The 56,420-nt window shown below is 56.9% G+C and carries 56 protein-coding genes, 1 tRNA gene and 1 other RNA gene (1 of these 58 running past the window's edge); 28 read left to right on the top strand and 30 right to left on the bottom strand.

Annotation, left to right across the window (positions count from 1 at the left end; all coding sequences use genetic code 11):
* Window positions 1-231 precede the first annotated feature (231 nt).
* The gene (locus WFO70_RS14570; RefSeq protein ID WP_032614074.1) at window positions 232-573 is read left to right on the top strand and encodes a DUF1971 domain-containing protein; all 342 of its coding nucleotides are present in this window, start codon (window positions 232-234) and stop codon (window positions 571-573) included.
* Window positions 574-819: 246 nt separating this feature from the next.
* On the opposite strand, the gene WFO70_RS14575 is transcribed toward WFO70_RS14570, so the two are convergent.
* Together WFO70_RS14575 and WFO70_RS14580 are read right to left on the bottom strand one after the other, a co-directional pair.
* Window positions 820-895, bottom strand: a tRNA-Phe gene (locus WFO70_RS14575).
* Window positions 896-990: 95 nt separating this feature from the next.
* Window positions 991-1,701 (bottom strand): DUF554 domain-containing protein, encoded by a 711-nt coding sequence (locus tag WFO70_RS14580; protein WP_337017000.1) that lies wholly within the window; start codon window positions 1,699-1,701, stop codon window positions 991-993.
* Window positions 1,702-2,098: 397 nt separating this feature from the next.
* Here WFO70_RS14580 and WFO70_RS14585 point away from each other — a divergent pair, with 397 nt between their 5' ends.
* Window positions 2,099-4,234: an ornithine decarboxylase gene (locus WFO70_RS14585; RefSeq protein WP_337017002.1), complete on the top strand. Its 2,136-nt coding sequence runs from the start codon at window positions 2,099-2,101 to the stop codon at window positions 4,232-4,234.
* 38 nt (window positions 4,235-4,272) lie between these two features.
* Here WFO70_RS14585 and WFO70_RS14590 read toward each other — a convergent pair whose 3' ends face one another.
* From WFO70_RS14590 to mutY, 4 genes are all read right to left on the bottom strand, one after another.
* Window positions 4,273-5,529, bottom strand: a complete 1,257-nt coding sequence (locus WFO70_RS14590) for a nucleoside permease (RefSeq protein WP_142487060.1) — start codon at window positions 5,527-5,529, stop codon at window positions 4,273-4,275.
* 238 nt (window positions 5,530-5,767) lie between these two features.
* Complete coding sequence (gene mltC / locus WFO70_RS14595; RefSeq protein ID WP_337017005.1) at window positions 5,768-6,847, bottom strand: membrane-bound lytic murein transglycosylase MltC; 1,080 nt, start codon at window positions 6,845-6,847, stop codon at window positions 5,768-5,770.
* A 62-nt stretch (window positions 6,848-6,909) separates the two neighbouring features.
* Window positions 6,910-7,182: an oxidative damage protection protein gene (locus tag WFO70_RS14600; protein ID WP_039029789.1), complete on the bottom strand. Its 273-nt coding sequence runs from the start codon at window positions 7,180-7,182 to the stop codon at window positions 6,910-6,912.
* A 25-nt stretch (window positions 7,183-7,207) separates the two neighbouring features.
* The gene (mutY, locus tag WFO70_RS14605) at window positions 7,208-8,260 is read right to left on the bottom strand and encodes an A/G-specific adenine glycosylase (RefSeq protein WP_337017008.1); all 1,053 of its coding nucleotides are present in this window, start codon (window positions 8,258-8,260) and stop codon (window positions 7,208-7,210) included.
* Window positions 8,261-8,404: 144 nt separating this feature from the next.
* Between mutY and trmB the strand changes: the two genes are divergently transcribed.
* Genes trmB through WFO70_RS14620 form a run of 3 tightly spaced genes read left to right on the top strand, consistent with a single transcriptional unit; the run spans window position 8,405 to window position 10,222 of the window.
* A complete protein-coding gene (trmB, locus tag WFO70_RS14610; protein ID WP_337017010.1) occupies window positions 8,405-9,124 on the top strand; it encodes a tRNA (guanosine(46)-N7)-methyltransferase TrmB in 720 nt (239 codons plus the stop codon).
* Entirely contained in the window at window positions 9,124-9,450 is a 327-nt protein-coding gene (locus WFO70_RS14615) for a YggL family protein (RefSeq protein ID WP_142487055.1), read from the top strand. Before trmB ends, WFO70_RS14615 begins: the two co-directional genes overlap by 1 nt.
* 52 nt (window positions 9,451-9,502) lie before the next feature.
* Window positions 9,503-10,222 (top strand): DUF2884 domain-containing protein, encoded by a 720-nt coding sequence (locus WFO70_RS14620; RefSeq protein ID WP_337017013.1) that lies wholly within the window; start codon window positions 9,503-9,505, stop codon window positions 10,220-10,222.
* A 147-nt stretch (window positions 10,223-10,369) separates the two neighbouring features.
* Here WFO70_RS14620 and hemW read toward each other — a convergent pair whose 3' ends face one another.
* The 5 genes from hemW to WFO70_RS14645 are packed head-to-tail and all read right to left on the bottom strand — an operon-like array spanning window position 10,370 to window position 13,684.
* Window positions 10,370-11,512: a radical SAM family heme chaperone HemW gene (gene hemW, locus WFO70_RS14625; protein WP_337017015.1), complete on the bottom strand. Its 1,143-nt coding sequence runs from the start codon at window positions 11,510-11,512 to the stop codon at window positions 10,370-10,372.
* The gene (locus WFO70_RS14630; protein WP_337017017.1) at window positions 11,505-12,098 is read right to left on the bottom strand and encodes an XTP/dITP diphosphatase; all 594 of its coding nucleotides are present in this window, start codon (window positions 12,096-12,098) and stop codon (window positions 11,505-11,507) included. The genes hemW and WFO70_RS14630 overlap by 8 nt, the downstream gene beginning before the upstream one ends.
* 3 nt (window positions 12,099-12,101) lie before the next feature.
* Window positions 12,102-12,398, bottom strand: coding sequence for a DUF167 family protein YggU (gene yggU / locus WFO70_RS14635; protein ID WP_337017019.1), 297 nt, complete (start codon window positions 12,396-12,398; stop codon window positions 12,102-12,104).
* Window positions 12,395-12,961 carry a YggT family protein gene (locus WFO70_RS14640; RefSeq protein ID WP_032613937.1) on the bottom strand — a complete coding sequence of 189 codons (567 nt, stop codon included), beginning with the start codon at window positions 12,959-12,961 and terminating at the stop codon, window positions 12,395-12,397. Before WFO70_RS14640 ends, yggU begins: the two co-directional genes overlap by 4 nt.
* Before the next feature lie 21 nt (window positions 12,962-12,982).
* Entirely contained in the window at window positions 12,983-13,684 is a 702-nt protein-coding gene (locus tag WFO70_RS14645) for a YggS family pyridoxal phosphate-dependent enzyme (RefSeq protein ID WP_337017021.1), read from the bottom strand.
* Window positions 13,685-13,701: 17 nt separating this feature from the next.
* Here WFO70_RS14645 and WFO70_RS14650 point away from each other — a divergent pair, with 17 nt between their 5' ends.
* Both WFO70_RS14650 and WFO70_RS14655 read left to right on the top strand, forming a co-directional pair.
* Window positions 13,702-14,679 carry a type IV pilus twitching motility protein PilT gene (locus WFO70_RS14650; protein ID WP_337017023.1) on the top strand — a complete coding sequence of 326 codons (978 nt, stop codon included), beginning with the start codon at window positions 13,702-13,704 and terminating at the stop codon, window positions 14,677-14,679.
* 99 nt (window positions 14,680-14,778) lie between these two features.
* Window positions 14,779-15,468, top strand: a complete 690-nt coding sequence (locus WFO70_RS14655) for an IclR family transcriptional regulator (protein WP_337017025.1) — start codon at window positions 14,779-14,781, stop codon at window positions 15,466-15,468.
* 38 nt (window positions 15,469-15,506) lie between these two features.
* On the opposite strand, the gene ruvX is transcribed toward WFO70_RS14655, so the two are convergent.
* The 8 genes from ruvX to metK all read right to left on the bottom strand — a co-directional run bounded on the left by ruvX (window position 15,507) and on the right by metK (window position 22,515).
* Complete coding sequence (gene ruvX, locus WFO70_RS14660; RefSeq protein WP_180209603.1) at window positions 15,507-15,923, bottom strand: Holliday junction resolvase RuvX; 417 nt, start codon at window positions 15,921-15,923, stop codon at window positions 15,507-15,509.
* Window positions 15,923-16,483: a YqgE/AlgH family protein gene (locus WFO70_RS14665; RefSeq protein WP_337017027.1), complete on the bottom strand. Its 561-nt coding sequence runs from the start codon at window positions 16,481-16,483 to the stop codon at window positions 15,923-15,925. Before WFO70_RS14665 ends, ruvX begins: the two co-directional genes overlap by 1 nt.
* Window positions 16,484-16,574: 91 nt before the next feature.
* On the bottom strand, window positions 16,575-17,522 hold the full coding sequence (gene gshB / locus WFO70_RS14670) for a glutathione synthase (protein ID WP_333853932.1): 948 nt from the start codon (window positions 17,520-17,522) through the stop codon (window positions 16,575-16,577).
* Window positions 17,523-17,541: 19 nt separating this feature from the next.
* Window positions 17,542-18,273, bottom strand: coding sequence for a 16S rRNA (uracil(1498)-N(3))-methyltransferase (gene rsmE / locus WFO70_RS14675; RefSeq protein ID WP_337017030.1), 732 nt, complete (start codon window positions 18,271-18,273; stop codon window positions 17,542-17,544).
* A 108-nt stretch (window positions 18,274-18,381) separates the two neighbouring features.
* Complete coding sequence (gene endA / locus WFO70_RS14680) at window positions 18,382-19,089, bottom strand: deoxyribonuclease I (protein ID WP_337017032.1); 708 nt, start codon at window positions 19,087-19,089, stop codon at window positions 18,382-18,384.
* Between the two features lie 94 nt (window positions 19,090-19,183).
* On the bottom strand, window positions 19,184-19,681 hold the full coding sequence (locus WFO70_RS14685) for a SprT family zinc-dependent metalloprotease (protein ID WP_337017034.1): 498 nt from the start codon (window positions 19,679-19,681) through the stop codon (window positions 19,184-19,186).
* 72 nt (window positions 19,682-19,753) lie between these two features.
* Window positions 19,754-21,151: a sugar porter family MFS transporter gene (locus tag WFO70_RS14690; protein WP_337017036.1), complete on the bottom strand. Its 1,398-nt coding sequence runs from the start codon at window positions 21,149-21,151 to the stop codon at window positions 19,754-19,756.
* A gap of 209 nt (window positions 21,152-21,360) precedes the next feature.
* Complete coding sequence (gene metK, locus WFO70_RS14695; protein WP_337017038.1) at window positions 21,361-22,515, bottom strand: methionine adenosyltransferase; 1,155 nt, start codon at window positions 22,513-22,515, stop codon at window positions 21,361-21,363.
* A gap of 420 nt (window positions 22,516-22,935) precedes the next feature.
* Between metK and WFO70_RS22525 the strand changes: the two genes are divergently transcribed.
* The 4 genes from WFO70_RS22525 to speB all read left to right on the top strand — a co-directional run bounded on the left by WFO70_RS22525 (window position 22,936) and on the right by speB (window position 26,405).
* Entirely contained in the window at window positions 22,936-23,088 is a 153-nt protein-coding gene (locus tag WFO70_RS22525; RefSeq protein WP_442913386.1) for a hypothetical protein, read from the top strand.
* Window positions 23,089-23,175: 87 nt separating this feature from the next.
* Complete coding sequence (gene yqgB, locus WFO70_RS14700) at window positions 23,176-23,307, top strand: acid stress response protein YqgB (protein WP_337017040.1); 132 nt, start codon at window positions 23,176-23,178, stop codon at window positions 23,305-23,307.
* An 8-nt stretch (window positions 23,308-23,315) separates the two neighbouring features.
* The gene (gene speA, locus WFO70_RS14705) at window positions 23,316-25,292 is read left to right on the top strand and encodes a biosynthetic arginine decarboxylase (protein ID WP_142487037.1); all 1,977 of its coding nucleotides are present in this window, start codon (window positions 23,316-23,318) and stop codon (window positions 25,290-25,292) included.
* Window positions 25,293-25,484: 192 nt separating this feature from the next.
* Window positions 25,485-26,405: an agmatinase gene (gene speB, locus WFO70_RS14710; RefSeq protein ID WP_008499737.1), complete on the top strand. Its 921-nt coding sequence runs from the start codon at window positions 25,485-25,487 to the stop codon at window positions 26,403-26,405.
* 44 nt (window positions 26,406-26,449) lie between these two features.
* On the opposite strand, the gene WFO70_RS14715 is transcribed toward speB, so the two are convergent.
* Complete coding sequence (locus tag WFO70_RS14715; RefSeq protein ID WP_337017042.1) at window positions 26,450-27,208, bottom strand: M48 family metallopeptidase; 759 nt, start codon at window positions 27,206-27,208, stop codon at window positions 26,450-26,452.
* A 280-nt stretch (window positions 27,209-27,488) separates the two neighbouring features.
* Between WFO70_RS14715 and tkt the strand changes: the two genes are divergently transcribed.
* The 7 genes from tkt (at window position 27,489) to WFO70_RS14750 (ending at window position 35,943) form a co-directional block, all read left to right on the top strand.
* Window positions 27,489-29,480 carry a transketolase gene (gene tkt, locus WFO70_RS14720; RefSeq protein ID WP_337017043.1) on the top strand — a complete coding sequence of 664 codons (1,992 nt, stop codon included), beginning with the start codon at window positions 27,489-27,491 and terminating at the stop codon, window positions 29,478-29,480.
* Between the two features lie 356 nt (window positions 29,481-29,836).
* Window positions 29,837-30,856: an erythrose-4-phosphate dehydrogenase gene (gene epd, locus WFO70_RS14725; protein WP_106994362.1), complete on the top strand. Its 1,020-nt coding sequence runs from the start codon at window positions 29,837-29,839 to the stop codon at window positions 30,854-30,856.
* Window positions 30,857-30,905: 49 nt separating this feature from the next.
* Entirely contained in the window at window positions 30,906-32,069 is a 1,164-nt protein-coding gene (gene pgk, locus WFO70_RS14730; protein WP_337017045.1) for a phosphoglycerate kinase, read from the top strand.
* Window positions 32,070-32,158: 89 nt separating this feature from the next.
* Window positions 32,159-33,238, top strand: coding sequence for a class II fructose-bisphosphate aldolase (gene fbaA / locus WFO70_RS14735; RefSeq protein ID WP_337017046.1), 1,080 nt, complete (start codon window positions 32,159-32,161; stop codon window positions 33,236-33,238).
* A gap of 187 nt (window positions 33,239-33,425) precedes the next feature.
* The gene (locus tag WFO70_RS14740) at window positions 33,426-34,283 is read left to right on the top strand and encodes a small-conductance mechanosensitive channel MscS (RefSeq protein ID WP_337017047.1); all 858 of its coding nucleotides are present in this window, start codon (window positions 33,426-33,428) and stop codon (window positions 34,281-34,283) included.
* 140 nt (window positions 34,284-34,423) lie between these two features.
* Window positions 34,424-35,059 carry an arginine exporter ArgO gene (gene argO, locus WFO70_RS14745; RefSeq protein ID WP_337017049.1) on the top strand — a complete coding sequence of 212 codons (636 nt, stop codon included), beginning with the start codon at window positions 34,424-34,426 and terminating at the stop codon, window positions 35,057-35,059.
* Window positions 35,060-35,151: 92 nt separating this feature from the next.
* Entirely contained in the window at window positions 35,152-35,943 is a 792-nt protein-coding gene (locus WFO70_RS14750) for an oxidative stress defense protein (protein ID WP_337017051.1), read from the top strand.
* A gap of 60 nt (window positions 35,944-36,003) precedes the next feature.
* Here WFO70_RS14750 and argP read toward each other — a convergent pair whose 3' ends face one another.
* A complete protein-coding gene (gene argP, locus WFO70_RS14755) occupies window positions 36,004-36,897 on the bottom strand; it encodes a DNA-binding transcriptional regulator ArgP (protein ID WP_106994367.1) in 894 nt (297 codons plus the stop codon).
* A 150-nt stretch (window positions 36,898-37,047) separates the two neighbouring features.
* Between argP and rpiA the strand changes: the two genes are divergently transcribed.
* Together rpiA and serA are read left to right on the top strand one after the other, a co-directional pair.
* The gene (rpiA, locus tag WFO70_RS14760; RefSeq protein WP_032613951.1) at window positions 37,048-37,707 is read left to right on the top strand and encodes a ribose-5-phosphate isomerase RpiA; all 660 of its coding nucleotides are present in this window, start codon (window positions 37,048-37,050) and stop codon (window positions 37,705-37,707) included.
* A gap of 267 nt (window positions 37,708-37,974) precedes the next feature.
* Window positions 37,975-39,207, top strand: coding sequence for a phosphoglycerate dehydrogenase (gene serA / locus WFO70_RS14765; protein WP_337017053.1), 1,233 nt, complete (start codon window positions 37,975-37,977; stop codon window positions 39,205-39,207).
* 101 nt (window positions 39,208-39,308) lie between these two features.
* Here serA and WFO70_RS14770 read toward each other — a convergent pair whose 3' ends face one another.
* The 3 genes from WFO70_RS14770 to zapA all read right to left on the bottom strand — a co-directional run bounded on the left by WFO70_RS14770 (window position 39,309) and on the right by zapA (window position 40,485).
* The gene (locus WFO70_RS14770) at window positions 39,309-39,905 is read right to left on the bottom strand and encodes a 5-formyltetrahydrofolate cyclo-ligase (RefSeq protein ID WP_337017055.1); all 597 of its coding nucleotides are present in this window, start codon (window positions 39,903-39,905) and stop codon (window positions 39,309-39,311) included.
* Window positions 39,906-39,930: 25 nt separating this feature from the next.
* A non-coding RNA gene (gene ssrS, locus WFO70_RS14775) (6S RNA) lies at window positions 39,931-40,114 on the bottom strand.
* A 41-nt stretch (window positions 40,115-40,155) separates the two neighbouring features.
* Complete coding sequence (gene zapA, locus WFO70_RS14780; RefSeq protein ID WP_032613890.1) at window positions 40,156-40,485, bottom strand: cell division protein ZapA; 330 nt, start codon at window positions 40,483-40,485, stop codon at window positions 40,156-40,158.
* Between the two features lie 167 nt (window positions 40,486-40,652).
* Here zapA and WFO70_RS14785 point away from each other — a divergent pair, with 167 nt between their 5' ends.
* The 8 genes from WFO70_RS14785 (at window position 40,653) to WFO70_RS14820 (ending at window position 50,677) form a co-directional block, all read left to right on the top strand.
* Complete coding sequence (locus tag WFO70_RS14785) at window positions 40,653-41,231, top strand: YecA/YgfB family protein (protein ID WP_333853889.1); 579 nt, start codon at window positions 40,653-40,655, stop codon at window positions 41,229-41,231.
* 21 nt (window positions 41,232-41,252) lie between these two features.
* On the top strand, window positions 41,253-42,566 hold the full coding sequence (pepP, locus tag WFO70_RS14790; protein WP_337017058.1) for a Xaa-Pro aminopeptidase: 1,314 nt from the start codon (window positions 41,253-41,255) through the stop codon (window positions 42,564-42,566).
* Complete coding sequence (ubiH, locus tag WFO70_RS14795) at window positions 42,563-43,741, top strand: 2-octaprenyl-6-methoxyphenyl hydroxylase (protein WP_337017060.1); 1,179 nt, start codon at window positions 42,563-42,565, stop codon at window positions 43,739-43,741. Before pepP ends, ubiH begins: the two co-directional genes overlap by 4 nt.
* A gap of 12 nt (window positions 43,742-43,753) precedes the next feature.
* Complete coding sequence (gene ubiI / locus WFO70_RS14800) at window positions 43,754-44,956, top strand: FAD-dependent 2-octaprenylphenol hydroxylase (protein ID WP_337017062.1); 1,203 nt, start codon at window positions 43,754-43,756, stop codon at window positions 44,954-44,956.
* Between the two features lie 397 nt (window positions 44,957-45,353).
* The gene (gene gcvT / locus WFO70_RS14805; protein ID WP_337017064.1) at window positions 45,354-46,448 is read left to right on the top strand and encodes a glycine cleavage system aminomethyltransferase GcvT; all 1,095 of its coding nucleotides are present in this window, start codon (window positions 45,354-45,356) and stop codon (window positions 46,446-46,448) included.
* 23 nt (window positions 46,449-46,471) lie between these two features.
* On the top strand, window positions 46,472-46,861 hold the full coding sequence (gcvH, locus tag WFO70_RS14810) for a glycine cleavage system protein GcvH (protein ID WP_337017066.1): 390 nt from the start codon (window positions 46,472-46,474) through the stop codon (window positions 46,859-46,861).
* A 127-nt stretch (window positions 46,862-46,988) separates the two neighbouring features.
* On the top strand, window positions 46,989-49,862 hold the full coding sequence (gcvP, locus tag WFO70_RS14815) for an aminomethyl-transferring glycine dehydrogenase (protein ID WP_337017068.1): 2,874 nt from the start codon (window positions 46,989-46,991) through the stop codon (window positions 49,860-49,862).
* Between the two features lie 71 nt (window positions 49,863-49,933).
* Entirely contained in the window at window positions 49,934-50,677 is a 744-nt protein-coding gene (locus WFO70_RS14820; protein ID WP_337017070.1) for an SDR family oxidoreductase, read from the top strand.
* A gap of 2 nt (window positions 50,678-50,679) precedes the next feature.
* On the opposite strand, the gene WFO70_RS14825 is transcribed toward WFO70_RS14820, so the two are convergent.
* From WFO70_RS14825 to WFO70_RS14850, 6 genes are all read right to left on the bottom strand, one after another.
* Entirely contained in the window at window positions 50,680-51,180 is a 501-nt protein-coding gene (locus tag WFO70_RS14825; RefSeq protein WP_337017072.1) for a protein disulfide oxidoreductase, read from the bottom strand.
* The gene (locus WFO70_RS14830) at window positions 51,170-51,772 is read right to left on the bottom strand and encodes a DsbA family protein (RefSeq protein WP_337017074.1); all 603 of its coding nucleotides are present in this window, start codon (window positions 51,770-51,772) and stop codon (window positions 51,170-51,172) included. Before WFO70_RS14830 ends, WFO70_RS14825 begins: the two co-directional genes overlap by 11 nt.
* 1 nt (window position 51,773) lies before the next feature.
* On the bottom strand, window positions 51,774-53,783 hold the full coding sequence (locus WFO70_RS14835) for a protein-disulfide reductase DsbD family protein (protein WP_337017076.1): 2,010 nt from the start codon (window positions 53,781-53,783) through the stop codon (window positions 51,774-51,776).
* A gap of 48 nt (window positions 53,784-53,831) precedes the next feature.
* Window positions 53,832-54,191 (bottom strand): copper resistance protein, encoded by a 360-nt coding sequence (locus WFO70_RS14840; RefSeq protein WP_337017078.1) that lies wholly within the window; start codon window positions 54,189-54,191, stop codon window positions 53,832-53,834.
* A gap of 124 nt (window positions 54,192-54,315) precedes the next feature.
* On the bottom strand, window positions 54,316-55,749 hold the full coding sequence (locus WFO70_RS14845; protein WP_337017080.1) for a 6-phospho-beta-glucosidase: 1,434 nt from the start codon (window positions 55,747-55,749) through the stop codon (window positions 54,316-54,318).
* Between the two features lie 115 nt (window positions 55,750-55,864).
* Window positions 55,865-56,420: the 3' portion of a MurR/RpiR family transcriptional regulator gene (locus tag WFO70_RS14850; RefSeq protein WP_142490021.1), read on the bottom strand. The gene runs 176 nt beyond the window's last position; only the last 556 of its 732 coding nucleotides appear in the window; its start codon lies beyond the right edge, outside the window — the gene reads right to left on this strand; the stop codon is at window positions 55,865-55,867.

The raw sequence follows: 56,420 nt of genomic DNA on the forward strand, positions 1-56,420 counted from the left end.
GCCAATACGTTTAATATTCATGTGGACACCTCCCCCTGGGAACTGAAGTTAACACCTCAGTCTGGCACTCTGATGCCGTAAGGTGGGAGGTGTCCATCACATCGGCCTACAGGCCTGGATCCTTTCTGCAGTAGAATCAATTCCCTTGCAAATGATATTTATTATCAAGAATACTTTACAGGCAAACTATAAAGATGTATTTTAAATGCATCTTTAAAGCCGGAGGTATTTATGAGCCATCACAGAATTCCCAAAAACTGGACCATTAAACGTTCCACTCCCTTTTTTACTAAAGACAACGTCCCGGCAGCGCTTCTGAGCCATCACAACACCGCTGCCGGTATCTTTGGCCAGCTCTGTGTCATGGAAGGAACGGTGACATACTACGGTTTCGCCAATGAAGAGGCGACCGAGCCAGAAGTAAAAGTCGTGATTAACGCAGGTACTTTTGCGACCAGCCCACCGCAGTACTGGCACCGTATTGAGATGACTGATGATGCGCAGTTTAATATCAACTTCTGGGCCGAACCGGCATTTTCTGGGGACGAAGTTTATAGCGCTAAAAAAGCGTAATCTGACGAAAGCAGGAGCCCCTTTCAAGCGGCCGTAACGCGCGTGAGCGGTTAGAAGAGGCCTAGAGTGTAATGACGACGTGAAAGCCTGCCACAATGGCTGTATGCCGCGAATTATCCATCATTAGATCGGGTGTTCGGATACGAAGGTGGGTCAACGAGAGAAAGGGCAGGGTCAAATCCAGTTACAGGGATAGCCGTTGCTAGAAAAGCAAAAACCCAGCCATAGGCTGGGTTTTCTGAATAGTGGTGCCCGGACTCGGAATCGAACCAAGGACACGGGGATTTTCAATCCCCTGCTCTACCGACTGAGCTATCCGGGCAACGGGGCGAATTAAACCCGATCCGCCTCGTGCCGTCAACGGAATTTGTTGATTTCGCTACTGACCGCACACTCTGTCGCCAGTTTGATGCGATCTCAGGCAAAAAACGCGGTCCACAGGGCGGAAAGCGGCATGGCGATCACCAGCGCAGGCAGCATATTTACCAACGCAAACATCTTAATTCCGCAGATCCGCAGCCCGGTCGCCAGCAGCAGCAGGCCGCCGACGGCGGTGAAGTCTGCCATCATCGCTGGCGTGGTCAGCGGTAAGATTAATGTGGCGCAGGTGGCGAGGGCGAGCTGGATAAGCAGCATCGGCACGCAAATGGCGGCAACCGCAATACCCAGCGTGGTCGCAAAAATCGTCGCGGTGAAGAAATCGAGGAAGGCTTTAGCGATAAGGATACTGGGGTCACCGGTCATCCCCTCCTGCATCGAGCCGAAAATCCCCGTGCCGCTGGCGCAAAACAGAATGATGATGGCGACATAGTTCTGGATAAACGCGTCGTGACCACCGCCTTTCTGCTTACCGCGGGAGAGCAGATTTTTCGCTTTGCTGACGGCGCCATTTATCCCTTTCTCCAGATAACAAAACTCTCCGATCAGCGCCCCGACCAGCGTTGCCAGCACCATCACTGGCAGGTTGGCGCACTTGATGACCAGCAAAATACCGATTCCCAGCGAGGCCAGACCAAATATCGAGGGCATGGAAGAGCGAATACGCTCCGGTAATCGCTGGCTGAGCACGGCGCCAAGTACGCCACCCAGCAGCACGGCCCCTGCGTTAATGAACGGTCCAATTACCACTGTTAACTCCTGTTATTTACTCATTGATATTGCATTATTATTACTCTTTTCAGTGAGTAATCGCCAAATGTAATCCCGCTTTTTGCATAATGATTCCTTGTTGCGCCCCCTGGCGAAAGGTGACATTATTGCGCGAATTTTCTCCTCTCTGATACGAGGCCGCCCATGAACCGACTCTCTCTCGCTGCGCACATGGCTGGCCGTATCGACACATCTTATTCTACGCTCACCATGCGGTGAGGGTAACGCAGGCTCACTGCAGGACAACAGTAAAACCAGACGCGTTCTGCTTTTACTGATGTCTGGCGGTCGGAGCTGAACTCCGGTCAGACACATTCGTTGGGCAGGGGACTCCCTGTCCGGGGCTTTTTCTCGCCTTGCACGGGTATTTGCGCTTATGAAATCAATGAAAATTGCCGCCAGCCGCGAGCTGGCGTCCGCCTTGTCCACGCACCGGGAAGTGGTGACGCTGGATAACACAGATTTTACGGATGTGGCGGCAGTCGTCATTACCGTCGCTGACAGTCACAGCGGCATCCTCGCGTTACTGAAACGCACCGGCTTTAACCTGCCTGTATTGATGTTCTCGCCGCAGCCTGTGGAAACCCCTGCGGGTGTCGATGCGGTGATCGACGGCAAAGCCCAGGAGTGGTTAGAGCTGGAAGCCGCGGCCTGTCGCTATGAAGAGAACCTGCTGCCGCCTTTTTTCGACACGCTCAGCCAGTACGTGGCGATGGACAACAGCACCTTTGCCTGCCCGGGGCATCAGCACGGGGCATTCTTTAAGAAACACCCCGCAGGCCGCCAGTTCTTCGATTTCTTCGGCGAGAATGTCTTTCGCGCCGACATGTGCAACGCCGACGTGAAGCTGGGCGATCTGCTGATCCATGAAGGGTCCGCCAAACACGCGCAAAAGTTCGCCGCGAAGGTGTTTAACGCCGACAAGACCTATTTCGTCCTTAACGGTACCTCGGCTGCCAACAAGGTGGTGACCAATGCGCTGCTGACCCGCGGCGATCTGGTGCTGTTTGACCGCAACAATCACAAATCCAACCACCATGGCGCGCTGATCCAGGCCGGTGCCACGCCGGTGTACCTCGAAGCGGCGCGTAACCCCTTTGGCTTTATTGGTGGCATTGATGAGCGCTGCTTTGATGAGGCGTACCTGCGGGAGCTGATCCGCGAAGTGGCCCCGGAGAAAGCCGGTGAAGCGCGTCCGTTCCGCCTGGCGGTGATCCAGCTTGGTACCTATGACGGCACCATTTATAACGCCCGCCAGGTGATCGACAAGATCGGCCAGCTGTGCGACTACATCCTGTTTGACTCCGCCTGGGTGGGTTACGAGCAGTTTATCCCGATGATGGCGGACAGCTCGCCGCTGTTGCTGGAACTCAATGAGACGGATCCGGGGATCTTTGTCACCCAGTCGGTGCACAAACAGCAGGCCGGGTTCTCCCAGACCTCGCAGATCCACAAAAAGGATAACCATATCCGCGGTCAGGCGCGTTTCTGCCCGCATAAGCGTCTCAACAACGCCTTCATGCTGCACGCCTCCACCAGCCCGTTCTATCCGCTGTTTGCGGCTCTCGACGTTAACGCCAAGATCCACGAAGGGGAGAGCGGGCGTCGGCTGTGGGCCGAGTGCGTTGAGCTGGGTATCGAGGCGCGCAAGGCGATTATCGCCAACTGCAAGATGATTAAGCCCTTTATCCCGCCGGTGGTGGCCGGGCGTCCGTGGCAGGACCATCCTACCCACGCGATTGCCAGCGAGCTGCGCTTCTTCAGCTTTGAGCCGGGGGCGAAATGGCACGGCTTTGAGGGCTACGCCGAGGAGCAATACTTTGTCGACCCGTGCAAGCTGCTGCTAACCACGCCGGGTATCGATGCTGAGAGCGGGGAGTACACCGACTTTGGTATCCCGGCGACCATTCTGGCGCACTACCTGCGTGAGAAAGGCATCGTGCCGGAGAAGTGCGACCTCAACTCCATTCTCTTTCTGCTGACTCCGGCGGAGAGCGCCGAGAAGATGGCGCAACTGGTGGCGATGCTGGGCCAGTTTGAACAACATATCGAAGACGACACCCCGCTGGCGGATGTCCTGCCGACTATCTGGCAGAAATACCCGTTGCGCTATCGTGACTACACCCTGCGTCAGCTCTGTCAGGAGATGCACGATCTGTACGTCAGCTTTGACGTGAAGGATCTGCAGAAAGCGATGTTCCGCAAAGAGAGCCTGCCTACCGTGGCGATGAACCCGCAGGATGCTAACCAGGCCTTTATTCGCGGTAACGTCGAGCTGGTGCGCATTAGCGAAGCCGAAGGGCGTATCGCGGCGGAAGGGGCGCTGCCATACCCGCCAGGGGTGCTGTGCGTGGTGCCGGGCGAACTCTGGGGTGGGGCGGTGCAACGTTACTTCCTGGCGCTGGAAGAGGGCGTCAATTTACTGCCCGGTTTTTCACCGGAACTGCAGGGCGTTTACAGCGAGAAGGATGCGGACGGGATCAAGCGCTTGTACGGTTATGTACTGAAGTAAAAAAGTTCCCCCCTCGCAGGAGGGGGGAACTTAAGAGATTAATGCGCGACGGTCTGCGCACCTGTTGGCGTACGAACATGTTTGTACTTGAACAGTGCCATGAAGGCGAAGGCAAGTACCAGAGAGTAGCCTGCGAAGATCAGCCACACCGGCTGCCAGTCAGTAATACCGTTGGTGGTATACATCTCCACAACCTTACCGCTCACCACGCCGCCGAGAATACAGCCGAAGCCGTTGGTCATCATCAGGAACATGCCCTGGGCGCTGGCGCGGATTTCCGGACGAACCTCTTTTTCCACAAACACGGAGCCGGAGATGTTGAAGAAGTCGAAGGCGCAGCCGTAGACGATCATCGACAGTACCAGCAGCACGGTACCGAAGGCTGACGGGTCACCATAGGCAAACAGACCGAAGCGCAGCATCCACGCGAAGATACTGATCATCATTACGTTCTTAATGCCATAGCGGCTCAGGAAGAACGGGATGGTCAGGATGAACAGCGTTTCGGAGATCTGCGAAATCGACATCATCACCGACGCGTGCTCAACGATAAAGCTGCCGGAGAACAGCGGGTCGTTATCGAAGCTGTGCAGGAAGGTGTTGCCGAACATGTTGGTGATCTGCAGTTCCGCACCCAGCAGCATGGAGAAGATAAAGAAGATCGCCATGCGTTTGTTTTTAAACAGCGCGAAGGCATCCAGGCCGAGCATGGTGCTCCAGCTCTGGTTTTTCTGCTGGTTAGAGACCGGAATGTGCGGCAGGGTCAAGGTGAAGAGCGCCAGCACCACGGAGAGGACCGCACCGATATAGAGCTGCATGTGGCTCAGTTCGAAGCCTGCGAAGCTTACGCCCCACATCGCCATGATAAAGCCGATGGTGCCCCAGATACGGATCGGTGGGAAATCGGTCACGATGTCCATACCGGCGTCTTTCAGACGGTAGTAGGAGATGGTGTTAATCAGGCCCAGCGTTGGCATATAGGCCAGCGAGTTAAGCAGGATCACCATGAACATCGCCCCTGGCGTGGTGACCTCGGCCGCCATAAACAGCGTACCCGCCCCAACCAGATGGCAAAGCGCGTATACCCACTTGGCGCTTATCCACTTATCCGCCACGATCCCGAGCAGGGTCGGCATAAAGACGGCAGCGATACCCAAAGAGCTATAGACCGCGCCGATAGAGGCACCGTCGAATTTGAGCGTGACAAACATGTAGGAGCCGAGCGTGGTTAGCCAGCTCCCCCACAGACAGAACTGCAGAAACGACAATATTTTAAGCTGCAGCTTAAGGTTCATGTTACTTTCCTCACAAGAGAGCGGGCTGTATGTTGGTGTAGAAACATTTGGGTTTTGTATTTGATGCAATTCTATCAGCGAGTGGCGTGATGTTTTGTTACCTCCCGCAAAAAAATGCAATGAACATTAATTTGCAGTTTGGATTGTGATGCAAATAACACTTTCCTATGGATGAGGTATAGACAGCGGGAGTAAGTCTTTTACCCTCCCCCGGAAGGAGAGGGTAAAAGAGAGAAGGTTACTTTCTACGATAGTTCTTTTGCGCCGTATTGACCTTGTACAGGTAGCGGCGGGACTCTGCGGAAGGGTGACGGCTGGTCAGGGTCTGGTAAACATCCCCTGGAGACATGCTGTTGATGATATTTGCCGCCTGGACTTTGTCGCTGGAGAAGACTCGCAGCACGCTGCCCGCACCGCCGTTATAGGCGGTAATGACCGCATAGCGGCGTGAGGTCGGGTTATCAATGCCGCTCAGGTAGACGTTATTCAACATCGCCAGATAGGCGGTGCCGGTATCGATATTACTTGCAGGATCAAAAAGATAGCTGCGGTCCGGCATGCCCGATCTCCCCTGCGCGCGGAACACATCTTTCCCGGCGCTGTGCTGAACAACCTGCATCAGGCCCAGCGCGTCGGAACGGCTCACCGCGTACGGGTTGAACGAGGATTCAGTCTGCATAATCGCCAGGATCAGCGACTCATCGACACCGTACTTACGTGAGGCCTGGCGTACCATCCCCACATATTTGTGTGCACGTTTATCGAGGTGGTTTGGCACCAGGTTGATGGTCACGCTGTAGATAACGCGCAGGCCATTACTGCGGCTTTTCAGGCGCGTTTGCAGCAGGTAGTTGGCAAAGTTGTTGGCGCGACCTTCCCAGCGAATGGACTGGCCGGTCTGATCCACCACCTGGCCATACAGGAACGGCTCTTTCGAGATGGTGATGTCGTCGGCGTCGGAATAGAGGTCAATAGAGCCCGGATCGTCCCCCATCAGCAAGGTTTTCACGATCGCCTCACGTAACCGTGCCGCAGGATCGGTCCCGGCGATGGTCTCGACGGTGATGGTACCCTCGTCAAAGTTGATGTGGCTGCGGGTCTGGTAAGCGTCGGTGTACTTAACGTAGTCTTTCGGTCCGGCGATCAGAACTTCGCTAAATCCCCATATGTTTTCGATGTTATGGGCAAACTGCCCCATCAGAATGTCAAAACCGTTGGTGTCCTTCACCCAGGCTTCGTTATAGCTATCGCCTTTATTTTTGGAGGAACACGAAACAAGTAACGGTGCAACAAGAGCAAGCGCTAAAAATTTTTTCATCATTCCGGGAGTGCGTGTTGTGTTGGTTCCGGGGCGGATGTCAGGCACCCGCCCGCTGGGTATTATTTTTCTGGCGGCGTATAACCTTCGATGTGCACCTCTTTCCCTTCAAACAGGAAATTCACCATCTCCTCTTCGAGCTGTTTACGGTGTTCAACGTTCATCATGTTGAGCTTGCGCTCGTTAATCAGCATGGTTTGCTTATGCTGCCACTGCGCCCACGCCTCTTTTGAGATCTCGTTATAGATGCGCTTACCCAGATCGCCCGGATAGAGTTGGAAATCCTGGCCTTCTGCTTCGCGTTGCAGGAAGGTGCAAAAAATTGTTCTGGCCATACTGAATCCTCTTTGTCGCCCGGAGCTAAACCGTTGCCCCGACACGTAATTGCTGTAACAGGCGCTCCACGGGAGCTGCCAGCCCCACTGACGGCGGTTGCGCTAAGTTATACCAGAGAGCGTTGCCTTCATCCATGCACGCGGTGAATGAGGACACAGGAAGCCACATTGGAACAATATCCAGATGGAAGTGGCTGAAGGTGTGGCGAAACGCGTTGAGCTGCACAAGAGTATCGGCAGGGATGCCGCGTTGCGCCAGCCAGTCGCGAAGACTGTCCTCATCCTCAAACTGCGGGAAGCAGAATAAGCCGCCCCACAAACCGCTTGGCGGGCGCTGGGCGAGATAGACAGTCTCCTGATGCTGCATCAGCAGAAAATAGCCGGTGCGCTCGGGCAGCGTCTGCTTCGGCTTTTTACCGGGATACTGCGCCCAGCTGTGGTTGGCATAGGCCACACACAGATTATTCAGCGGGCAGAGCTCGCATTTTGGCTTCGAGCGGGTGCAGACCATCGCCCCCAGATCCATCATCGCCTGGTTAAAGCGTTCAACGCCGTGGGCGGGCGTCACTGCTTCGCTGATCTCCCACAGGCGTTTCTCCACCTCTTTCTTGCCCGGCCAGCCGCCAACGGCGTAGCAGCGGGCCAGCACGCGCTTCACGTTGCCGTCGAGAATAGGGAAATGTTTACCCAATGAGAGGGAGAGGATCGCGCCAGCGGTGGAGCGCCCGACGCCCGGCAGGGCGGCCACTTCATCGAAGGTTTCCGGGAATTGCCCCCCGTGCAGTGACACCACCTGCTGAGCGGCTTTGTGCAGATTGCGGGCGCGAGCGTAATAGCCGAGCCCGGTCCACAGATGCAGCACCTCATCGAGCGGGGCGTTTGCCAGGTCGGTCACCGTGGGAAAACGCGCCATAAAGCGCTCAAAGTAGGGGATAACAGTAGCGACCTGCGTTTGTTGCAACATCACCTCAGAGAGCCATACTTTGTAGGGTGTTTTTTCAGTTTGCCAGGGCAGGGTTTTACGCCCGTATTTGTCGTACCAGTCCAGCACCTGGGCTGAAAATTGAGAGGCTTGCATGGTCTTCGCTTCGCGATATCAGGGACGCAGATTGCAGCACAGAGGCATGCGGCTGTAAACCGGATCTTTCCCATGCTTGCATCCCATCATTAACTTTGGATAATGCCCGTTTCCCGAACATTCTCACAAGCAGACTACTCTTTTATGAAAAACGACGTCATATCACCGGAATTTGATGAAAACGGCCGCCCGCTGCGCCGTATTCGCAGCTTTGTCCGCCGTCAGGGGCGCCTGACGAAGGGACAGCAACATGCGCTGGATAACTACTGGCCGGTGATGGGCGTGGAGTTCACCGAACAGCCGCTCGACTTCGTGGCGCTGTTTGGCCGTGATGCGCCGATTACGCTGGAGATCGGTTTTGGCATGGGCGCTTCGCTGGTGGCCATGGCGAAAGCGCGTCCGGAGCAGAACTTCCTCGGCATTGAGGTTCACTCACCGGGCGTGGGTGCTTGCCTGGCGACGGCCCATGAAGAGGGCGTTGAGAACCTGCGGGTGATGTGTCATGACGCGGTGGAAGTGCTGCACAAGATGATCCCTGACAATTCTCTGCACATGGTTCAGCTCTTTTTCCCTGACCCATGGCACAAAGCGCGTCATAATAAACGCCGTATCGTTCAGGCACCTTTTGCTGAGCTGGTAAAAAGTAAACTGAAGCTGGGTGGCGTTTTCCACATGGCCACCGACTGGGAACAGTATGCGGAGCATATGCTGGAAGTGATGTCAGGTCTCGACGGGTATAAAAACCAGTCGGCGAGCAATGATTACGTGCCGCGTCCTGACTCACGTCCGGTAACGAAATTTGAACAGCGTGGCCATCGTCTTGGTCACGGCGTATGGGACTTAATGTTCGAGAGGGTAAAATAATGGCAAAGAACCGTAGCCGTCGTCTGCGTAAGAAAATGCACATCGAAGAATTCCAGGAGATCGGTTTTTCGGTGGCATGGCGTTTCCCGGAAGGCACCAGTGTAGAAAAAATTGATGAAGACGTGGATGCGTTCATCAATGAAGTCATCGAGCCGAACAAGCTGGCGTTTGACGGTAGCGGCTACCTGGCGTGGGAAGGTTTGATCTGCAAACAGGAGATCGGCCAGTGCACCGAAGAGCATCAGGCTATCGTGCGTAAGTGGCTGGAAGACCACAAATTCGAAGATGTGCGCATCAGCGAACTTTTCGATATTTGGTGGGACTAATAGAGCATCAGGGGCCAGCAATTGCTGGCCCGTTTTGTATGAGGGAGAATATATGATGCGCAAAACGCTGCTCGCTGCGGCTTTAATGGCTACGGCTCTGACCGCTCACGCAGAATACAAATGCGAAGTCACGCCGCGTGACGACGTGATCCTGAGCCCGCAAACCGTGCAGGTAAAAGGTGAGAACGGCAATCTGGTGATCACCCCGGATGGCAACGTCATGTTTAACGGCAAGCAGTACTCGCTCAGCGCTGCCCAACGTGAACAGGCTAAGGACTATCAGGCCGATCTGCGCAGCGCGCTGCCGTGGATCGATGAAGGCGCTCAGACCCGGGTGGAGAAAGGCCGTGTTGCGCTGGATAAGATCATCGCCAAAGAGGTGGGGGAGAGCAGCAATATGCGCTCGCGCCTGACCAAACTGGATGCGCAGCTAAAAGAGCAGATGAACCGCATTATCGAACATCGCACCGATGGCCTGACGTTCCACTATCAGGCGATCGATCAGGTGCGCGCCGATGGCCAGCAGCTGGTGAATCAGGCGATGGGCGGCATTTTGCAGGACAGCATCAACGAAATGGGCGCCAAAGCGGTGCTGAAAGGCGGCGGCAACCCGCTGCAGGGCGTGCTGGGTAGCCTGGGTGGCCTGCAAACCTCGATTCAGAACGAGTGGAAGAACCAGGAAGCGGATTTCCAGAAATTCGGTAAAGACGTGTGCAAGCGCGTGGTATCGCTGGAAGAGAGCCGCAAAGCGCTGGTGGGATCGCTGAAGTAGGTTAGTGCGGTCTGTGCCCCTCACCCCGGCCCTCTCCCCAGGGGAGAGGGAGTTAATGTTCCCTCTCCCTTTCAGGATTTCCATCCCTCGACTCTGCCAGCTTTTCCTTCAGCCAGCAGAACGGGATGCAAAATCCTGAATCCAGCTTCAGGACTCTTCGGCGAGGAACAGCTCAAGAAGGGAGTTTAAGAACAGTTTGCCATGCTCGGTGATCTGCCAGAACGTCTCGCATTCGGTCAGATAGCCCTGCGCCAGCGCCTCGTCAATCTGCGGGCGAATCACTGACTCCGGTAACCCGGTATACAGCGCAAACTCCGCGCGCGGTGCGGCTTCCAGCAGGCGGAAGCGGTTCATAAAGAACTCAAACGGCTTATCTTCGGCTTCGACGTCATGGCTGCGCTCCAGATAGCGTCCTTCCATATAGCCGCGCGGATGGCGCGTTTTAGCGGTACGCAGAATGCGCCCGTCCGGGAAGGTCACTTTGCCATGGGCACCGCAGCCAATCCCCAGATAGTCACCAAAACGCCAGTAGTTCAGGTTGTGCTGGCACTGGTAGCCCGGCTTCGCGTAGGCCGAGGTTTCATACTGCTGATACCCGGCGGCAGTCAGCAGCTGATGGCCCTGCTCGAAAATATCCCACAGCGCGTCGTCGTCAGGCAGCACCGGCGGGCGCGAACCAAACAGCGTGTTCGGCTCAATGGTCAGCTGATACCAGGAGAGATGCGGCGGGTTCAGTTCAATGGCCTGGCGCAGATCGTCCAGCGCTTCGTCCAGGGACTGATCCGGCAACCCGTGCATCAGGTCGAGGTTAAAGCTGCGCAGACCCAGCCCTGTCGCCAGGTGTGCAGCGCGCTTTGCTTCACCCGGGCCATGAATTCGCCCCAGACGCTTTAACTTCGGCTCGCTGAAGCTCTGTACCCCAATGGAGATGCGGTTCACTCCGGCACGCTGATACTCGACAAAACGGTCGGCCTCAACCGTACCGGGATTGGCCTCCATGGTAATTTCTGCATCCGCTGCCAGATTGAGGCGCGCACGCACGCCATCCAGCAGCGTCTGCATCGCCGGGCCTGAGAGCAGGCTCGGCGTACCGCCACCGATAAAAATGGTCTTAACTTCACGTCCCTGCGCGTAATCGACGTCGGCGTCCAGATCGGTAAGCAGATGCTGAACGTAATCGTCATGAGGCACTTCGCCTTTCAGCGCATGCGAGTTGAAATCGCAGTACGGGCATTTCTGCACGCACCACGGGATGTGAATATAAAGGCTCAGAGGTGGCAAATTAGCCATTACGTAACGCTTCCAGTAACAGTTTCAGTGCGCGCCCACGGTGGGAAATCGCGCTTTTCTCTTCGCGGGTCAGCTCCGCGGCGGTTTTGCCCTCGGTCGGGACAAAGAAAATCGGATCGTAGCCAAAGCCGCCGCTACCGGCTGATTCGCGGGCGATGACGCCCGGCCAGCTGCCGTGGCAGACAATCGGCGTGGGATCTTCGGCATGGCGCATATAGACCAGCACGCAGTGGAACTGCGCCTGGCGCTGCTCATCCGGTACATCCTTGAGCGCGTCCAGCAGCTTTTCGAGGTTCTGCTGGTCGCTGGCATCAACGCCGGAATAGCGGGCGGAGTAGATCCCCGGCGCGCCGCCCAGCACGTCCACCGTCAGACCGGAGTCGTCGGCAATCGCCGGCAGACCGGTGATCTGCGCGGCATGACGCGCCTTCAGAATGGCATTTTCGATAAAGGTCAGGCCGGTCTCTTCGGCAGAGTCCACGCCCAGCTCGGTCTGTGCGACCACCTCCAGACCGAAATCATTTAACAGCGAGGCCAGCTCGCGCACTTTACCGGCATTACCGGTAGCGAGAACAACTTTTTGCATGTGCTAATCCTGTTGTATCAGTGCCGCGACGTCCGTCGGGATTTGTTGCGGATTAAGAATTTTGACCTGCTTGTGACGGCCCAGTTCACCCTTCTCGATCAGCACCTGGCTCTTCGCGACGCGAAACTGTTTTGCCAGAAACTTCACCAGATGGGCATTGGCCTGGCCATCTACAGGAGGGGCGGTGATGGCGACTTTTACTTCGTCGCCATGCAGCCCAATAATGGTGTCGCGGCTGGCTTTCGGCTGAATATACAGCCGTAAAACCAGCCCGTCGGCGCAGGTGCTGACAGCACTCATAACGCCATCCACAGCCCCGGCAGCAGGATGTTGCCCGTGGACTGCAGCAGTTCAGCAATACCCATGTTGATCACGTACAGCAGCAGCACGAGGATCATCGGGGAGAAGTCGATCCCGCCCATGGCTGGCAGCAGATTACGAATCGGACGCAGCAGCGGGTCGGCAAGCTGAATCAGGGAATATTCCACCGGGCTACGACCCTGGCTCACCCAGCTCATGATCGCCATCAGCAGCAGCACCCAGAAGATCAGCAGGCCGATCGTTTTAATCAGGATCAACACCGCCGCGATCCAGATGATCGGCTGGAAGGTGATGACCATAAACAGCACGATCGCTTTCACCACGCACAGGATCAGCGCCACCAGCAGCGAGGCGCTGTCAATCGGGCCCATCGGCGGGATCACCCGGCGCAGCGGCCCGATGATAGGCTGGGTCACTTTGACGACAAACTGTGAGAAGGGGTTATAAAAATCACAACGGGCCCACTGCATCCAGACGCGTAACAAAAGCACCATCGTATACAGTTCAATGACCGTTGAGAGCAGGAAGGTCAACGTCTTCATGGCGTTCCTCAGGTTTCCTTATTATTGGGTGTAATCGCGCGCACCGAAAATTGCTGTGCCGATGCGCACCATGGTGCTGCCAGCCGCAATCGCGGCAGCCATATCGTCCGTCATGCCCAGTGAAAGCGTGTCGACCGTTGGGAAGCGTGTTTTAAGCGCCTCAAATGCTACAGCCATTTGCCGTGCGACGGCAAACTGCCTGTCGTAATCTGCCTCCGGGGCCGGGATCGCCATTAACCCGCGAAGCCTGAGGCCAGGCAGTACCGCCACCTGATCTGCCAGGTGATCCAGTTCCTCCAGAGCAATACCTGACTTGCTGTTTTCGTCGCTGATATTGATTTGAATCAGCACGTTAAGCGGCGGCATCTCTGCCGGGCGTTGCTCGCTCAGACGCGTCGCGATGCGCAGCCGGTCGACGGTATGACACCAGTCGAAATGCTCCGCCACCAGCCGGCTTTTGTTCGACTGTAATGGCCCGATAAAGTGCCACTGCAGATCCGCGGTGCCTTTTTCCCGGAAATGGCGGATTTTTTCCACCCCTTCCTGCACGTAGTTTTCACCGAACATGCGCTGGCCTGCGGCAATCGCTTCTGCGATGGCGCTCGCAGGCTTGGTTTTACTGACTGCAAGCAACGAAACTTCTTCTGAAGCACGGCCGCAACCTGTTGCCGCGGCTGAGATTTTGTCCCTGACCTGTGCCAGGTTATGCGCAATGTCGTTCATTTTCCGAGGATCATTAAATGGATATGGAAGAAATTGTGGCCCTTAGTGTAAAGCATAACGTGTCGGATCTACACCTGTGCAGTAACGCACCACCGCGCTGGCGACGGCGAGGGAAAATGGAATTCGCCCCTTTCCCCGGGCCGGATGTGGTGATGCTGCTTAAAAGCTGGCTCAGCGACGAGCAGCAGGGGGCATGGTGCGCCCAGGGGCAGGTCGATTTTGCTGTCGCCCTTGAGCACCACCGACTGCGGGCCAGCGCCTTCGCCCATACCCAGGGGTGCTCGCTGGCGCTGCGGCTGCTGCCGGAACGGTGCCCGCAGCTGCGCACGCTGGGCACGCCGCGGGCAATCCCCGAGCTGCTGACCAGCGATAACGGCCTGATTCTGGTGACCGGGGCCACCGGCAGCGGCAAGTCCACCACGCTTGCGGCGATGGTCGACTTTCTCAATCACCACAGCGACGGGCATATCCTGACTCTGGAGGATCCGGTGGAGTTCATCCATCAGAGTAAGCGTTGTCTGGTGCAGCAGCGGGAGATCGGCCTGCACTGTCCCTCTTTTGCCGATGCGCTGCGGGCGGCGTTGCGTGAAGATCCGGATGTGATCCTGTTAGGCGAACTGCGCGACAGCGAAACGATCCGCCTTGCACTCACCGCCGCAGAGACCGGACATCTGGTGCTGGCGACCCTGCATACCCGGGGGGCCGCTCAGGCGATAGAGCGGCTGGTGGATGCTTTCCCCGCCGAGGAGAAAGAGCCGGTACGCAAGCAGCTGGCCGGTAGCCTGCGCGCGGTGCTGGCGCAAAAGCTCGAAAGGGATAACCAGCAGGGGCGCGTCGCACTGTTTGAGCTGCTGGTGAATACCCCTGCGGCGGCCAATTTGATCCGTGAAGGCAAAACTTATCAACTGCCCGGGGTGATCCAGACCGGGCTGCAGGCAGGAATGCTAAACTTCGATCAGAGCCGGGCCGAGCGCAGGGCACAGGGACGGCTTTGAAGCGCGGGCAGTTTCCGGCAGAGAATGGTTTTCACGGCCTTGTATCCTTTTACACGGGCGGTAAAATCGAGCCTCTGATTGCACACCTTGAAAGTGGCTATGTCATCACAACCGAACCAAAGTCTTATCGACGGCATTCGCTGTCTGCAATATCTGGTTTCCAGCGGCCGCGCTATCGGCTGCCGGGAACTTGCGCGGCTGATGGGGATTAACACCACCCGTGTTAACCGTTTGCTGATGACCATGGCCTCCATTGGCCTGACCATGCAGGACGATCACCGGCGCTACCTGCCGGGCCCCGGTATTCACGCGCTGGCGGCCCAGTCAATCCGTGGCTCCGAGCTGTTCTCCCGGGCCTTGCCGCGTCTGGAGCGCGATGCGCCACGCGATATCGTGGTGGCGCTGGGCGTGCTGTGGGAGGATCAGGTGATCTATATCTGGCACGCCGTACCCGGAAGCCAGGCCAGCCAGGCGCTGGCCGGTTTCCATATGCTGCCTGCCTGGCAATCGGTGATTGGCATGTCGCTGCTGGCGAGTGAGACGGACGAGGCGCTAATGCCACGCTTTACGCCCGAGCAGTGGCAAAACCTCGCCCCGCACGTGGCGCAGCAGCGTCAGCAGGGGCATGTGGTCTGGCATCATGATGACGGCGAAGTGTCGATGGCGATCCCCGTGGGCGTGCATCATGCCGCGCTGGCCTTTGCCGGGATGTGGAATGTTGACGATGAGCACGTCCGCACGCGTCTGGCTGAACTGACGGCGCTTAACGCCACGCTGCTGGAAGAGTAAGGGGGTTTTGCCCGGGCAGCCGGGCAATGGGAAGGGGATCAGTAACCCTGCTCGAAGAAACTTTCGAGGATAATCACCGCCGAGGCGGAATCAACGCTGCCTTTGTTGAGCGCGCGAAAACCGCCGTGCTCAAACAGACCGGCCCGGGCTTCTACCGTGCTCAGTCGTTCATCGTGCAGCTTGATCGCCACGCCAAAACGGCCATGAATTTTATTAGCAAAATTGCGCGCGCGGGCCGTGAGTGGCTGTTCGGTGCCATCCATATTCAGCGGCAGGCCGACAATGACTTCATCCGGCTGCCACTCTTTCAGCAACCGTTCAATCAGGTTCCAGTCCGGAGTGCCGTTTTGCGCTTTCAGCGCCGTCAGCGGGCGGGCGGTGCCGGTGATGCGCTGGCCGATCGCCACGCCGATACTTTTGGTGCCGAAATCAAATGCGAGAAGCGTGCCGCTCATCAGGCATGCCCCGCTACGCCAGGCATAGTGTGGATATCAATGCCAATCAGCTTTGCCGCATCACGCCAGCGATCGGCGATAGGGGTTTTAAACAGGATGTTTAAATCTGCCGGGGCCGTCAGCCAGGCGTTATCCAGAATCTCCTGCTCAAGCTGACCTTTTTCCCACGAGGAATAGCCCAGCGCCACCAGCACATCGGCAGGCTGATTTTCTGTGCCCAGCGTTTCCAGCACGTCGCGGGAAGTGGTGATCACGGTGTTGTCAGAGATACGGATACTGGAGGAAAAACCTGGCGGCGTATGGAGAATAAACCCGCGATCTTCCGCCAGCGGGCCACCCAGCATCACCGGTCTGTCGAGACGAATTTCAGGAACACGTTCGTCCTGGGAAATTTTTAATTTTTCCAGAATGCCTTCAACGGACAGATTTTCCAGCGGTTTATTGATGATGATACCCATCGCGCCATCCTCGCTGTACTCGCAGATGTAAACGACCGCACGACGGAAAATTGGATCCTGGAGAGCAGGCATGGCAATCAGAAAGTGATGCTGTAAATTCATTGTCAGAGGTTCTGTTTCCTGGTTTAAAAAGCGACAGCACCCAGTATGCGTACAAACCTGAATGCTGTCACTAACAGTATTGGCTGGGATATTACTGCTTCAGACGTTTTTCGATCGCATCCATCAGCATGCCGGTAATGGAGACCGGGAACGCGGCTTCGATTTCACGAATGCAGGTCGGGCTGGTGACGTTCACTTCCGTCAGGCGATCGCCGATGATGTCGAGGCCAACGAAGATCAGCCCTTTGGCTTTTAACATCGGGCCGACGCGGCGGGCAATTTCCCAGTCGCTTTCGGTGAGCGGACGCGGTTCGCCACGACCACCGGCCGCCAGGTTACCACGGGTTTCGCCGCCCTGCGGAATACGCGCCAGACAGTACGGCACCGGCTCACCATCCACCACCAGCACGCGCTTGTCGCCGTCGACAATGGCCGGGATATAGTTCTGCGCCATGCAGTAGCGGGAGCCATGCTCGGTCAGGGTTTCGGCGATCACGCCGAGGTTAGGATCGCCCTCTTTCACGCGGAAGATAGACGCGCCGCCCATGCCGTCCAGCGGCTTCAGGATGATATCGCCGTGTTTCTGCCAGAAGGCTTTCAGCTGCGCTTTGCTGCGGGTCACCAGCGTCTCTGGCGTCAGGTCGGAGAACCAGGCGGTGTAGAGCTTCTCGTTGCAGTCGCGCAGGCTCTGCGGTTTGTTGACGATCAGCGTCCCTTTCTCTTCTGCGCGCTCAAGGATATAGGTGCAGTAGATGTATTCGGTGTCGAACGGCGGGTCTTTACGCATCAGGATGACGTCGAGTTCGGCCAGGGGCAGATCCTGCTCGGAACCGAATTCGTACCATTTATCGTAATTCTGCTCGACGTTGACGATGCGGGTGCGCGCACGGGCCTCGCCGTTAATCAGATACAGGTCGCTCATCTCCATATAGTGGAGCTGATAGCCGCGACGTTGCGCTTCCAGCAGCATAGCGAAGCTGGAATCTTTCTTGATATTGATGCTTGTGATGGGATCCATCACGATGCCGAGCTTAATCATTGTCTTCTCCGTTAATGCTTCAACCTAAATCGCCAAAACGCACCTGCAGGGCAGTGATGGCGGTTAGCGCGGTGGTCTCAGTACGCAGAACGCGGGGTCCCAACAGAATATCAGTAAACTGGTAGCGTGCGGTCATGGCAATCTCATCCGCCGACAGACCCCCTTCCGGGCCAATCAGCAGCCGCACGCGTTCAACCGGCAGCGGCAGGGTGTTGATGCTGGCGCTGGCCCGCGGATGCAGGTTGAGCTTCAGACCCTGCTCCTCTTCCGCACACCAGGCTTCCAGATCCATAGCCGGGCGGATCTCCGGGACGCGATTGCGACCACACTGTTCACAGGCGGCAATGGCGATTTTTTGCCACTGCTGGAGCTTCTTATTCAGACGTTCGGCATCCAGTTTAACGCCGCAGCGCTCAGAAAAAAGTGGCGTAATGAGGCTTACACCCAGTTCGATCGATTTCTGGATAGTGAATTCCATTTTTTCGCCGCGCGACATCACCTGGCCTAAATGGATATGCAGCGGCGATTCACGATCGTCGATTTCGCCACGCACAATACTCACCTGCACGCTTTTTTTATCGGCGCGGGTGATTTGTGCGTCAAACACCTGGTTTGAGCCATCAAACAGCTGAATCGCCTGACCTGCGCCCATGCGCAGCACGCGGCCAACGTGGTTGGCGGCCTCTTCAGAGAGGGCAAACTCGCTGCCTGTGGCGATCGGTTCAGGGTGGTAAATACGGGGAACGCGCATAATGTGAAAAATCCATGACTGGTGCGGTCTGTGCCCCTCACCCTAACCCTCTCCCGAAGGGGAGAGGGAACAGACCAGCAGGAAATAAACAATTGCCGCTAGTGTAGGTTAGCTCTTTTGCGCCTGGCAAGCGCGCTGGACGTACGGGTTGTGATTCCCCTGTACTTTGGCGATGCGCTCGTCGCGCTGGCACTCCCAGGCGGTGACTGGATAAAGTTTATCCCAGGCGTTAAACAGCTGGGTTTGCTGGCGGGAGAGGTTGAGGTCATAGCGGTCGCGCATATAGAAGTAGGTGCGGGCGATGCTGCCCCGGGCGCGGGCGGGCGGCTCGGCAAGCTTCTCTTTGAAGTCGACCTTCATGGCGCACTGACCGTACTGGCCTTCGCCGCCGTTCCACTGGCTGTACATAAAGTTGCCGCGATCGCCATTCACCTCGCCCACGGCGGGCTGCAGGTTATGCATATCGCTCTCCATCTGGCGATAGACCGGGTCTTTAGCGCAATTTTTACGCCCACCCTCCTGCCAGCACTGGCGCTGGTGGCCGAACTGCCAGGCGGGCACCACATGTTCCCATTCGATGCGGCTGGCGCGGTTCTCATTTTTACGCACTTTGTAGCCGCAGGAGGCCAGATCGACGACCCCTTTTTTGCCCTGCCAGTTAATTTTGCAGCCACAGTAAAAATCACCCGCGACGTCAGCATTGACCTTCACGCCTGCGGCTTTTGCCTGAGAGAAACTGTTGATACCTTCGGCCAGCGCATGGCCTGAGAACGCCGTCGTCAGAAAAGCGACCGCGAGAGAGAAATTACGGGACATCGTGAACTCCGTGTCAAAACGAGCCCGCAACGTAACGAAAGTTGTTCCTGTATGCAATCAGGCAGATCATGAATGTTCCTGATGATTCTGCCGCTTACTCCGCAATAAGGGGTTCGCCGCACTTCACGCAGCGGTAGGTGGCTTCGCCGCGCACCACCCGGTTATGGCGACGTACGGTGAGCTGGTGCTGCTGACACTGGCAGCGGTAGGGGAATGTATTGCGTCGTACTGAATCAAGCTCGAACTGGTGCGTTCGACGCGCCGGCACGCCCAGCACCGCTTCCATCATCCATTTCCACTCTTTGCCGTGGGGCGCTACGCGGCCAAAATGCTTCCACACCAGCAGGTGCGCCAGCTCATGCGGGATCACTTCGTCGATAAAAGCCTGCTGGTTTTCCAGCATCAATACCGGGTTAAGGCGGATCTCATACGCATCCAGCCAGGCGGTGCCTGCTGCGGTGCCGCGCTGCTGCCAGACCAGTTTGGGTTCAGGGTAGTTCCGGGCGAGCTTCAGATTGGCCTGCGCCAGGTTGTCACGCAGGCTGCGCATGGCGGCTTGCTGAAGCGCAATAGGGAGACGGGGTGTTTTCATAACGGCAGAGCATAGAGCCTGTCGCGGGGCGGTGCAAGCGGCTTCCTCCCGGTCGGGAGGAAGCCGAAAGGATCAGTCGTGAGCGCCGATTTCGCGCAGCGGGCGACCTTTCATCAGGTTACGTTCAATATGCTCCAGCGACACGTGTTTGGTTTCAGGAACCAGCCACAGCGTCAGCACGATAAACAGCAGGTTCAGACCGCCGTACACCCAGAAGGTGTTGGCGTTGCCAAACGTATCGAGCATGGTCAGGAAGGTTGCGCCGACAATCATGTTGGCGATCCAGTTGGTGGCGGTGGAGCAGGTGATGCCGAAATCACGCCCTTTCAGCGGCTGGATCTCGGAACACAGCACCCAGATCAGCGGACCGGCGCTCATCGCAAAACCCACGATAAACATCAGCAGCATCCCGACGGCCACGTACTGCATAGTCGGGGATTCGATACCCACATGCAGCATCGTACCCAGCACGCCCATGCCTACAGCCATTACCAGGAAGCCCAGCGTCAGCGTCGGTTTACGGCCCCAGCGATCCACCAGGCCGATGGCGATAAAGGTCGCCAGCACGTTGGTCAGACCAACAATTACCGTGCCCCACATCTGCTCGGTGGTGTTGCTGTACCCCGCCAGTTCAAAGATTTTTGGCGCGTAATACATGATGACGTTCATCCCGGTGAACTGCTGCATCACCTGCAGCAGCACGCCAAGGAACACCGCCCGGCGGAAGTTGCTGTTGTCTTTAAACAGCGCCCAGCCGCTCTGTTTGACCTTCAGGCTTTCGCGGATCTCGTCCAGCTCGCGTTTCGCTTCTTCACTGGTATCGCGCAGGCGCAGCAGCACCCGCTCCGCATCGTTAAAGCGCCGTTTGGCCGCAAACCAGCGCGGGCTGTCAGGCAGGAAGAAGACGCCGATCAGCAGCAGGATCGCCGGGATAATAATAACCCCAAGCATCCAGCGCCATGCGCCGCTGTAGCTGAAGGCGGTATCGGAGAGGTAAGCACCGAGAATCCCGATGGTGATCATCAGCTGATACATGGAGATCATGCTGCCGCGAATTTTCTCCGGGGCAATTTCAGACAGGTAAAGCGGTGCGGTATAGGAAGCAACACCTACTGCCAGGCCCAGCAGCACTCGGGAGACAATCAGCACTTCCACGTTAGGGGCTGCGGCGGAGAAGAGGGAACCGGCGACAAACAGAATGGCGCCAATCATCAGGCTCTTTTTACGCCCGAGCTTGAAGGAGAGCCAGCCGCTGCCGACCGCGCCGACCGCTGCACCGAACATCATCGAGCTGACCACCCACTCCTGGGTGTGGGAACTGATCTGGAATTCATCCGTGATGAAGGGCAGGGCCCCGGCAATGACGCCGATATCCAGACCAAAAAGTAATCCTGCCAGTGCTGCGAGGAAGCAGACGAAGAAAGTCATCGTCTTATTGGACGTCCGCCCCTGTTTTTTATTGTCAGGCATTTTGCCCTCCATTTGGCTTAGCTGTTTCATCAATGTAAAGATTTGATTAGGAAACAGTAAAAGTATGTCAGAGGGGCAGGCGTGACAAAGAGAGTAATCCGAAAGGGGGCTTATTTTATCGGGATGTAAGCGATTTCATGAAGGGGGTTATGCAGCAGAAAACAAAAAGGCCAGCACGAGGCTGGCCTTCCAGAAACACTGTCAGTCGATTATTTCAGACCGGCAGCTTCACGCAGCTGGGCGGCTTTGTCGGTTTTTTCCCATGGGAAATGTTCGCGACCAAAGTGACCGTAAGCAGCGGTTTCTTTGTAGATTGGGTGCAGCAGATCCAGCATCTGAATCAGGCCGTATGGACGCAGGTCGAAGAACTCACGCACCAGCAGGGTCAGCTGCTCAGAGGACACTTTTTCGGTACCAAAGGTTTCAACCATGATGGAGGTTGGCTCAGCCACGCCGATGGCGTAGGAGACCTGAATCTCACAGCGGTCAGCCAGGCCAGCCGCAACGATGTTTTTGGCAACGTAACGTGCTGCATAGGCTGCGGAACGGTCAACTTTAGACGGATCTTTACCGGAGAAAGCACCGCCGCCGTGACGCGCCATGCCGCCGTAGGTATCAACGATGATCTTACGACCGGTCAGACCGCAGTCGCCCATTGGTCCACCGATAACAAAGCGGCCCGTTGGGTTGATGAAGTATTTGGTCGACGCATTCAGCCACTCGGTCGGCAGAACCGGCTTGATGATCTCTTCCATCACCGCTTCCTGCAGGGATTTCTGGTCGATGTCTTCAGCATGCTGAGTAGACAGAACCACCGCGTCGATACCGACAATTTTGCCGTCGTCGTACTGGAAGGTGACCTGGCTTTTCGCATCCGGACGCAGCCACGGCAGGGTGCCATTTTTACGCACTTCAGCCTGACGCTGCACCAGACGGTGAGCATAGGTGATTGGCGCTGGCATCAGCACGTCGGTTTCGTTGGTTGCGTAGCCAAACATCAGGCCCTGGTCGCCTGCGCCCTGTTCCAGCGGATCGGCACGGTCAACGCCCTGGTTGATGTCAGGAGACTGTTTGCCAATGGCGCTCAGTACTGCGCATGAGTTGGCATCAAAGCCCATATCAGAATGTACATAGCCGATCTCACGCACGGTGTTACGGGTGATCTCTTCGATATCAACCCATGCACTGGTGGTGATTTCACCGCCAACCATTACCATGCCGGTTTTGACATAGGTCTCGCAGGCAACGCGCGCTTTCGGATCCTGCTCGAGGATCGCATCCAGCACCGCATCGGAGATTTGGTCAGCAATTTTATCAGGATGTCCTTCTGATACAGACTCGGACGTAAACAGGTGTTTTGCCATGTTTTAATTTACCTAAGGAGAATTTGTTTAGCTCAAACTGTCGTGTGGGATAGCCGTGGCAGGTTTTTCCACCAGGACTTGCAGATGATGACACTGGCAGTCTGAGTGTTAATCAGTATGGATGGATTAACATCTGGACGGCTATTTTAGGTCACTTCTTCGCCCGATTTCCAGCTTTTTTTGTCTATGTGCCTGGAGCCCTGGAAACCCGACTGGAAATATTTGCTGACGGTCCCGGCAATGCGCGCATTTATGTTTTGCATTTTCCCTGTCTTGTCGGTATAAAACGCGGCGCGCGGCTCATACAAAAAAGCACACGACGTTTCTTCGTGTCGCCACTTCCAGCCGGGTAAAGCAGTGAACTTTTAGCTTTAACTTGTCGCGAGTTTTATCAGGCTTGCGTGGAGGTGATACGAGATAATGAACCGTCGTTTTCCGCTTAGTCAGTTCTGCCTTTCAGGCCAGAACATGCTCCCCGCCATTCGCATTTCTAATCTGCAAACCTGCCGATGTTATACCCATCTCGGCGCTTCTCAGGATTCCAGGGCCGGCATTACGCTTTGTGAAGTCTGAACAAGGGCGCTCTTGTAATTACAAGAGTTTTCTCGTGGTTTCGCCGGACCTTGTCATACAGAGTTCGGATACGTGTTTTACAATGATATGAATAAGAAACCGGTCGCACGCCCCGGCTTTCAGCATTCCATGCTGGAAATCCGGTCGGATAATGGGTTGTTATCGCAGATTGACGCTGCGATAGTAGTCAACTGTTTTACACTGAATAGTAAGAGTTGAGGTTCGCTATGTCTGACGACATGTCTTCGTTTTCGCCTTCGTCAGCAGGCGAACAGGGTGTACTACGTTCTATGCAGGAGGTTGCGATGAGCTCCCAGGAAGCCAGCAAGATGCTGCGCACTTACAATATTGCCTGGTGGGGCAATAACTACTACGACGTCAACGAACTGGGCCACATCAGCGTTTGCCCGGATCCTGACGTACCGGAAGCGCGCGTCGATCTCGCTAAGCTGGTGAAAGCGCGTGAAGCGCAGGGGCAGCGTCTGCCTGCACTGTTCTGCTTCCCGCAGATCCTGCAGCACCGTCTGCGTTCCATTAACGCCGCCTTCAAACGTGCGCGTGAATCCTACGGTTACAACGGCGACTATTTCCTGGTCTATCCGATCAAGGTGAACCAGCATCGTCGCGTTATCGAATCCTTAATTCACTCCGGCGAACCGCTGGGGCTGGAAGCCGGTTCCAAAGCAGAGCTGATGGCGGTACTGGCGCATGCCGGCATGACCCGCTCGGTGATCGTCTGTAACGGCTATAAAGACCGTGAATACATTCGTCTGGCGCTGATCGGCGAGAAGATGGGCCACAAGGTCTATCTGGTCATCGAGAAGATGTCCGAGATTAATATCGTGCTGGAAGAGGCCGAGCGTCTGAACGTGGTGCCGCGCCTTGGCGTGCGTGCGCGTCTGGCCTCGCAGGGCTCCGGTAAGTGGCAGTCCTCCGGCGGTGAAAAATCCAAATTCGGCCTCGCGGCGAACCAGGTTCTGCAGCTGGTGGAGATCATGCGCGAGCGTGGACGTCTGGACAGCATTCAGCTCCTGCACTTCCACCTCGGTTCGCAGATGGCCAACATCCGCGATATCGCCACTGGTGTGCGTGAGTCGGCCCGTTTCTACGTCGAGCTGCACAAGCTGGGCGTGAACATTCAGTGCTTCGACGTGGGCGGCGGTCTCGGCGTGGACTATGAAGGGACCCGCTCGAAGTCCGACTGCTCGGTCAACTACGGGCTGAACGAGTACGCCAACAACATTATCTGGGCGATTGGCGATGCCTGTGAAGAGAACGGTCTACCGCACCCGACGGTGATCACCGAGTCCGGACGTGCTGTTACCGCGCACCACACGGTGCTGGTGTCCAACATCATCGGCGTTGAGCGCAACGAATACACCGAAGCCACACCGCCGGAAGACGATGCACCGCGCGCGCTGCAAAGCATGTGGGAAACCTGGATTGAGATGCACGAGCCGGGTACGCGTCGTTCACTGCGTGAGTGGCTGCACGACAGCCAGATGGACCTGCACGATATTCATACCGGCTATTCCTCCGGGACATACAGCCTGCAGGAGCGTGCCTGGGCCGAGCAGCTGTATCTGAACATGTGCCATGAAGTGCAGAAACAGCTCGACCCGAGCAACCGCGCGCACCGTCCGATTATCGACGAGCTGCAGGAGCGTATGGCGGACAAGATGTACGTCAACTTCTCCCTGTTCCAGTCGATGCCGGATGCATGGGGTATCGATCAGCTCTTCCCGGTCCTGCCGCTGGAAGGCTTGAACCAGGTGCCTGAGCGCCGTGCGGTGCTGCTGGATATCACCTGTGATTCCGACGGCGCTATCGATCACTACATCGACGGTGACGGGATTGCCACTACCATGCCGATGCCGGAGTACGATCCGGAGAACCCGCCAATGCTGGGCTTCTTTATGGTCGGGGCCTATCAGGAGATCCTCGGCAACATGCACAACCTGTTCGGGGATACCGAAGCGGTTGACGTGTTTGTTTTCCCTGACGGCAACGTGGAAGTGGAGCTCTCTGATGAGGGTGACACCGTGGCGGATATGCTGCAGTACGTGCAGCTCGATCCGAACAAGCTGCTGACTCAGTTCCGCGATCAGGTGAAAAAGACCGATCTGGACGATACCCTGCAGAAGCAGTTCCTGGAAGAGTTCGAAGCCGGTCTGTACGGCTACACCTATCTGGAAGACGAGTAAATGCCAATGCCCGGTGGCGCTACGCTTACCGGGCCTGCGAGCTATACTCACTTGAACCCGTATGTAATAGCGGCGATAATCCGCCGCAACAGGCACTATTCGAATCAATCCCTTCCTCGTCGGGTTTAACGACGCGGAGGGGATTTTTTTTCATCTATTTTTAATGCACCGACGTTATAAAGAGGTCAGGACATGAGCACTTTAGGGCATCAGTACGATAACTCTCTGGTATCTAACGCTTTTGGTTTTTTACGCCTTCCGATGAACTTCCAGCCGTACGACAGCGATGCGGACTGGGTGATCACCGGTGTGCCGTTCGACATGGCAACATCCGGTCGCGCGGGCGGTCGTCACGGCCCGGCAGCGATCCGTCAGGTTTCCACTAACCTGGCCTGGGAGCATAACCGCTTCCCTTGGAACTTCGACATGCGCGAGCGCCTGAACGTCGTTGACTGCGGCGACCTGGTGTACGCCTTCGGTGACGCGCGTGAGATGAGCGAAAAGCTGCAGGCCCACGCCGAGAAGCTGCTGGCTGCCGGTAAGCGCATGCTCTCCTTCGGTGGTGACCACTTCGTGACCCTGCCGCTGCTGCGCGCCCACGCGAAGCACTTCGGTAAGATGGCGCTGGTGCATTTCGATGCCCATACTGACACCTACGCGAACGGCTGCGAATTCGACCACGGCACCATGTTCTTCACCGCGCCGAACGAAGGTCTGATCGATCCGAACCACTCCGTGCAGATCGGGATTCGTACCGAGTTCGATAAAGACAACGGCTTTACCGTGCTGGACGCGGGTCAGGTTAACGATCGCGGCGTGGATGATATCCTTGCTCAGGTGAAGCAGATTGTTGGCGATATGCCGGTTTACCTGACCTTCGACATCGACTGCCTGGATCCGGCCTTTGCGCCTGGCACCGGCACACCGGTGATCGGCGGCCTGACCTCCGATCGCGCCATTAAGCTGGTACGTGGTCTGAAAGATCTGAACATCGTCGGCATGGACGTGGTGGAAGTGGCACCGGCTTACGATCAGTCTGAGATCACTGCCCTGGCAGCGGCGACGCTGGCACTGGAGATGCTCTATATCCAGGCGGCGAAAAAAGGCGAGTAATAAAGAGAGAGGCCGGGACTGCTTGCCCGGCCTTTTTATTGACGTTACTTGATGCCGTCTGCGGACATGCGATCGCGAATATGCTGCGCACGCTCTGCAGAGGCAGGGTGGTCGTCAAACATTGAGCTTTGACGGCCTGCTTCCTGTTGAGCCAGTTTTTCGAAGCTGGTGGCTAAACCTGACGGATTGATGCCGCGTTTGCGCAACAGATCGTAAGAGTAGTCATCCGCCTCAGATTCCTGACGCTGGGAGAACTGGGAGTTGACCAGTTTTTCACCGAGATCGCCAAGCTGCGACTGGGACAGGCTGCCGACAATGCCGCCAGCCGATGCCGCCGCCACGCGTACGGCGTTAGTGCCGAGCGCAACCTGCATACCTTTCTTCACGTGGCCGAGCGCAACGTGACCCATTTCATGTCCGATAACCGCTTCAACTTCGTTGTCGGTCATCATATCCATCAGCCCGCTGTAGACGCGGATACAGCCGTTGGCCATGGCGAAGGCGTTGACGTCTTTGGCCATGTAAACCTTGTAGTTCACCGGCTGGCCATTGATGTTGTCGCCAAGGGCAGAAGCAATCTTATCCAGACGCTGAGCGTAGGTGCTGCCTGCCGGGGCGATGGTGGCTTTACCGTCCATCTCCTTACAGGCCTCATCGCTTAATGTTTTAACCTGAGCATCGCTCAGGGAGTAGGCCTGAAACGCCTCTGCCCCGGAGCTCATCAGCCCGCCAGAGTCCATATTCTGACACCCGCTCAGCAGGAGCGTTGTTCCCAGAGCCAGCACTATCGCACGCATTTTCATTTGGTTGCTTCCGCACTCGTTAAACACGATAAATTCTGAAAGTACATCACGGCAGCGAAGCCGGAGTATGGCTAAGTATAAAGAATATAAACGGAGGCGGGCGAGAAGATTGCGCAACGTGCGAGCCTGTTCCAGAGATTTCTTAACAGGCAAAAGAATGGTCCATGTACATGCTTTGTCGCTTGGGTTACATTGTTGGCACTTTTTTCTGGCGTAGCCCAAAACGCGCTGTCGTCAAGCCGAAACGGGTATGGCCTTCAACATCCGATCTGGAGTCAAAATGTCCTCACGTAAAGAGCTTGCCAATGCTATTCGTGCGCTGAGCATGGATGCTGTACAAAAAGCGAAATCCGGTCACCCGGGTGCACCTATGGGTATGGCTGACATTGCCGAAGTGCTGTGGCGTGATTTCCTGAATCACAACCCGCAGAACCCGGCGTGGGCTGACCGCGACCGCTTCGTGCTGTCCAACGGCCACGGCTCCATGCTGATCTACAGCCTGTTGCACCTCACTGGCTATGACCTGCCAATCGACGAGCTGAAAAACTTCCGTCAGTTGCACTCTAAAACCCCGGGTCACCCGGAAGTGGGTTACACCGCTGGCGTTGAAACCACTACCGGTCCGCTGGGTCAGGGTATTGCTAACGCCGTGGGCATGGCGATTGCTGAGAAGACGCTGGCGGCGCAGTTCAACCGTCCGGGTCACGACATTGTTGACCACTTCACCTATGCGTTCCTCGGCGACGGCTGCATGATGGAAGGTATCTCTCACGAGGTATGCTCCCTGGCCGGTACCCTGAAGCTGGGCAAACTGGTTGCGTTCTATGACGACAACGGCATCTCCATCGACGGCCACGTTGAGGGCTGGTTCACCGACGATACCGCAGCACGTTTCGAAGCTTACGGCTGGCACGTGGTGCGTGGCGTTGACGGTCACGATGCTGAAGCGATTAAACGTGCGGTAGAAGAAGCACGCGCTGTCACCGACAAACCGTCCCTGCTGATGTGCAAAACCATCATCGGCTTCGGTTCTCCGAACAAAGCCGGTACCCATGACTCCCACGGTGCACCACTGGGTGACGCAGAGATCGCGCTGACCCGCGAACAGCTGGGCTGGAAACACGCCGCGTTTGAGATCCCATCTGAGATCTACGCGCAGTGGGATGCCAAAGAAGCCGGTCAGGCGAAAGAAGCGGCCTGGAACGAGAAGTTCGCTGCCTACGCTAAAGCCTTCCCACAGGAAGCGGCTGAATACACCCGTCGTATGAAAGGTGACATGCCGTCTGACTTCGACGCGAAAGCAAACGAGTTCATCGCTAAACTGCAGGCGAACCCGTCCAAAATCGCCAGCCGTAAAGCGTCCCAGAATGCCATTGAAGCCTTCGGTCCACTGCTGCCAGAATTCCTGGGCGGCTCCGCTGACCTGGCGCCTTCTAACCTGACTATCTGGTCTGGTTCTAAAGCGATCAACGAAGATGCTGCCGGTAACTACATCCATTACGGTGTCCGTGAATTCGGTATGACCGCGATCGCCAACGGTATCGCCCTGCACGGTGGTTTCCTGCCGTACACCTCCACCTTCCTGATGTTTGTGGAATATGCCCGTAACGCGGTGCGTATGGCTGCGCTGATGAAACAGCGTCAGGTGATGGTTTATACCCACGACTCCATCGGTCTGGGCGAAGATGGCCCGACTCACCAGCCGGTTGAGCAGGTCGCTTCCCTGCGTGTCACCCCGAACATGTCCACATGGCGTCCATGTGACCAGGTTGAATCCGCGGTAGCGTGGAAGTACGGCGTTGAGCGTCAGGACGGCCCGACCGCACTGATCCTCTCCCGTCAGAACCTGGCCCAGCAGGATCGTACCGAAGAACAGCTGGCGAACATCGCTCGCGGTGGCTACGTGCTGAAAGATTGCGACGGTCAGCCGCAGGTGATCTTCATCGCGACCGGTTCTGAAGTTGAACTGGCCGTTGCGGCCTGGGATCAGCTGGCAGGCGAAGGCGTGAAAGCCCGCGTGGTTTCCATGCCGTCTACCGATGCCTTCGACAAGCAGGACGCGGCTTACCGTGAATCCGTGCTGCCGAAAGCCGTTTCTTCCCGTGTGGCAATCGAAGCGGGTATCGCTGACTACTGGTTCAAATACGTGGGCCTGAACGGCGCTATCGTCGGCATGACCACCTTCGGTGAGTCTGCTCCGGCTGAGCAGCTGTTCGAAGAGTTCGGCTTCACCGTTGAGAACGTGGTCGCAAAAGCGAAAGAACTGCTGTAATTGCTGTTTTGCCCGGTGGCGCTACGCTTACCGGGCCTACAAATGGCACGAAAGTAGGCCGGGTAAGCGCTAGCGCGCCACCCGGCTTTTTTGTATCTACTATTCCTTCTTCATGTAACTTCCCTGTAAATTATTCCAGCAGAAATGTGACGCAAGTCATATAGCTGGCTTATTGGTCTGGACAGACATTCCCTTTATTCCACGTTTCGCTTATTCTGGCTGAAGCGTTTCAGTCGATTAAACGTTCGACAAATGACCAATCAGTTGGAGTTTGTGACAGGCAAGGATTCCCCTCAGAGCGTTGCTGGATTACTCTGTCAGCCACCTCGAATCAGGGAAAGCTTTGCAGGAGACTTATGACCGTACGCGTAGCGATTAATGGTTTCGGTCGCATCGGACGTAACGTGGTTCGTGCTTTATATGAATCCGGGCGTCGGGCGGAAATGACCGTGGTGGCCATCAATGAACTGGCGGATGCCGCAGGCATGGCGCATTTATTGAAGTATGACACCAGCCATGGGCGCTTTGCCTGGGACGTTCGTCAGGAGAGAGAGCAGCTGTTCGTCGGTGATGACGTGATTCGTGTCCTGCACGAGCAGACGATCGACGCCTTACCCTGGCGTGAGCTGGGGGTGGATGTGGTGCTTGACTGCACCGGTGTCTACGGCAATCGCGAACACGGTGAAGCCCATCTGGCGGCTGGCGCGAAGAAAGTGCTCTTCTCACATCCCGGCAGTAACGATCTCGATGCCACGGTGGTTTATGGCGTTAACCATCATGAGCTGCAAGCGGAACACCGCATCGTCTCCAATGCCTCCTGCACCACCAACTGTATTATTCCGGTCATCAAACTGCTGGACGATGCCTACGGCATTGAATCGGGCACAGTGACCACGATTCACTCCGCCATGCACGATCAGCAGGTCATTGACGCATATCACCCGGATCTGCGACGCACTCGCGCAGCGAGTCAGTCCATAATCCCGGTGGATACCAAACTGGCGGCTGGAATTACCCGAATTTTCCCCCAGTTTGAAGATCGTTTTGAAGCCATCGCCGTGCGTGTTCCTACGATTAACGTGACGGCGATCGACCTCAGCGTAACCGTGAAAAAACCGGTAAAAGCCTGTGAGGTCAACCTGTTGCTGCAAAAAGCGGCACAGCAAGCATTTCATGGTATAGTTGACTATACGGAATTACCGTTGGTCTCAGTAGATTTTAACCACGATCCGCATAGCGCCATTGTTGATGGCACCCAAACGCGCGTGAGTGGAGCACATCTGATCAAAACGCTGGTCTGGTGTGATAACGAATGGGGCTTTGCTAACAGGATGCTCGACACCACGTTAGCCATGGCCGCACAAGGTTTCAGGTAAGGCGCGTATTGCGTCTGCAAAACTTTAAGAATCAACGAGAGGATTCACCATGTCTGTAATTAAGATGACCGATCTGGATCTGGCAGGTAAACGCGTTTTCATCCGTGCGGATCTGAACGTACCGGTTAAAGATGGGAAAGTGACCAGCGACGCGCGTATCCGTGCATCACTGCCAACCATCGAACTGGCACTGAAGCAGGGTGCGAAAGTGATGGTAACCTCCCACCTGGGTCGTCCGACCGAAGGCGAGTACAACGAAGAGTTCTCTCTGCTGCCGGTTGTTAATTACCTGAAAGACAAACTGTCCAGCCCGGTACGTCTGGTTAAAGACTACCTGGACGGCGTTGAAGTGGCTGCAGGTGAACTGGTTGTTCTGGAAAACGTTCGCTTCAACAAAGGCGAGAAGAAAGACGACGAAGCGCTGTCCAAAAAATACGCTGCCCTGTGCGACGTGTTCGTTATGGATGCTTTCGGTACTGCTCACCGTGCGCAGGCGTCTACCCACGGTATCGGTAAATTTGCTGACGTCGCTTGTGCCGGTCCACTGCTGGCAGACGAACTGGAAGCGCTGGGCAAAGCCCTGAAAGAACCAGCTCGTCCGATGGTTGCTATCGTTGGCGGTTCTAAAGTTTCTACCAAACTGACCGTTCTGGACTCTCTGTCCAAAATCGCTGACCAGCTGATTGTGGGTGGCGGTATCGCTAACACCTTCGTTGCCGCTCAGGGCCACAACGTGGGTAAATCCCTGTACGAAGCTGACCTGGTTGACGAAGCAAAACGCCTGCTGACTACCTGTGATATCCCTGTTCCAACTGACGTTCGCGTGGCGACTGAGTTCTCTGAAACCGCAACCGCTGAGCTGAAATCTGTTTCTGACATCAAAAATGAAGAGCAGATTCTGGACCTGGGCGATGCCTCTGCCGAGAAACTGGCTGAAATCCTGAAGAATGCGAAAACCATTCTGTGGAACGGCCCGGTTGGCGTGTTCGAATTCCCGAACTTCCGTAAAGGTACTGAAATCGTGGCTAACGCGATTGCAGACAGCGAAGCATTCTCCATTGCTGGCGGCGGTGACACCCTGGCAGCAATCGATCTGTTCGGTATTTCCGACAAGATCTCCTACATCTCCACTGGCGGCGGCGCATTCCTCGAATTCGTGGAAGGCAAAGTTCTGCCAGCAGTAGCCATGCTCGAAGAGCGCGCTAAGAAGTAAGCCATTTTAGGGCAGGGAAACCTGCCCAATTTTCAGCGTGCTTTTAAGAGCTCGCCCCTTTCCAAGGCCGAAGATACAGGACTCGCAACATGTCTAAAATTTTTGATTTCGTAAAACCTGGCGTGATCACTGGTGATGACGTTCAGAAGGTGTTCCAGGTAGCAAAAGAAAACAACTTTGCTCTGCCAGCTGTTAACTGCGTCGGTACCGACTCAATCAACGCCGTACTGGAAGCCGCAGCAAAAGTTAAAGCTCCGGTAATCGTTCAGTTCTCTAACGGTGGCGCTGCGTTTATCGCAGGTAAAGGCGTGAAAACTGACGTTCCTCAGGGCGCGGCAATCCTGGGCGCAATCTCTGGCGCACACCACGTACACCAGATGGCTGAGCACTACGGTGTTCCTGTAATCCTGCACACTGACCACTGCGCGAAGAAACTGCTGCCGTGGATCGACGGTCTGCTGGACGCGGGCGAAAAACACTTCGCAGCAACCGGTAAACCACTGTTCTCTTCTCACATGATCGACCTGTCTGAAGAGTCTCTGGAAGAGAACATCGAGATCTGCTCCAAATACCTGGCGCGTATGGCCAAAATGGACATGACTCTGGAAATCGAACTGGGTTGCACCGGTGGCGAAGAAGACGGTGTGGACAACAGCCACATGGACGCTTCTGCCCTGTACACTCAGCCAGAAGACGTTGATTACGCTTACACCGAGCTGAGCAAAATCAGCCCGCGTTTCACCATCGCTGCTTCCTTCGGTAACGTACACGGCGTGTACAAGCCAGGCAACGTAGTTCTGACCCCAACCATTCTGCGTGATTCTCAGGAATACGTTTCCAAGAAACACAACCTGCCGCACAACAGCCTGAACTTCGTCTTCCACGGCGGTTCCGGTTCTTCTGCTCAGGAAATCAAAGACTCCGTAAGCTACGGTGTTATCAAAATGAACATCGATACCGACACCCAATGGGCAACCTGGGACGGTATCCTGCAGTACTACAAAACCAACGAAGCTTACCTGCAGGGCCAGCTGGGCAACCCGAAAGGCGAAGACCAGCCGAACAAGAAATACTACGATCCACGCGTATGGCTGCGTGCAGCCCAGGCCTCTATGGTGACGCGTCTGGAGCAGGCATTCAAAGAGCTGAACGCGGTTGACGTTCTGTAATTTTTGCTGCGAATAGCCTCACAAAGCCCGCGTTAATCGCGGGCTTTTTTTATGCTTTTTCAACTGGCTACAGCCACTATTTATGTGATCTGTTTGGCAAAACCCCCCGCTTTTGTTTACCCTTTACTGACTTGCCTGCCTCGATGGGGGATGCATTTCTATGGTTTGCTTAGATAAGGAAAATTGAATGGAAGATCTCGGTGTTGTAGATAGCATCAATAACGCGGGCTCCTGGCTGGTGCGTAATCAGGCATTGCTGTTGAGTTACGCCGTAAATATTGTGGCCGCCATTGCCATTATCATCGTTGGGATGATCGTGGCGCGCATTATCTCTAATGCGGTTAACCGTGTGATGCGGGCGCGTCATATTGATGCCACGGTGGCGGATTTCCTCTCCGCGCTGGTGCGCTACGGTGTTATCGCGTTCACGCTGATTGCGGCCCTTGGCCGTGTCGGGGTGCAAACGGCGTCGGTGATCGCCGTGCTCGGTGCCGCCGGTCTGGCAATTGGTCTGGCGTTGCAGGGCTCGCTGTCGAACCTGGCTGCCGGGGTACTGCTGGTGACCTTCCGTCCGTTCCGCTCCGGTGAGTATGTCGATCTGGGCGGCGTGGCCGGTACCGTGTTGCAGGTGCAGATCTTCTCTACCACGCTGCGCAGCGCGGATGGCCGTATGGTGGTGATCCCGAACGGTAAGATCATCGCCAACAACATTATTAACTTCTCCCGCGAGCCCGTCCGTCGCAATGAGTTCATCATTGGCGTGGCGTATGACTCGGATATCGACAAGGTGAAGGCGCTCCTGACCAACATCATCGAGTCGGATGAGCGCATTCTGAAAGATCGTGAGATGACCGTTCGCCTGAACGAACTCGGTGCCTCGTCGATTAACTTTGTGGTACGCGTCTGGAGCAACAGCGGCGATCTGCAGAGCGTGTACTGGGATGTACTGGAACGCGTGAAGCGCGACTTTGACGCCAACGGCATCAGCTTCCCGTATCCCCAGATGGACGTGAACTTCAAGCGTGTAAAAGAAACGGCGGAATAACGCCTTCCCGCAGACCGGCACGCGCAACGCGTGCCGGTTTTAATTAGTTTCACTTATCGTCAATTAATATTATCCATTTCCTCTAATTATTCTCCCGCAGTATAGTCTGCCCTCAAGACAGTTTTCCGAGAATAATTTCAATGTTATCTTTTTACATTCAAGGGCTTATGATTGGTGCGGCGATGATCCTGCCTCTCGGCCCACAAAATGCGTTCGTGATGAATCAGGGCATTCGTCGTCAGTATCACCTGATGATTGCGCTGCTCTGCGCGGTGAGCGACATGCTCCTGATCTGCGCCGGGATTTTCGGCGGCAGCGCGCTGCTGATGCAGTCGCCCTGGCTGCTGGCGCTGGTCACCTGGGGCGGGGTGGCGTTTCTGCTGTGGTACGGCTTTGGTGCCCTCAAAACGGCGATGGGCAGCAATATTGAGCTGGCCAGCGCCGAAGTGATGAAGCAGGGGCGCTGGAAAATTATCGTCACCATGCTGGCGGTGACCTGGCTCAATCCCCATGTTTATCTCGATACCTTTGTGGTGCTGGGCAGCCTCGGGGGGCAACTGGATGCCGAGCCGAGACGCTGGTTTGCGCTGGGTACCGTCAGCGCCTCCTTCCTGTGGTTCTTTGGCCTGGCGCTGCTCGCCGCCTGGCTGGCTCCCCGTCTGCGTACCGCCAAAGCCCAGCGCATTATTAATGGCCTGGTCGGCGTAGTAATGTGGTTTATCGCTTTCCAGCTGGCAAAAGAGGGGATTCATCACATTCGGGAACTATTCTACTAAGCGTTGTCTTATGGACATTCGACCAGCAGGCGCTAAGCTTGCTGGCATGCGCCCTGTTACATGGGCACTCTTCGCAACATGGAGGAATAAAAGTGAAGTTGAATGTAATCGCCCTGGCGGCACTGATGGGTTTTGGCGCAGCATCCGTTCAGGCCAGTGAACTGCCTGATAGCCCGCATATTGTTACCTCCGGCACCGCAAGCGTGGATGCGGCACCGGACATCGCGACCTTAGCCATTGAAGTGAACGTGGCGGCCAAAGATGCGGCCACCGCCAAGAAACAGGCAGACGATCGCGTTGCGCAATATCTCTCTTTCCTGGAGCAGAACGGCGTTGGTAAAAAAGATATCAACTCTGCCAACCTGCGTACTCAGCCGGATTACGACTATAAGGATGGCAAAAGCATCCTGAAAGGTTACCGCGCGGTGCGTACCGTAGAAGTTACGGTGCGCCAGCTCGATAAGCTGAACTCCCTGCTGGATGGGGCGCTGAAAGCGGGTCTGAACGAGATCCGTTCGGTCTCCCTGGGTGTTGCGCAACCAGAGAAGTATAAAGATGAAGCACGTAAAGCGGCGATCGATGATGCGGTGCGTCAGGCGCAGCAACTGGCTTCCGGCTTTAACAGCAAGCTGGGCCCGGTTTACAGCGTGCGTTACCACGTCTCTAACTATCAGCCGAGCCCAATGGTACGGATGATGAAAGCGGAAGCGGCACCGGTCTCCGCGCAGGATACCTACGAACAGCCAACGATCCAGTTTGACGATCAGGTTGATGTGGTATTCCAGCTGGAACCTGCGCAGGGTCAGCAGCAGAATGAGCAGGCTCAGCAGAACCAGCCGGTTCAGCAGAATCAGCAGCAGGATACGGCGACCAAAGCACCGTAAGTTTTGTTTTTCAGCACCGATAACAGGCCGGGTCAGCGTTAATGCGACCCGGCTTTTTTATTAATCCTGGCGCAGGACTTTATGCCCATGGGCCAGCAGGGCATCGGTGACGTTGCGCATCATCCGGCTTTCCGGCGCAAAGCGGTGCCAGTAGAGCATGCGGCGCTGGTGCAGACCTGGCGTCAGGTCGATCAGTTCGCCGCTGTTCAGCTCTTTCTCGATCTGCAGATGTGGGATCATGCAGCAGGTGGTGCCCTGACGTGCCAGCTGCACGAAGGCTTCGGAGGAATTCACGATATGGCAGGGAACGCTGCCGGGCGGCAGGTCGAAGTTCTGCTGTAAAAATGCCTGATGCATATCGTCCAGATGGTCAAAGGCCACGGCAGGCGCTTTCAGCAGCGCCGCGCGGGTGACGCCGTTCGGGAAGTAACGCTCGGCAAAGGCTTTCGAGCCGACGAAAAGATAATCCAGCGCCCCCAGCTGATCCACCAGGCAGCTTGGCAGCGCCTGAGGCTGGATACTGACTGCACCCACTACTTCACCGCGGCGCAGACGCTCCTGAGTGCGGGTTTCATCTTCGACCTGTAAATTCAGACGGATAGGCGAATCGGCCAGCACCGGGGCGAGGGCAGGGAGGAGCCAGGTTGCCAGACTGTCGGCGTTGACCGCCAGAGAGAGCAGCAGCGGCGTGGAGCCGGTCTGTTCATCGCCCAGCCACTCATCTTCCAGCAGCTCAACCTGACGCAGCAGCGCCAGCAGCTTTTGCCCCTGTTCGGTTGGCCGCGGCGGCACGGTACGAACCAGCAGCGGCTGCCCGAACATGTTCTCAAGCTGTTTGATTCGTTGTGAAACCGCGGACTGGGTAATGCACAGCTTTTGTGCTGCGCGTTCGAATCCGCGTTCACGAATAACGGCATCAAGCGCCTGTAATGTTCTGTAGTCCGGACGTTTCATTGCTCTGGCTGATCCCCAAAAATTTCAATACTTCGCACTATGACATAAATTTATGTTTGATACAGACGAAATTGGTGACCTCGCAGATCACATGGCGCAGGTGAATGCTCTATAATGCGCGTCACGCAAAATCACCACGGGCAAGAGATCATGACGCAGGATGAACTGAAAAAAGCAGTAGGATGGGCCGCTCTCCAGTATGTACAGCCGGGTACCATTGTCGGCGTGGGCACAGGGTCAACGGCAGCACACTTTATTGATGCGCTGGGCACGATGAAAGGCCAGATCGAGGGCGCAGTTTCCAGCTCCGATGCATCCACGGAAAAGCTGAAAAGCCTCGGGATCACCGTTTTCGATCTCAACGAAGTTGACCGTCTGGGGATTTACGTCGACGGCGCGGATGAGATCAACGGTCACATGCAGATGATCAAGGGCGGTGGTGCGGCGCTGACGCGCGAGAAAATTATCGCCTCCGTCGCGGACAAGTTTATCTGTATCGCCGATGCCTCCAAGCAGGTCGACATCCTGGGCAACTTCCCGCTGCCGGTTGAAGTGATCCCGATGGCGCGCAGCGCGGTCGCCCGCGAGCTGGTGAAACTGGGTGGTCGTCCGGAATACCGTCAGGGCGTGGTAACGGACAACGGTAACGTGATTCTGGATGTTCACGGTCTGGAGATCCTCGACGCCGTAGCGCTGGAAAATGCCATCAATGGTCTGCCAGGCGTGGTAACGGTAGGGTTATTCGCCAACCGTGGCGCGGACGTCGCCCTGATCGGCACCGCCGATGGCGTCAAAACCATCGTAAAATGATCTGACGGGGGGAGCCTCCCCCCGCTAACTTTTTTTCCAACAGCGATATTCGGTGACTTGTGTCACATTTCTAACCCTCTCCTGATGATCCTCCCGATTTCTTAGTGCTCCGCAGCATTATTCACTGCCATTTGACGCTGTATGACATTTCTTCAGAGTGCCGACGCAAACGTTCATATTGCTGCAATAGTTTTTTTTGATATGTTGGCTGGAGCGGATTTGAATCCAGCACAACAACAGTTCAGACAATCAGACAGGGTCGGGGAAATGGCAAAGGTATCACTGGAGAAAGACAAGATTAAATTTCTGCTGGTCGAAGGGGTGCATCAGAAAGCACTGGATAGCCTTCGTGCGGCAGGTTACACCAACATCGAATTTCACAAAGGTGCACTGGATACCGAACAGCTGAAAGAGTCGATCCGTGATGCCCACTTCATTGGCCTGCGATCCCGTACCCACCTGACCGAAGATGTAATTGCCGCAGCAGAAAAACTGGTTGCGATTGGCTGCTTCTGTATCGGGACCAACCAGGTCGATCTCAATGCGGCCGCGAAGCGCGGTATTCCAGTGTTCAACGCGCCATTCTCCAACACCCGTTCCGTGGCGGAGCTGGTGATCGGTGAACTCCTGCTGCTGCTGCGTGGCATCCCGGAAGCCAACGCCAAAGCCCACCGCGGGATCTGGAACAAACTGGCATCCGGCTCTTTCGAAGCGCGTGGTAAAAAACTGGGCATTATCGGTTACGGCCACATCGGCACGCAGCTGGGCATTCTGGCGGAATCGCTGGGGATGCACGTTTTCTTCTACGACATCGAAAGTAAGCTGCCGCTGGGTAACGCCACCCAGGTTCAACATCTCTCCGACCTGCTGAATATGAGCGACGTGGTGAGCCTGCACGTGCCGGAAAACGCCTCCACCAAAAACATGATGGGTGCGGAAGAGCTGGCGCTGATGAAGCCAGGCTCGCTGCTGATCAACGCCGCGCGCGGTACGGTGGTGGATATCCCTGCGCTGTGCGAAGCCCTGAAAAGTAAACATCTGGCGGGGGCGGCCATTGACGTCTTCCCGACCGAGCCAGCGACCAACAGCGATCCGTTCACCTCACCGCTGTGCGAGTTCGACAACGTGATCCTGACCCCGCACATTGGGGGTTCTACTCAGGAAGCGCAGGAAAATATCGGTCTCGAAGTGGCCGGTAAGCTGAGCAAATACTCGGACAACGGTTCAACCCTGTCGGCGGTCAACTTCCCGGAAGTCTCTCTGCCGCTGCACGGTGGACGTCGTCTGCTGCACATTCACGAAAACCGCCCGGGCGTGCTGACGGCCATTAACCAGATCTTCGCTGAGCAGGGTGTGAACATCGCCGCACAGTATCTGCAAACTAACGCGCAGATGGGCTATGTGGTTATCGATATCGAAGCGGATGAAGACGTTGCAGAGAAAGCGCTGCAGGGGATGAAGGCTATTCCTGGTACCATTCGCGCGCGTCTGCTGTACTGATCCTGCGGTTTGTGGTGTCGGGTGGCGCTTGCGCTTACCCGACCTACAAAGTCCGAGGGTTTATGTAGGCCGGGTTAGGCGTAGCCGCCACCCGGCTTTTTTTACCACTGCCAGACCCTTGACGGCGTCACCACCGCAGGCAGCGGAATGTCCCATTTCTCCACCGGCAATGCCTCCACGCGCTGACAATCGTGCGCGTAACCCACCGGCTGTAGTCCGTACTGTTGCCAGTTTTGCAGCGTCCTGTCGTAAAAACCGCCGCCCATCCCCAGACGCTGACCGCTCTCATCAAAGGCTACCAGCGGCGTTACCAGCACGTCCAGTTGCTCAAGCGGCAACACGTCGCGCACGTCCAGCTTCGGTTCGGTAATTTTCAGACGATTCACCACCAGTTCGCTGTGAGGGTGATAGTGCAGAAACAGCAGATTCCCCGGACTGAACGGGTGCAGTACCGGCAGGTAGACCTTCTTTCCGGTACGCCAGAGTTCATCGATCAGCGGTTGGGTATCGAGTTCGCCATCAAAAGAGAGGAACAGGGCGACGGTATGCGCCATCACAACGGGCGGATAAGCCATCATGCGTGCCGCGGCTTGCTGGGCGGAATGGGCTTGCTGTTCAGGAGACAAGGCTCTGCGTTGCTGACGGATAAACTGACGAATGTGTTGACGTGAGGCAGGGACTTCAGGAAGTTGCGTCATGGTAGTCGCTGGGTAGAAAGGTGAGGGAATCTCCGAGATGCCGCCGCAGGCTGTAACCCTTGAACCCTTGGTTCAAGGTGAATGTGTCGTCATAGTTTTAAGGCTTCTCGGACGAACCGAGCATGCTCACCAACCATGGAGCGCCACATTCTTGTGGTATGAAATATCGGCTCAGGGGACTGGCCCGCATGCGAACATCTCAGAGAAATTTTTCCTTCAGGGTCACTCTACCATAGTAGACCACGAAGTGTTATTCAAAGTTTTGCCCCGGTCTGTCTGTAATGCGACCCTGATCAAGCAATGCCTGTTCAATGGTCTGCTGGAGCATTTTAATGCGTTGTTCCATGCTCGCCGCGTAATCGCGGGTCTTCGCTTTTTCCTGAGCCAGTTCATAACTGATGTTCAACGCGGCGATGAAGACCAGCTGCTCAGTATTTGTGACTCTAGTGCGTTCTTTTAAATCTTGCAACCGCTGATTCAAATCATCCGCAGCCTGATTCAAAGCATCCCTTTGTTCAGGCGGACAATTCACTCGCAGCGAACGGCCAAAAATTTGGATATCGACGGGTTGTGCAGACATGCCACCTTCCTGCTGTTTGACTGCGCTGCCTTCACATCCGCTTCCGGGGGCTGCGAAGGGGCGACACTATAGCTACCCTGGCGGGTAGAAACAAGCCCTATTCTGGTTCACCAGGGTCCAAAGTGGTAGCATATCATGAATATTCCTCCCATTGATGACGAATGCTCATGTCTATACAGAACGAAATGCCTGGTTACAACGAAGTTAGCCAGTTACTGAACCAGCAGGGCGTGGGTTTAACCCCGGCTGAAATGCACGGTCTGATCAGCGGGATGCTGTGTGGTGGAAACAACGACAGCTCATGGCTGCCGCTGGTTCACGACCTGACGAACGAAGGGCTGGCATTCGGTCACGATCTCGCCCAGGCGTTGCGCAATATGCATGGCGCAACCAGCGATGCGCTCGAAGATGACGGCTTCCTTTTTCAGCTTTATCTGCCTGATGGGGACGACGTCAGCGTGTTCGATCGCGCCGATGCGCTGGCCGGTTGGGTCAACCACTACCTGTTAGGCCTGGGTGTGACGCAGCCTAAGCTGGAGAAAGTGACGGGCGAGGCGGGAGAAGCTATCGACGATCTGCGTAACATCGCTCAGCTGGGCTACGATGAAGACGAAGACCAGGAAGAGCTGGAGATGTCTCTCGAGGAGATCATCGAGTACGTGCGCGTGGCGTCGCTGCTCTGCCACGATACGTTTACCCGGACCAAACCGACCGCGCCGGAAGTGCGCAAACCAACCTTACATTAATAAAAATTCCAGGAGGGTGTCATGACTCAGCAAGAGTATCTTCGCCGCCGTCAGGCGCTGCTGGCCACTATGCAGCCGGGCAGCGCCGCGTTGATTTTTGCCGCACCGGAAGCCACGCGCAGCAACGATAGCGAATATCCGTACCGCCAGAGCAGTGATTTCTGGTACTTCACCGGCTTCAACGAGCCGGAGTCGGTGCTGGTGCTGATTAAAAGTCACGATACCCACAACCACAGCGTGCTGTTTAACCGCGTTCGCGATCTCACCGCCGAGATCTGGTTTGGCCGCCGTCTGGGCCAGAAGGCCGCGCCAGAGAAGCTGGGCGTGGATCGCGCTCTGGCGTTCAGCGAAATCAACGAGCAACTCTATCAACTGCTCAACGGCCTGGACGTGATCTACCACGCGCAGGGCGAATATGCGTATGCGGATGAAATTGTCTTTGCCGCGCTGGATAAGCTGCGCAAAGGTTCCCGGCAAAACCTGAAAGCGCCGGCAACCCTGACCGACTGGCGTCCTGCCGTTCACGAGCTGCGTCTGTTTAAGTCAGAAGAAGAGCTGGATGTAATGCGTCGCGCGGGGGAGATCAGCGCCCTGGCCCATACCCGGGCGATGCAAAAATGCCGTCCGGGAATGTTCGAATATCAGCTGGAAGGCGAAATTCACCATGAATTCACCCGCCACGGCGCACGCTATCCGGCCTATAACACCATCGTCGGCGGTGGGGAAAACGGCTGCATTCTCCATTACACCGAAAACGAGTCTGAGCTGCGGGATGGCGATCTGGTGCTGATCGATGCCGGATGTGAATTTAACGGCTATGCCGGAGATATCACCCGCACCTTCCCGGTCAACGGCAAATTCACCCCGGCCCAACGCGCCATCTACGATATCGTCCTGCAATCGCTGGACACCGCACTGATGCTGTTCCGCCCGGGCACCTCCATTCAGGAAGTCACTGGCGAAGTGGTGCGGATTATGATTAGCGGGCTGGTGGAGCTGGGGATCCTTAAGGGCGACGTCGATCAGTTGATCGCCGAGAACGCTCACCGTCCCTTCTTTATGCATGGCCTGAGCCACTGGCTGGGGCTGGATGTGCACGACGTGGGCGTCTATGGTCCGGAACGCTCCCGCGTGCTGGAGCCGGGAATGGTGCTGACCGTTGAGCCTGGGCTCTACATCGCCCCGGATGCCGATGTGCCCGCCGAATATCGCGGGATTGGCATTCGTATTGAAGATGACATCCTCATCACTGAATCCGGTAACGAAAACCTGACCGCTTCGGTGGTGAAAAACGCAGACGAGATTGAAGCCCTGATGGCGGCGGCTCGCCCATGAGCATCATCATCGTTGGCGGAGGCATGACGGGGGCGACCCTGGCGCTGGCGATCTCCTCCCTGACCCAGGGCAAGCTGCCGGTTCATCTGGTTGAGGCCGTGGCACCGCAGTCGAGCAGCCATCCGGGGTTTGATGGCCGTGCCATCGCCCTGGCGCAGGGCACCTGCCAGCAGCTGGCCCGCAGCGGGATCTGGCAGGCGATTGCCGATTGCGCCACCGCTATCGAAACCGTTCATGTCAGCGACCGGGGCCATGCCGGGTTTGTTACCCTTGAGGCGCAGGATTATCGTATTGATGCGCTGGGGCAGGTGGTTGAGCTGCACGACGTGGGTCTGCGTCTGTTCCGCCTGTTGCAGGACGCCCCCGGCGTGACGCTGCATTGCCCGGCGCGCGTGGAGCACTTCACCCGCAGCGAAACCTCGGTCAGCGTCACGCTGGATGACGGCAGTACGCTCGAAGGGCAACTGCTGGTGGCAGCCGACGGCTCCCGTTCGGCGCTCGGCCAGCAGTGTGGGATCCAGTGGCAGCAGCAGCCGTACCAGCAGTTGGCGGTGATCGCCAACGTGGCTACCGCCGAGCCGCACCGTGGCCGCGCCTTTGAACGTTTTACCCAGCACGGCCCGCTGGCCATGCTGCCCATGTCGCAGGGGCGCAGCTCGCTGGTCTGGTGCCATCCGCTGGACAAGGCGGATGAGGTGCAGGCCTGGTCTGACGAACGCTTCTGCACCGAGCTGCAAAAGGCCTTTGGCTGGCGGCTTGGGCGCATCACTCATGCCGGAAAACGCTCGGTCTATCCGCTGGCATTAACCACGGCGTCACAGTCCATCTCCCATCGCGTCGCGCTGGTGGGCAATGCGGCGCAGACGCTACACCCCATCGCCGGACAGGGTTTTAACCTCGGGCTGCGCGATGTGATGAGCCTTGCCGAAACCCTGGCGCAGGCCTTTGCCCAACAGCAGGATTGCGGCGCGTATCCGGTGCTGAGCCAGTATCAGAGACGACGTCAGGCAGATAAAGAGGCCACCATCGGCGTGACCGATGGGCTGGTGCATCTGTTTGCCAATCGCTGGGCACCGCTGGTCGCAGGGCGTAATCTCGGGCTGATGGCGATGGAATTATTCATTCCGGCACGTGATGTGCTGGCGCAGAGGACTCTCGGTTGGGTCGCTCGCTAAGGAGTAAACAAAGTGCAGAATGTTGATGTTGCCATTGTCGGTGGCGGAATGGTAGGACTGGCGCTGGCCTGCGGTCTGCAGGGCAGCGGTCTGCGCGTGGCGGTGCTGGAGCAGAAAGAGCCTCAGCCTGTCGCTCTCGATGCGCCGCCGGAACTCCGGGTCTCGGCGATTAACGCCGCCAGCGAAAAGCTGCTGACCCGCATCGGCGTCTGGTCAGATATTATTGCCCAGCGCGCCAGCTGCTATCACGGGATGGAAGTGTGGGATAAAGACAGCTTCGGGCATATCGCCTTTGATGATGAGAGCATGGGCTACAGCCATCTTGGTCATATCATCGAAAATGCGGTGATCCACCATGCGCTATGGCAAAAAGCGCAGCAGTGCAGCGACGTGACGCTGATTGCCCCCGCGCAGCTGCAGCAGGTGGCATGGGGCGAAAACGACGCCTTTATCACCCTGCAAAGCGGCGACATGCTCACCGCGCGTCTGGTGGTGGGGGCCGATGGCGCAAACTCCTGGCTGCGTAACAAAGCCGACATTCCGCTGACATACTGGGACTATCGCCATCATGCGCTGGTCGCCACCATCCGCACCGCGGAGCCGCATCAGGCCGTGGCCCGGCAGATTTTTCACAACGATGGCATCCTCGCCTTCCTGCCTCTCAGCGATCCGCATCTCTGCTCGATCGTCTGGTCGCTTTCGCCCGAGAAGGCGCAGCAGATGCAGGAGGCATCAACCGACGAGTTTAATCAGGCCCTGTGCGTGGCCTTTGATAACCGGCTGGGGCTCTGCGCCGTCGAAAGCGAGCGTCAGGTGTTCCCGTTAACCGGCCGCTATGCGCGCCAGTTCGCGGCGCACCGTCTGGCGCTGGTGGGCGACGCGGCGCACACCATTCATCCGCTGGCCGGGCAGGGCGTGAACCTGGGCTTTATGGATGCCGCCGAGCTGGTGAACGAACTGCGCCGCCTGCACCGTGAGGGCAAGGATATCGGTCAGCATCTCTACCTGCGCCGGTACGAGCGCAGCCGTAAGCACAGCGCGGCGATGATGCTGGCGGGCATGCAGGGGTTCCGTGAACTCTTTGCCGGTGCCAATCCGGCGAAAAAACTGCTGCGCGATCTCGGCCTGAAACTGGCTGATACCCTCCCGGGCGTCAAACCACAGCTCCTGCGTCAGGCAATGGGTCTTAACGATCTTCCCGACTGGCTACGTTAATCTCGATCCCCGTCACACTTTGTTTACCCGGCCTCTGCGCCGGGTAAATATCCTCGTTTGAAATAATCTAATTTCACGCTCTTTTTCGCATTAGAAAATGTAATCTCACTATTTTTATGTTACGGAAATTCTGGTGGTTTTTCCGCGCGAAATATCGTCATATGCGCAATCCTGTCGACTGGATAGTAATTTAATGCGGGTTTAATCGCATTTTGCCAGTCAATAACTCTGTAGTCTTTCCCGCGTTTTTTGGTCATAAGCTAATGTGATGGCCCATTTTACCTTATGGTTAACCGCCGGTTTCGGTGGTAAGTTCAGGTAAAAGAGAACGTTTGCGTCGGTGCCTGCTAACGGGGCCGACACCGGGTTTCACGGTGAATTTTTCAACGAGGAAAAGATGGCTCAACAGACTCCTTTGTACGAACAGCACGTGTTATGCGGCGCCCGCATGGTGGACTTCCACGGCTGGATGATGCCGCTGCACTACGGCTCGCAAATTGATGAGCACCACGCGGTGCGCACCGATGCCGGTATGTTCGACGTCTCGCATATGACCATTGTCGATCTGCATGGCAGCCGCACCCGGGAGTTTCTGCGTTATCTGCTGGCAAACGACGTGGCGAAACTGACGAAGCCGGGCAAAGCGCTCTATTCCGGCATGCTGAATGCCTCCGGCGGCGTGATTGACGACCTGATTGTTTATTACTTCACCGAAGATTTCTTCCGCCTCGTTGTTAACTCCGCCACCCGTGAAAAAGACCTCGCCTGGATCACCCAACACGCCGAACCTTACGCCATCGACATCACCGTGCGTGACGATCTGGCGCTGATCGCCGTGCAGGGGCCGAACGCGCAGGCGAAAGCCGCGTCCCTGTTCACTGACGAACAGCGTCAAGCCACCGACGGCATGAAGCCGTTCTTTGGCGTGCAGGCGGGCGATCTGTTTATCGCCACCACCGGCTACACCGGTGAAGCGGGCTATGAAATTGCGATGCCGAACGAAAAAGCGACCGATTTCTGGCGTGCGCTGGTGGAGGCGGGCGTGAAGCCAGCCGGTCTGGGCGCGCGCGATACGCTGCGTCTGGAAGCCGGGATGAATTTGTACGGCCAGGAGATGGACGAAGGCGTCTCTCCGCTGGCGGCCAACATGGGCTGGACCATTGCATGGGAACCGGCTGACCGCGACTTTATCGGTCGTGAAGTGCTGGAACAGCAGCGTGAGAAGGGCACCGAACAGCTGGTTGGCCTGGTGATGACCGAGAAGGGCGTGCTGCGCGGCGAGCTGCCGGTGCGTTTCACCGATGCCAATGGCAACCACTGCGAAGGCATTATCACCAGCGGCACCTTCTCCCCGACGCTGGGCTACAGTATTGCTCTGGCGCGTGTGCCGGCGGGCATTGGCGAGACTGCCGTGGTGCAGATCCGCAACCGCGAAATGCCGGTCCGCGTGACCAAACCGATTTTTGTTCGCGCCGGTAAGCCGGTCGCCTAATTATTTTTATCAGGAGAAATTCAATGAGCAATGTGCCAGCAGAACTGAAATACAGCAAAGAACACGAGTGGCTGCGCAAAGAAGCCGACGGCACTTACACCGTAGGTATCACCGAGCACGCGCAAGAGCTGCTGGGCGACATGGTGTTTGTTGACCTGCCTGAAGTGGGCGCAACCGTCAGCGCGGGCGATGACTGCGCCGTGGCGGAGTCGGTAAAAGCGGCTTCTGACATCTACGCACCGGTAAGCGGAGAGATTGTTGCCGTGAACGATGCGCTGAGCGATTCGCCGGAGCTGGTGAACAGCGAGCCGTATGGCGAAGGCTGGATCTTCAAAATCAAAGCCAGCGACGATGCGGAAGTTGCCGCGCTGCTGGATGCGACTGCGTACGAAGCCTTACTGGAAGACGAATAATGTTGTGCCGGATGGCGCTGCGCTGATCCGGCCTACAGGACAACGTAGGCCCGGTAAGCGTTAGCGCCACCGGGCAACAGAGTTACAGACAACTACGATTCACTGCACGTTTCAGGAACCATCGCTCATGACACAGACTTTAAGCCAGCTTGAAAACCGTGGCGCCTTCATTGAACGTCACATTGGGCCGGATGCTCAACAACAGCAGGAGATGCTGAAGACGGTTGGCGCGGATTCGCTCGACGCACTGATCGGCCAGATCGTGCCAAAGGATATTCAGCTCGCCACCCCGCCGCAGGTGGGTGAATCGACCACTGAATACGCCGCGCTGGCGGAACTGAAAGGCATTGCCAGCCTGAACAAGCGCTTTAAGTCTTACATTGGCATGGGCTATACCAACGTGCAGTTACCGCCGGTGATCCTGCGAAACATGCTGGAAAACCCGGGCTGGTACACCGCGTACACCCCGTATCAGCCGGAAGTGTCTCAGGGCCGTCTGGAAGCGCTGCTGAACTTCCAGCAGGTTACCCTGGATCTGACCGGTCTGGACATCGCCTCAGCTTCGCTGCTGGATGAAGCCACTGCCGCCGCAGAAGCCATGGCGATGGCAAAACGCGTCAGCAAACTGAAGGGCGCAAACCGCTTCTTCGTTGCCGCCGATGTTCACCCGCAAACCCTCGACGTAGTACGTACTCGTGCTGAGACCTTTGGCTTTGAAGTGATTGTTGATGACGCTGATAAAGTGCTGGATCACCAGGATGTGTTCGGCGTGCTGCTGCAACAGGTGGGCACTACCGGTGAAGTACATGACTACAGCACTCTGATTACCGACCTGAAAGCACGCAAAATCGTGGTCAGCGTGGCGGCCGATTTTATGGCGCTGGTGCTGTTAACTGCCCCAGGCAAACAGGGTGCAGACATCGTCTTCGGCTCTGCACAGCGCTTCGGCGTGCCGATGGGCTACGGCGGCCCACACGCGGCCTTCTTCGCCGCGAAAGATGAATTCAAACGCTCCATGCCAGGCCGTATTATCGGCGTATCGAAAGATGCTGCCGGTAACACCGCCCTGCGCATGGCGATGCAGACTCGCGAGCAGCACATTCGTCGTGAGAAAGCGAACTCCAACATCTGTACCTCGCAGGTGCTGCTGGCCAACATTGCCAGCCTGTACGCCGTCTTCCACGGCCCGGTGGGTCTGAAGCGTATCGCCAGCCGTATTCATCGTCTGGCCGATATCCTGGCCTGCGGCCTGCAGCAGAAAGGACAAAAACTGCGCCACGCGCACTTCTTCGATACCCTGTGTGTTGAAGTGGCCGACAAAGCGGCCGTGCTGGCGCGGGCTGAAGCCGCAGAGATTAACCTGCGCAGCGACATCCTGAATGCCGTGAGCATCACCCTGGATGAGACCACCACCCGCGACGATCTGCAGGTTCTGTTTAACGTCCTGCTGGGCGACGGTCATGGCCTGAATGTGGATAGCCTCGACAAAGAGGTGGCCCATGACAGCCGCTCCATCCAGCAGACCATGCAGCGCAACGACGCCATCCTGACCCATCCGGTCTTTAACCGCTACCACAGCGAAACCGAGATGATGCGCTATATGCACTCGCTGGAGCGCAAGGATCTGGCGCTGAATCAGGCGATGATCCCGCTGGGCTCCTGCACCATGAAGCTGAACGCCGCCGCCGAGATGATCCCGATCACCTGGCCGGAATTCGCTGAACTGCACCCGTTCTGCCCGGCAGATCAGGCGGAAGGCTATCATATGATGATTAACCAGCTTTCCGACTGGCTGGTGAAGCTGACTGGCTACGACGCTCTCTGCATGCAGCCAAACTCCGGCGCGCAGGGTGAATACGCGGGCCTGCTGGCCATCCGTCACTATCACGAGAGCCGCAACGAAGGCCATCGCGATATCTGCCTGATCCCAAGCTCTGCCCACGGCACCAACCCGGCATCGGCCCAGATGGCAGGGATGGAAGTGGTGGTCGTCGCCTGTGATAAGAACGGCAACATCGATCTGGCTGACCTGCGTGCCAAAGCAGAGCAGACCCGCGATAAGCTCTCCTGCATCATGGTGACCTATCCGTCCACCCACGGGGTGTACGAAGAGACCATTCGTGAGGTGTGCGAGATCGTGCATGAGCACGGCGGCCAGGTTTACCTCGATGGTGCCAACATGAACGCCCAGGTGGGCATCACCACGCCAGGCTTTATCGGCGCGGACGTATCGCACCTGAACCTGCACAAAACCTTCTGCATTCCGCACGGCGGTGGCGGCCCGGGCATGGGGCCGATTGGCGTGAAAGCGCACCTGGCCCCGTTCGTACCGGGTCACAGCGTAGTACAGATCGAAGGCATGCTGACCCGTCAGGGCGCAGTCTCTGCGGCACCGTTCGGCAGCGCCTCCATCCTGCCAATCAGCTGGATGTATATCCGCATGATGGGCGCGGAAGGGCTGAAGCAGGCGAGCCAGGTGGCGATCCTCAATGCCAACTACATTGCAACGCGTCTGAAATCCGCCTTCCCGGTGCTCTACACCGGCCGCGATGGTCGTGTGGCGCACGAGTGCATTCTGGATATTCGTCCGCTGAAAGAGCAGACCGGCATCAGCGAACTGGACATTGCCAAGCGCCTGATCGACTACGGCTTCCATGCGCCAACCATGTCGTTCCCGGTCGCGGGCACGCTGATGGTTGAGCCAACCGAATCCGAAAGCAAAGCCGAACTGGACCGCTTTATCGACGCGATGCTGGCGATCCGCATGGAGATCGACCGCGTGCAGGACGGCGAATGGACGCTGGAAGACAACCCGCTGGTCAACGCCCCGCACACCCAGCACGAACTGGTGGCGGAGTGGAATCACGCTTACTCTCGTGAGCTGGCGGTCTTCCCGGCAGGCGTTGCCAACAAGTACTGGCCGACCGTGAAGCGTCTTGATGATGTCTACGGCGACCGCAACCTGTTCTGCTCCTGCGTGCCGATGAGCGAATACCAGTAATATCGATGGTGTAGTAATGTAAGCCGGGTAAGGCGAAGCCGCCACCCGGCTTTTTTTATGGGGAGAATAGAATGGGTATTGCACTTGTAACCGGCGCCAGCCGTGGTATCGGCAAAGCGACCGCACTGCAGCTGGCACGCGAAGGCTACACCGTGGCGGTGAATTATCACCACAACATCAAAGCCGCGACTGACGTGATTGCGCAGATTGTGGAAGAGGGCGGCAAGGCCCTGGCCGTGCGGGCGGATATCAGCGATGAAGCCCAGGTGATGGCGATGTTCGACAGCCTCGACCGTGAAGGTGAACCCCTCACCGCGCTGGTGAACAATGCCGGGATCCTGTTCGAGCAGAGCACCATCGAAAATCTCTCTGCCGAGCGCATTAACCGGGTGCTGGCCACCAACGTGACCGGCTATTTTCTCTGCTGTCGCGAGGCGGTGAAACGCATGGCGCTGAAGCATGGCGGAAAAGGCGGGGCGATTGTGAACGTCTCGTCCGCGGCCTCACGCCTCGGCGCACCGGGGGAGTATGTGGATTACGCCGCCTCGAAAGGTGCCGTGGACTCCCTTACCACCGGGCTGGCGCTGGAAGTGGCGGCGCAGGGCATTCGCGTTAACTGCGTGCGGCCTGGCCTGATTTATACCGACATTCACGCCTCCGGCGGCGAGCCGGGGCGTGTGGATCGGGTTAAGTCGATGCTGCCGATGCAGCGTGGCGGTCAGCCGGAGGAGGTCGCCCAGGCCATCGTCTGGCTGCTGAGCGACAAAGCCTCCTATGTCACCGGTAGCTTCCTCGAGCTGGCTGGCGGCAAATAAGGCTACGACGCCAGCCACAGCCGCAGGCGCATTCCCCAGCTGCTGGTCCAGCCGGTGGTGATCGACTTCACTTCACCTTTTGAGATCACCACCAGCGTTGGCGTCACCTGAACATCCCACTGACGCGCCAGTTCTCCGTTGGCGTCGTTAACCGTGGGCATCGTCACCTTCTTTTTCTGCAGCCATTTTTTGAGCGTAGCGTTATCGCCTGAACGCAGTGCAACCGACATCAGATTGCCGCCGTCTGCGGCCAGCGCTGCTACCGACGGGGTGGTGTAGCGGCAGACGCCGCACCACGTCGCCCAGACGTAAACCAGCAGCGGACGCTCCTCACTCATGGCGATAAGATCGACAGGCTGACCGTCGAGGGTATGCAGCGTGGTTGACGCGAAATTCTGCGGCAGCGCGGGCTGGCGAAAATAGTCCACCGCCAGGCTTACGGCTACGCCAATCAGCAGCCACAGGATCAGTTCGCGCAGCAGGCGCGGGAGTTTACTTGCCACGGGCATTTGCCAGCTGTTCTTTGACCAGCCCCTCGAGATCGTCATAAGGAATGGCGCCCGCGACCATCTGGTCACCGATGATGGTTGCCGGGGTGCCCTGAATATTCAGCACCTGCGACAGGATCAGGTTCATCTTTAAGCTGTCCATGGTTTTATCATCCGTTTTAATGCCGTCCGTTCCGGTTTTAGCCTGCGCGGCGGCGATGCTGGCGTCATAGTGGTAGCCCTTTTTCATCATCAGCCGCTGGTGGAGCGGCCAGAATTTATCCGGTGCCTGCTGCCACGTTGAGAGCGCTGCTTTAGCGGCATTCACCGAGCTTTGCCCCTTGAACGGCAGGAGTTTGATGATGAGCTGCACGTCGGGATTATCGTGGACGATTTTCTCCAGCATCGGGTCGAACTGCTTGCAGTAAGGGCAGTTGTAGTCCGTGAAGGAGACGATGGTGAGCTTCGGCGATGTCGCGCCCGTTCGCGGGCTGGCCGGATCGTTGAACAGCAGCGTCGCCAGCTGGTCATCGGAAGAATCCTCTGCCGGCGCGGCAAAACTGAACGTCGATAAAGAGAGCAGCAGTAAAGCGATGTATGTACGCATGTTATTTTCCTTTCGCATCGGACAGGGTGGTAAGCACCGCTTCGCGGCTTAACAGCGGAGGCAGCACGTGGCCCTGCGGTAGCCCTGGTCCGTAAATCTGGTTAAACGGCACGGCGGCGCTGCCGCGCGTGGTTAAGAACTGGCTGAGGGTATCGGAGGGGCGGCTCCAGTCACCGCGCAGGGCGACAACGTCCGGGGCGGATAGCGCATCCTGCACGTCGTCGCGCAGTAGCACGTTGTATTTATTGGCTTTACAGGTCACGCACCAGTCGGCGGTGACGTCAATAAATACCCGTTTGTTATCCGCCAGCGCGCGGGTAATGGCCTGCTCGCTGAGCGGCTGCCAGTTAACGCGATCGCGGCGGGAGCCCTCACTGCCGGAGCCGGAGACAAACGCAACGGCCCCGGCCACCACGATGACGACTGCCCCGGCGCGCAGGGCCGTTTGCCAGCGGTAGCGCCAGGCAGTGACCAGCAGCAGAGCAAGGATCAGAAGTACGCCCAGCGTGATAACGGGCAGGGTGCCAATGTGCAGGCTCAGCAGGCTCAGCAGCCACAGGGATGAGCCAAGCATCATCAGGCCCAGCACCACTCGCACGACGTTCATCCAGCGTCCCGGACGCGGCAACGTCCGGGCCAGCCCCGGCCAGGCCGCAACCAGCAGCCACGGCAGGCTCATGCCAATCCCCATCGCCAGGAAGATCCCCCACAGCAGGGGAAGCGGTGCCGCCAGCGCCACTGATACCGCCGTCCCGAGGAAGGGCGCGGTGCAGGGCGTCGCCAACAGCGTAGCGAACGCGCCTTGCCAGAAATGACCTGCCAGTCCGTTCCCCCCGCGCGTGGCGAGGAACGTGCTGGTACCGGAGGGAAGACGAATGTCAAACAACCCCAGCAGGCTGGCGCTGAAAAGCACCATCACCAGCGCCATTGCGCCAATAAACCACGGGTTCTGGAACTGGATCCCCCAGCCAAGCGCCTGATTGCCTAACCGTAAAACCGTCATCATCAGCGCCAGCGCGAGGAACGAGATCAGGATCCCGACGACTGAAGCAAGAAACTGGCGGCGCACCTGAACGCGCGCCTGCTGCTCGGTTTGCATCAGCGTGCCCAGCTTCATGGCCAGTACGGGCAATACGCAGGGCATGACGTTGAGGATCAGGCCGCCAGCCAGCGCCATCAGCAGTACCCAGCCTAACGAGAGCGCCGGCGCGGCGTTGCCCTGCTGAATACTCAGGCTGGACTCCTGCGCCTGCCCGCTATCGGCGAGCACCAGCGACAGGGTTTTGCCGCTGAGGTTGGGCGCGTCCTCGCCCCAGCTATCCGTCACGGGCACGGTAGCCACCAGCGAATCACCGCGCACGGCGAGGGTCGGCTTGCCGAAATCCACATCGTCCATGCCGTCGATAAACAGCGACGGCGCCTGCCAGCCTGCGTCTCGCTGTGCCGTGACGGTCAGCTTGCCGGGGGCGTAGCTGGCGTTGAGCGTTGAGGTCAACCCGCCGCTGAGCGGAAGGGTGCCCATTGCCCGGCTGAAGTCGTAATCAAAACCGCTTCCTGCGGACGCGGTCATGTCCAGCGAAAACGGATAGTCAGTAAGAATACAGACGTTGCTACAGGTTGATAGCGTCAGCACGCCGCTCAGGGTGCGGGGTACCTCGCCACGCAGGGTGATGGGAAAGCTCACATCGCCGTGATAGCCCTGGGTGGTGATGCCCGCGACGTCGAAACGCTCCGGGGTGGGCCAGCGCCAGGTTGCGTCCACGGGCTGATGCCAGGCGATCGCGGGTGCGATGCCGCCTTCGCCCGGCGAGCGCCAGTAGGTTTTCCAGCCTTTTTGCAGGGCGACGTCCAGCAGCAGGCGGGTTTCGCCAGCGCTTTCGGATTGCGCGCGCAGCCTGACGCTGGCGTGCTGATTATCGGCGGCGCGCAGCCAGCCGCTGTCGGCGGCCTGGCTGAGGGGCAGCCATAGCCAGAGCAGGCAGACCAGCAGTCGCCTGAATACAGTAAACATAAATTATCTCCGTAAATGATGAATTAACCTGATGTGTCAGGCGAATCCTCACTCACGGAAGACGCATAATCGCAGATGCACCCGTAATCGGGGCGGGGAAATAACGCGGGGAGGCCACAGCCGCTCGCGGCGTGGCGGGTTCGCTGCCAACAACGCCAGCAGCAGGGTAACGGCAAACAGGGCACCTTCAAACAAGATTGGCGGGACCGCCATCAGCGACTTGGCGCTGAGCTCACACGGCGTAACCGGCGCGTCGGTGCTCTCCTGGCCCTGCTGAACCGACTGAGTTGAGGCGGTGACATTCATGACGAGCGCGTGCATCCCGGCCATCCGCTGGGCGGTGCATATCAGCACCACCAGACAGGCCAGGGCTACCATCAGGATAGCGTTGCGTTGTCGCTTGATCATGTTCGCCTCTAATATTCAGGATGCCTATATTATCGGGCGAACATATTTTGGCAACGCTAATGCTGTAAAGAAGTGTCTGGAAGATAAGCGGTTTGCCCTCTCCTTGCCTGGAGAGGGCGAGCAATTAAAGCGTTTCGCCGTTGCTGGCAATCACGGTTTTGTACCACTCAAAGCTCTTCTTACGGGAGCGGGACATGTCGCCGGTGCCGTCGTCGTGCTTGTTGACGTAGATAAAGCCGTAGCGCTTGCTGTACTGGCCGGTAGTGAACGACACGCAGTCGATGCAGCCCCACGGGGTGTAGCCCATCAGATCCACGCCGTCGTACGTCACGGCCTTCATCATCTCTTCCACGTGGGCGCGCAGGTAGTCGATGCGGTAGTCATCGTTGATGCTGCCGTCTTCTTCCACTTTATCGTAAGCGCCGAAGCCGTTTTCCACGATAAACAGCGGCTTCTGGTAGCGTTCGTACAGTTCGCACAGCGAATAGCGCAGGCCCACCGGGTCAATCTGCCAGCCCCAGTCGGACGCCTTCACGTGCGGGTTCGGCACGCTGCCTTCGAAGCCGGAAATGGCGTCACCGGTACCGCCTTCCGCTTTGACCGCGTTGGTCATGTAGTAGCTGAAGCCCAGATAGTCGCAGGTGCCTTCACGCAGGATCTGTTCGTCGCCCGCTTCCATATGGATGGTGAAACCGCGGCGCTCCCACTCGTTCAGGACGTAAGACGGGTAGTAACCCCGCAGCTGCACGTCGGTAAAGACATAGCGCTCACGCATGGATTCCTGAGCAAACATCACGTCTTCAGGTTTGCAGGAGAACGGATAGAGCGCCACCATTGCCAGCATGCAGCCGACTTTCATCTCCGGGTTGATACGACGCGCGGCTTTCACCGCCAGGGCGCTGGCCACGAACTGGTGATGCAGCACCTGATACATGGTCTCTTCCGGGTTTTGATGTTCGGTATAGACCACGCCGGAGCAGCAGTAGCCGAACAGCGGCGCGCGCCAGTTACGCTGGTTGTTGATCTCGTTGAAGGTCATCCAGTATTTGACCTTGCTCTTGTAGCGCTCAAACACCACTTCAGCGAAATTAACGAAGAAGTCCACCACCTTACGGTTGGTCCAGCCGCCGTACTCCTGCACCAGGTGCAGCGGCATTTCAAAGTGGGAGAGGGTGATGACGGGCTCGATGTTGTATTTCAGCAGTTCATCGAACATGTCGTCGTAGAACTTCAGCCCCTCTTCATTGGGTTGTGTTTCGTCACCTTTTGGAAAGATACGGGTCCAGGCGATAGAGGTGCGGAAGCATTTGAAGCCCATCTCGGCAAACAGCTTGATGTCTTCTTTGTAGTGGCCGTGGAAATCAATGGCTTCATGGTTCGGGTAATATTTCCCCTCAACCACTTCCTGAGTGATCTCACGAGGCACGCCGTGCGCGCCGCCGGTCAGCACGTCACAAATGCTCGGACCTTTGCCGCCTTTGTTCCAGCCGCCTTCAACCTGATGCGCCGCAACCGCGCCGCCCCATAAAAAGTCTTTTGGTAAAGTGAGTTTTTTCATCTTTGCTAATCTCATTCATTGTCTTATTTTTTTGAGTCTAACAAAGAGGAATAAAAAGTCACGATATAACAATTCATATCAATTGTAATTTGTTACGGCGAAAAAACAGGGTGTTTTATTCCGTTAATTTCTTCGCCAGTTTACGTCCCAGAGATTCAAGAATATAAATCACCGGAATTTGTGTCGTAATATCGTAGACCCCGGCGATACGGGTTTGCGGCACGTGCCAGGAGAGATTAAAGTCCGCCAGTTTCGCCAGCCGCGAATGTTCGTGACTGGTGATGGAGAGCACCTTGCAGTGATGGAGGCTGAACTGGCTGGCGAAGCGCAGGATCTCTTCGGTTTCGCCCGAGACCGAGAGGACAATTGCCAGCGCGTTTTTCGCCATGTCGTTGGTGACCGGGAAATAAGGATCGTCGATATGGTTGCTGAATTTACCAATATTGGAAAAGAAGCGTGCGCCATATTTTGCCAGCGAACCTGAGGTGCCCGCACCGACAAATATAATACGCTCCGAGGACAAGATAATATCGACGGCGTTATTTAACAGAGTATCAAATTCGTCGTTGTTTACGCTTTTGAAAAAACTGATAATCTCACTGGCACCAAAATTGGCCTGCTGCGGTTCGTTTTGCTCGAGATATAATTTAAACCGCACGCGGAATTCAGAA

Origin of the sequence: Leclercia sp. AS011 (genome assembly GCF_037152535.1) — a bacterium.
In the GTDB taxonomy this organism is placed as follows: Bacteria; Pseudomonadota; Gammaproteobacteria; order Enterobacterales; family Enterobacteriaceae; genus Enterobacter.

Bases quoted from the DNA above. Each gene is read 5' to 3' on its own strand.
- WFO70_RS14600 (WP_039029789.1), bottom strand. From the start codon at position 7,182: ATGGCCAGAACAATTTTTTGCACCTTCCTGCAACGCGAAGCAGAAGGC.
- WFO70_RS14650 (WP_337017023.1), top strand. From the start codon at position 13,702: ATGGATATGGAAGAAATTGTGGCCCTTAGTGTAAAGCATAACGTGTCG.
- WFO70_RS14770 (WP_337017055.1), bottom strand. From the start codon at position 39,905: ATGACGCAACTTCCTGAAGTCCCTGCCTCACGTCAACACATTCGTCAG.
- pgk (WP_337017045.1), top strand. From the start codon at position 30,906: ATGTCTGTAATTAAGATGACCGATCTGGATCTGGCAGGTAAACGCGTT.
- speA (WP_142487037.1), top strand. From the start codon at position 23,316: ATGTCTGACGACATGTCTTCGTTTTCGCCTTCGTCAGCAGGCGAACAG.
- endA (WP_337017032.1), bottom strand. From the start codon at position 19,089: ATGTCCCGTAATTTCTCTCTCGCGGTCGCTTTTCTGACGACGGCGTTC.
- WFO70_RS14620 (WP_337017013.1), top strand. From the start codon at position 9,503: ATGATGCGCAAAACGCTGCTCGCTGCGGCTTTAATGGCTACGGCTCTG.
- WFO70_RS14640 (WP_032613937.1), bottom strand. From the start codon at position 12,961: ATGAAGACGTTGACCTTCCTGCTCTCAACGGTCATTGAACTGTATACG.
- yqgB (WP_337017040.1), top strand. From the start codon at position 23,176: ATGAATAAGAAACCGGTCGCACGCCCCGGCTTTCAGCATTCCATGCTG.
- WFO70_RS14590 (WP_142487060.1), bottom strand. From the start codon at position 5,529: ATGAACCTTAAGCTGCAGCTTAAAATATTGTCGTTTCTGCAGTTCTGT.
- WFO70_RS14690 (WP_337017036.1), bottom strand. From the start codon at position 21,151: ATGCCTGACAATAAAAAACAGGGGCGGACGTCCAATAAGACGATGACT.
- WFO70_RS14630 (WP_337017017.1), bottom strand. From the start codon at position 12,098: ATGCAAAAAGTTGTTCTCGCTACCGGTAATGCCGGTAAAGTGCGCGAG.
- yggU (WP_337017019.1), bottom strand. From the start codon at position 12,398: ATGAGTGCTGTCAGCACCTGCGCCGACGGGCTGGTTTTACGGCTGTAT.
- WFO70_RS14615 (WP_142487055.1), top strand. From the start codon at position 9,124: ATGGCAAAGAACCGTAGCCGTCGTCTGCGTAAGAAAATGCACATCGAA.
- fbaA (WP_337017046.1), top strand. From the start codon at position 32,159: ATGTCTAAAATTTTTGATTTCGTAAAACCTGGCGTGATCACTGGTGAT.
- gshB (WP_333853932.1), bottom strand. From the start codon at position 17,522: ATGATTAAGCTCGGCATCGTGATGGATCCCATCACAAGCATCAATATC.
- metK (WP_337017038.1), bottom strand. From the start codon at position 22,515: ATGGCAAAACACCTGTTTACGTCCGAGTCTGTATCAGAAGGACATCCT.
- mutY (WP_337017008.1), bottom strand. From the start codon at position 8,260: ATGCAAGCCTCTCAATTTTCAGCCCAGGTGCTGGACTGGTACGACAAA.
- gcvP (WP_337017068.1), top strand. From the start codon at position 46,989: ATGACACAGACTTTAAGCCAGCTTGAAAACCGTGGCGCCTTCATTGAA.
- argO (WP_337017049.1), top strand. From the start codon at position 34,424: ATGTTATCTTTTTACATTCAAGGGCTTATGATTGGTGCGGCGATGATC.
- speB (WP_008499737.1), top strand. From the start codon at position 25,485: ATGAGCACTTTAGGGCATCAGTACGATAACTCTCTGGTATCTAACGCT.
- WFO70_RS14785 (WP_333853889.1), top strand. From the start codon at position 40,653: ATGTCTATACAGAACGAAATGCCTGGTTACAACGAAGTTAGCCAGTTA.
- tkt (WP_337017043.1), top strand. From the start codon at position 27,489: ATGTCCTCACGTAAAGAGCTTGCCAATGCTATTCGTGCGCTGAGCATG.
- WFO70_RS14665 (WP_337017027.1), bottom strand. From the start codon at position 16,483: ATGAATTTACAGCATCACTTTCTGATTGCCATGCCTGCTCTCCAGGAT.
- WFO70_RS14655 (WP_337017025.1), top strand. From the start codon at position 14,779: ATGTCATCACAACCGAACCAAAGTCTTATCGACGGCATTCGCTGTCTG.
- WFO70_RS14645 (WP_337017021.1), bottom strand. From the start codon at position 13,684: ATGAACGACATTGCGCATAACCTGGCACAGGTCAGGGACAAAATCTCA.
- WFO70_RS14715 (WP_337017042.1), bottom strand. From the start codon at position 27,208: ATGAAAATGCGTGCGATAGTGCTGGCTCTGGGAACAACGCTCCTGCTG.
- WFO70_RS14585 (WP_337017002.1), top strand. From the start codon at position 2,099: ATGAAATCAATGAAAATTGCCGCCAGCCGCGAGCTGGCGTCCGCCTTG.
- WFO70_RS14570 (WP_032614074.1), top strand. From the start codon at position 232: ATGAGCCATCACAGAATTCCCAAAAACTGGACCATTAAACGTTCCACT.
- gcvT (WP_337017064.1), top strand. From the start codon at position 45,354: ATGGCTCAACAGACTCCTTTGTACGAACAGCACGTGTTATGCGGCGCC.
- zapA (WP_032613890.1), bottom strand. From the start codon at position 40,485: ATGTCTGCACAACCCGTCGATATCCAAATTTTTGGCCGTTCGCTGCGA.
- epd (WP_106994362.1), top strand. From the start codon at position 29,837: ATGACCGTACGCGTAGCGATTAATGGTTTCGGTCGCATCGGACGTAAC.
- WFO70_RS14830 (WP_337017074.1), bottom strand. From the start codon at position 51,772: ATGCGTACATACATCGCTTTACTGCTGCTCTCTTTATCGACGTTCAGT.
- WFO70_RS14740 (WP_337017047.1), top strand. From the start codon at position 33,426: ATGGAAGATCTCGGTGTTGTAGATAGCATCAATAACGCGGGCTCCTGG.
- gcvH (WP_337017066.1), top strand. From the start codon at position 46,472: ATGAGCAATGTGCCAGCAGAACTGAAATACAGCAAAGAACACGAGTGG.
- WFO70_RS14685 (WP_337017034.1), bottom strand. From the start codon at position 19,681: ATGAAAACACCCCGTCTCCCTATTGCGCTTCAGCAAGCCGCCATGCGC.
- ruvX (WP_180209603.1), bottom strand. From the start codon at position 15,923: ATGAGCGGCACGCTTCTCGCATTTGATTTCGGCACCAAAAGTATCGGC.
- trmB (WP_337017010.1), top strand. From the start codon at position 8,405: ATGAAAAACGACGTCATATCACCGGAATTTGATGAAAACGGCCGCCCG.
- pepP (WP_337017058.1), top strand. From the start codon at position 41,253: ATGACTCAGCAAGAGTATCTTCGCCGCCGTCAGGCGCTGCTGGCCACT.
- rsmE (WP_337017030.1), bottom strand. From the start codon at position 18,273: ATGCGCGTTCCCCGTATTTACCACCCTGAACCGATCGCCACAGGCAGC.
- WFO70_RS14845 (WP_337017080.1), bottom strand. From the start codon at position 55,749: ATGAAAAAACTCACTTTACCAAAAGACTTTTTATGGGGCGGCGCGGTT.
- WFO70_RS14835 (WP_337017076.1), bottom strand. From the start codon at position 53,783: ATGTTTACTGTATTCAGGCGACTGCTGGTCTGCCTGCTCTGGCTATGG.
- WFO70_RS14840 (WP_337017078.1), bottom strand. From the start codon at position 54,191: ATGATCAAGCGACAACGCAACGCTATCCTGATGGTAGCCCTGGCCTGT.
- rpiA (WP_032613951.1), top strand. From the start codon at position 37,048: ATGACGCAGGATGAACTGAAAAAAGCAGTAGGATGGGCCGCTCTCCAG.
- WFO70_RS14820 (WP_337017070.1), top strand. From the start codon at position 49,934: ATGGGTATTGCACTTGTAACCGGCGCCAGCCGTGGTATCGGCAAAGCG.
- mltC (WP_337017005.1), bottom strand. From the start codon at position 6,847: ATGAAAAAATTTTTAGCGCTTGCTCTTGTTGCACCGTTACTTGTTTCG.
- ubiH (WP_337017060.1), top strand. From the start codon at position 42,563: ATGAGCATCATCATCGTTGGCGGAGGCATGACGGGGGCGACCCTGGCG.
- argP (WP_106994367.1), bottom strand. From the start codon at position 36,897: ATGAAACGTCCGGACTACAGAACATTACAGGCGCTTGATGCCGTTATT.
- hemW (WP_337017015.1), bottom strand. From the start codon at position 11,512: ATGGCTAATTTGCCACCTCTGAGCCTTTATATTCACATCCCGTGGTGC.
- serA (WP_337017053.1), top strand. From the start codon at position 37,975: ATGGCAAAGGTATCACTGGAGAAAGACAAGATTAAATTTCTGCTGGTC.
- WFO70_RS22525 (WP_442913386.1), top strand. From the start codon at position 22,936: ATGAACCGTCGTTTTCCGCTTAGTCAGTTCTGCCTTTCAGGCCAGAAC.